Origin of the sequence: uncultured Paraglaciecola sp., assembly GCF_943787955.1 — a bacterium.
Lineage (GTDB): Bacteria > Pseudomonadota > Gammaproteobacteria > Enterobacterales > Alteromonadaceae > Paraglaciecola.
This window is the reverse complement of sequence record NZ_CALSOK010000004.1, coordinates 57,672-115,342: the sequence shown is the minus strand read 5'-3', so window position 1 is coordinate 115,342 and position 57,671 is coordinate 57,672. Positions and strand designations below refer to the sequence as shown.

Here is a 57,671-nt window from a genome sequence, read left to right as displayed (position 1 = left end):
CTTAACTAGTATTCTAATAATAACGACTAGGGACAAGGCTGTATATGACTGAACACGCCCATGAAATTCTTCCAATTAATATAGAAGAAGAACTTAAAAATTCTTATCTCGACTATGCGATGAGTGTTATTGTTGGCAGGGCGCTGCCTGATGTTCGAGATGGATTAAAGCCGGTTCATCGCCGGATTTTATTCGCCATGAACGAATTGAAAAACGATTTTAATAAACCTTATAAAAAATCTGCCCGTGTGGTCGGTGACGTAATAGGTAAATATCACCCTCATGGTGATTCAGCTGTTTATGAAGCTATTGTACGTATGGCTCAGCCTTTCTCCCTTAGGTATATGTTAGTTGATGGTCAAGGTAACTTTGGTTCGGTCGACGGTGATTCAGCGGCGGCTATGCGTTACACCGAAATTCGTATGTCAAAAATTGCCCACGAATTATTGGCTGATTTAGAAAAAGAAACTGTTGATTTTGTACCCAATTATGACGAGTCGGAATTTATTCCTAACGTTTTACCAACCAGAGTACCTAATTTGTTGATTAATGGTTCTTCTGGGATTGCAGTAGGTATGGCGACCAATATACCGCCACATAACCTCACTGAAGTGGTGAATGGTTGTATCGCGATGGTTGATAATCCTGACATCACTATCGAAGAATTAATTGAACGCATTCCAGGTCCTGATTTCCCCACTGCCGCATTTATTAGTGGTAGAAAGGGCATTGAAGAAGCCTATCGTACAGGTCGCGGCAAAATTTATATGCGTGCTCGTGCTGAAATTGAAACTGAAGACAACGGTAAAGAAACCATCATTGTTCACGAAATTCCTTATCAGGTGAACAAAGCGCGTTTGATTGAAAAAATCGCTGACCTGGTTAAAGATAAAAAAATTGAAGGCATTTCTGCCCTGCGTGACGAGTCTGATAAAGACGGTATGCGCATTGTTGTTGAAGTGAAACGCAATGAATCTGCAGAAGTACTACTAAACCACCTTTACTCTCAAACTCAAATGCAAACTGTGTTTGGTATCAATATGGTGGCACTAGATAAGACCCAGCCTAAAATTTTCAATCTTATGGATATCCTCAAGGCGTTTATATTACATCGCCGCGAGGTCGTCACGCGGCGTTCAGTCTTCGAACTGAAAAAGGCGCGGGAACGTGCTCATATCCTTGAAGGCTTAGCCATAGCACTGGTTAATATCGACCCTATCATTGCGATGATTAAAGCGTCTAAAAGCCCAGCTGAGGCCAAAGTATCTTTGACCGCACAAGGTTGGTCTTTGGGTGATGTAGCTGAAATGCTGGAACGTTCAGGTAACGATGCAGCACGGCCTGATTGGTTAGAACCAGAGTTTGGCATTCGTGATGGGTTATATTATTTAACTGAACAACAAGCTCAAGCCATCCTTGATTTACGTTTGAATAAGCTAACTGGTTTGGAACATGACAAAATATTGTCTGAATACAAAGAGTTACTTGATTTCATTGCCGAGTTGTTACACATATTAAACAGCCCCAAACGTTTGATGGAGATTATTCGTGAAGAGCTTGAAGCTATTCGTGATGAATATGGTGATGCTCGTCGTACTGTGATCACCGCAGCGTCTCACGATATCGATATTGAAGATTTGATTGAGCGAGAAGAAGTCGTAGTGACCTTATCTCATGAAGGCTATGTCAAATATCAAAAGTTAAATGATTATGAATCACAACGCCGTGGTGGCCGTGGTAAATCAGCTACTAAAATGAAAAATGAAGATTTCATAGAAAAGTTACTCGTAGCCAACACCCATGATCATATTTTATGCTTCTCAACTCGAGGCCGTTTGTACTGGTTGAAAGTATATCAATTACCGCTTGCCAGCAGAAATGCTCGTGGCCGACCAATCATCAATATTCTTCCACTTGAAGAAAATGAACGCATCACCGCTATATTACCTATTCAAGAATTTGAAGAAGGTAAATATGTATTAATGGCAACCGCTAACGGTACAGTGAAGAAAACTGCGTTAACTTCTTATTCTCGTCCAAGAGCTAACGGCATTATTGCGGTCAACTTGAATGAAGGCGATGAGTTAATTGGTGTTGATATTACTCATGGGAATGACGATATTATGTTGTTCTCAGACGCGGGTAAAGTCGTACGTTTTAATGAGAAACAACGTGAGGCTGACACCGGAAATGTCAAACTTGATCCAGAAACGGGTGAAGAGCTGCTGGCATTACGTCCTATGGGCCGAACCGCCACAGGTGTGCGGGGCATTCGCTTAAAAGATGGTCAAAAAGTGATTTCGCTGATTGTCCCTAAAGGTGATGGGGCTATTTTGACTGCCACTGAAAATGGCTTCGGTAAGCGTACCCCAGTTTCTGATTACCCTGCTAAGAGTCGAGCCACACAAGGCGTAGTATCTATCAAAGTATCTGAGCGAAACGGTAAGGTAGTCGGCGCAGTCCAGGTCAACGATAGCGATGAGATTATGCTTATCAGTGACCAAGGCACACTCGTTAGAACACGTGTTGAAGAAGTGTCGACTGTTGGCCGTAATACTCAAGGTGTGCGTTTAATACGTACCATTGAAGGTGAACACGTTGTTGGCTTGCAGCGAATCGACGAAATCGAAGAGCTGGAAATTGAGTTAGTCGAAGGCGAAGAAGTTGAAGTCATTGGGGCCGTTGCTGAGCAAAGCATGGATGACGTTATTGATAACAGCTCGGATGACACCATCCAAGATAACGAAGACGAATAAGAGAGTCCTATTTTTTATATTGAAAGATATGGAAACTGACTGATTTATAGGTATTAATATCGATAAATTAGAAACAATAACGAGTGGCTAATGCCGCTCGTTTTTTTTGGTAACAAAATGACAAAAATTTACAACTTTTCTGCTGGTCCAGCTATGTTACCTGCACCTGTGATGCAAAAAGCGCAATCAGAGTTTTTAGATTGGCAATCCATGGGCCGTTCTGTGATGGAAATTAGTCATCGCAGTCAGGAATATATTGCAGTAGCTGAAACGGCAGAACAGGACTTAAGAGAACTTCTCACAGTACCTGATAACTATAAAGTATTGTTCGCACAGGGAGGAGGAAGAGGGCAGTTCTCTGCCTTACCAATGAATTTGAAAATGAGAGCCGATTCCGCCGAATTTTTACTAACTGGCTCTTGGTCTGTAGGTGCGTTAAAAGAAGCCAGTAAATTTTTGAAAACAAACGTTGTGGGCGAAATAGTTATGCAAGATGGTTTGAGCACTGTCCCAAGTATTACTGCAGCTCAAGTTGATCAAAAAAGTGCTTATTTCCATTATTGTTCAAATGAAACAGTCGATGGAATAGAGATCAATAACATACCAGATTCTGGCGACGTGCCATTGGTAGTGGATATGTCGTCTAATATTTTATCAAGACCAATAGATGTCTCTCGGTTTGGAGTGATTTATGCTGGTGCACAGAAAAACATCGGGCCCTCGGGGTTATCGGTAGTGATTGTCAGGGATGATCTGTTAAATTTTGCGATGCCTGAAACGCCCACTTTTTTGCATTATAAAACCATGGCTGATTTCGGATCCATGTACAATACACCACCTACTTATTCATGGTATTTAGCTGGTTTGGTATTTAAGTGGCTCAAAGAACAAGGAGGTGTTGAAAGTATTGCCCAGACAAATGCTCAAAAAGCAGCACTGTTATATGATTGTATTGATGAAAATGGGTTTTATCTAAATAAAGTTCACCCTGATTTTCGTTCAAAAATGAATGTAACCTTTCATCTTACTAATACAAATCTTGATACCACTTTTATTAAAGAATCAGAACAAGCAGGATTAACCGCACTCAAAGGCCACCGTAATGTGGGTGGCATGCGTGCTAGTATTTATAATGCTATGCCTATTGAAGGTGTACACGCGCTAACTAAATTTATGCGAGATTTCGCTAGGAGACACAAATAATGGAGCAATTACATCTTTCGCCCATTGGTAAAGTGGACGGAACAGTAAATGTGCCGGGTTCAAAAAGTTTGTCTAACCGTGCGTTACTGCTTGCAGCACTTGCCAATGGTGAAACGCATTTAACTAACTTGTTAGACAGCGAAGACATTCATCATATGCTGAATGCATTAACTAAATTGAATATTAGTTATCGGTTATCTGAATGTAAAACCCAGTGTTGGGTAACGGGTAACGCCGGTGTGTTTAAAGTGTCAAAACCGGTAACGTTATTTTTGGGTAATGCAGGTACGGCTATGCGACCGTTATGTGCTGCACTGGCCTGCAGCCATGGAGAATTTGAGTTGACAGGTGAGCCTCGAATGGAAGAACGACCCATAGGTGCCCTAGTCGATTCTTTGCTCCAAGCAGGGGCTAAGATAGATTATTTAAAGAATGTTAATTACCCACCTTTATTAATTAAAGGCCATGCACTGAAAGGTGGAAGCGTTACGGTGGATGGTAGTGTATCTAGTCAATTTCTTACGGCTTTGCTAATGAGCGCTCCTTTATTTGAGCAAGATACCACTATTGTTATTATCGGTGATTTGGTCTCTAAGCCTTATATCGATATTACACTGCACACTATGGCGCAATTTGGTATTGATGTTGAAAATCAAAATTACCAACAATTTAAAGTCAAAGGGCAGCAGCAATACCAATCGCCTGGACATTTTATGGTGGAAGGTGATGCTTCATCTGCTTCTTATTTTCTTGCTGCTGGTGCGATTAAAGGAGGCACAGTAAGGGTGACGGGTATTGGTAAAAATAGTATTCAAGGTGATATTCATTTTGCCAGAGTACTTGAAAAAATGGGCGCGAAAGTGATTTGGCAAGATGAATTTATTGAAGTTTCAAGTGCACCATTAAAAGCCGTAGATTTGGATATGAATCATATCCCTGATGCGGCCATGACCATCGCTACTACTGCGCTTTTTGCTACTGGTACCACATCAATCAGAAACATCTACAACTGGCGAGTAAAAGAAACAGATCGCTTAGCAGCAATGAGCTGTGAGCTGAGAAAAGTGGGGGCGATAGTGGAAGAAGGCGAAGATTTTATATCCATTACACCACCTCAAAAGCTAATACATGCAGAAATTGATACTTACAACGATCACCGAGTGGCCATGTGTTTTTCGCTTGTTGCGTTAAGTGATACTGCAGTGACGATCAATGACCCTAAATGTACAGCAAAAACTTTTCCTGATTATTTCGACAGATTTGCGACTATTTGCAAGTAGACCTTTCGGGCAAGGGACTATTGCCTTTAATACTACTGTTTTAGGGTGAATAAATTTAATGTTAAAAATTGTGACCTCAGTGTCATTGCTTATCTAGTATCTATCCGTATAATTGCGCCCGATTTTCTTATGCTCAGGAGAGCACATGTACACAGAATCTGTCATAACTATAGACGGTCCAAGCGGAGCAGGTAAAGGAACAGCCAGTAATTTGTTAGCAAAAAAATTGGGTTGGCACTTTTTAGACAGTGGAGCCATTTATCGCGTTTTGGCTGTTGCTTCACTGCATCATCAAATTCCAGCGGAAGACGAGTCAGGTCTGTTACCTTTAGCGTCAGGTTTAGATGTAAGCTTTGAAACGACAGAACATGGTGTAAGAGTCATATTGGAAGGTGAAGATGTTAGCGATACTATCCGCACAGAAGAGGTAGGCGCCACTGCATCAAAAATAGCAGCATTACCTTCAATTCGCGAAGCTTTACTGAGACGCCAAAGAGGTTTTAAACAGGCACCAGGTTTAGTGGCTGACGGGCGGGATATGGGCACAGTAGTTTTCCCTGAAGCTGAGGTGAAAATATTCCTAACTGCCAGCGCCGAGGAACGCGCCGATAGGCGCTTTAAGCAGTTGAAAGATAAGGGGCATGATGTTAGTATGCTGCGCCTTTTAGCTGACATAAAGGCACGTGACGACAGAGACGCAAATCGAACTGTTGCCCCTTTATTACCAGCGAGAGACGCATTGGTTCTTGATTCAACTTTGTTGAGTATAGAGCAAGTGATTGAAAAAATTGAAATGTTTATTGAAGAGAAATTAACTAAAGCATCTACTTCAGTAAATAGTTAAGTAGTAAAAGCCTGCCAAATTAGGAAGATTTGGTTATGAATAACAACCCCGCGCTCACTGGATTGTAACGTGGATGTCAAAAAGAAATTTATTAAACACTATGATTGAAAATTTTGCTGATCTATTTGAAGAAAGTTTAAAAGTAATTGAAACCCGTCCAGGCTCTATCGTTAAAGGTACTATCGTATCAATTGATAAAGATATCGTGCTTGTTGATGCTGGTCTTAAATCTGAAAGCGCCATCCCTGTAGAACAATTTAGAAACGCCGAAGGCGAGCTTGATGTTGTTGTAGGTGATGTAATTGATGTTGCTTTGGATGCCATAGAAGATGGTTTCGGTGAAACAATTTTATCTCGCGAAAAAGCGAAACGCCATGAAGCTTGGGTAGAATTAGAAAAAGCTTACACTGAAAAAGAAACCATCATAGGTGTTATTAACGGTAAAGTTAAAGGTGGCTTCACGGTTGAAGTGAACACAGTTCGTGCTTTCTTACCAGGTTCTTTGGTTGATGTACGTCCCGTTCGTGATACCACTCATCTTGAAGGCAAAGAATTAGAATTTAAAGTTATCAAACTTGACGCAAAACGTAATAACGTTGTTGTTTCTCGTCGTGCTGTCATCGAGGCAGAAAGCAGTGCAGAGCGTGATACGCTTCTTGCTAACCTTGAAGAAGGTCATGAAGTTAAAGGTATCGTTAAGAACCTCACTGATTACGGTGCGTTTGTTGACTTAGGTGGTGTAGATGGTCTTCTACACATCACAGATATGGCTTGGAAACGTGTTAAGCACCCAAGTGAAATCGTTAATGTTGGTGATGAAATCAACGTTAAAGTATTGAAATTCGACAAAGAAAAATCTCGTGTTTCTCTTGGTATGAAGCAGATGGGCAACGATCCTTGGCAAGAAATTGCTAACCGTTACCCTGAAGGCGCTAAATTAAGCGGCGCAGTGACTAACTTAACTGATTACGGTTGTTTCGTAGAAATCGAAGACGGCGTTGAAGGTTTGGTTCATGTTTCAGAAATGGATTGGACTAATAAAAACATCCACCCATCTAAAGTGGTTAACCTTGGCGATGTTTGTGAAGTTATGGTGCTTGAAATTGACGAAGAACGTCGTCGTATTTCTCTTGGCCTTAAACAATGTATACCCAACCCTTGGGAAGAATTTGCTAAAGCACAAAGTAAAGGCGATAAAGTTAGCGGTAAGATAAAATCTATCACTGATTTTGGTATCTTCATCGGTCTTGATGGCGGCATAGACGGCCTAGTTCACTTATCTGATATTTCTTGGAATAAGACGGGTGAAGAAGCGGTTAGTGATTATAAGAAAGGCGACGAAATATCTGCTGTTGTTCTTCAGGTTGATCCAGAGCGTGAGCGTATCTCTCTTGGTGTTAAACAAATCGAAGAAGACCCTTTCAATCAGTACATCACTGACACTAAGAAAGGTACTATCGTAACTGGAATGGTGACTGCAGTTGACGCTAAAGGCGTAACCGTTAAGCTTGGTGACGAAGTTGAAGGTTACATCCGCATAGCTGACTTAGCACGTGACCGTGTTGAAGATGCATCTACAGTAGTCAGTGTTGATACTGAAATCGAAGCCAAGTTTATGGGCGTTGATCGTAAGAATCGCATCGTTAACTTATCCGTCAAAGCGAAAGACCATGCAGATGAGAAAGACGCGCTAGATAAAGTGAATCAACAAGAAGATGTTGGTTTCACTAATGCTTTTGCTGATGCATTTAAAGCCGCTAAAAGCGACTAATTGACGTCATATGCAGGCGTGTTAATTATTTTTTCAAATTAATAATTTTGACAATTAAATTAACGCGCTTATTATCGGTATATACAATTTTTTGAATGACAGAGAGTTTAATTTATGACTAAGTCAGAACTGATAGAAAGATTGGCCGATAAAATGCGTCAGGTTCCTTCCAAGGACGTGGAGTTATCGATAAAAGAAATGCTAGAACAGATGGCGCAAACTTTACAAAAAGGTGAGCGCATCGAGATTAGAGGTTTTGGTAGTTTTTCTCTACATTATCGAGCACCACGAGTTGGTCGTAATCCTAAAACGGGTGAAACTGTGAAATTAGACGGTAAGTACGTTCCACATTTCAAACCGGGCAAAGAATTACGAGAAAGAGTCAACGAGATTCTTGTTAGTTAATCTTTTAGAAATATTTTTAAAAACGGCACTCCAATTAGGGTGCCGTTTTTGTTAGAGTTAATATAACATTCTACTACTTCATCATGTAGACATACATTGAACAATGAAAGCAGCAGTCAAAACTATGCTAACAAGCAATATCATTTTACATTAGCTAACCCAAAGGGGACGAAATGAGAGTTAAAGGATTATTGTTACTACTGTTTGTATTGTTAATGCTCGTTGTTGCTGGATTTATCGGTTCACAGAACAGTCAGCTAGTACCAATTAACTATATACTTGCTGAGACAGAAATGCGTATGTCAGTATTATTAGCTGTAACATTTTCTATAGGGGTTTCATTCTCTGTGTTGCTGTTTATTGGTTATATTTTACGATTAAAGTGGCGTATTAGTAGCTTAGAACGTAAAAACAAAAAACTCTCACTGCCTACTAACGTTATATAATGTTAGAACTCCTGTTTTTATTATTACCAGTTGCTGCCGGATATGGTTGGGTGATGGGGCGTAACAGTGTCCGTCAAGCGCATCAAAGACATTCAAGTATACTGGCCAAACACTATTACAGAGGCTTAAACTTTCTACTTTCTGATGAGCCTGATAAAGCTGTTGATACACTGATTAAAATGATTGATTTGGACAGTGACACAGTTGAAACCCATATTGCTATGGGTAAATTTTTCAGACATAGAGGTGAGCTTGACCGAGCCATCAGGGTGCATCAGAACTTAGTCAGTAAAGAACAAATTTTAGCACTTCAACGTGAGGCTGCTTTATATGAATTGGGCCGAGACTATATCTTGGCTGGCTTTTTAGAGCGTGCTGAAAATGCTTTCTTACAGTTATTGAATAGCCAAAAACATTTTCTCAATGCACAAATCCAATTATTCAATATTTATCAAACTACCAAAGAATGGCCAAGAGCCATTGAGTTGGCAGAAAAAATGCTTGGTGCGGGTGGAGACAGTGATGAGTTATGCACTCGGGTAGCGCATTTTTATTGCGAACAGGCCAGTATTGAGATAAAAAACGATCACCTAATCGAAGCAGAAATGAGCCTCAAAAAGGCAATTACTACAGATATAAAAGCTGTCCGTCCTTGGTTGCTGTTAGGTGAAATTGCCATGCAGCAACAAAAATATGATGATGCTATTGATTGTTTGAGCCAAATTCCTAGTCGTGATGTGAGTTGGTTAAGTGAGGCAGTACCCTTAATCGAGGAGTGTGCAGAGCAACTGAATGACCACATAAAACTGGATAAAGTATTAGATGAATACTGGCAGCAATGTGCTACAGCCTACCTGGCTAAAGTAAAACTTATGGCAAAAGACGGCGAAGCAGAAAAGGCAGCGCAAGTGTTGTTAGAGCAATTGAAAAAACATCCCACTATGAAAGGTTTTAAAACATTAATGGGCTTGTACATAGACCTACAAGATCATGAGCAATCCACTAATAGTTTGTTATTACTCAAAGAGTTAGTAGAAGAACAAATAAACCAACGACCTAAATATAAATGTCATAGTTGTGGGTTTGCTGGGAGTAAAATTCACTGGTTATGCCCATCATGTAAAAAATGGGGAATGGTTAAACCAATTAAAGGCTTAGACGGAGAGTAGTTTGATAAATAAGACTTTGATAAATAAGAGCGTGGTAAATATTCAAACAGATCCAAAAGTTGTTGTGGCACTTGATTTTGATCAAAAAATCAAAGCTGAGGCTTTTGTTGATAAACTTGATCCAAAATTGTGCAGGCTAAAAGTGGGCAAAGAGATGTTCACTCACTTCGGCCCTAGTTTTGTATCAAGCCTTGTTGCAAAAAACTACGATGTTTTTCTAGACTTAAAATTTCACGATATTCCTAATACTGTTGCTAAGGCTTGCCAAGCTGCTGCTGACTTAGGAGTGTGGATGGTCAACGTGCATGCCACTGGTGGCCCTAAAATGATGGAATATGCCAGAAAAAGTCTAGATAAGTATGCCGCTAATAGGCCTCTTTTGATTGCGGTTACCGTGTTGACGAGTATGGATCAACAGCAATTAACCGCTATTGGTATTGATTCCACACCTGAGCAACAGGTATTGAAATTGGCTCATCTAACTCACAACTGCGGTTTAGATGGGGTAGTGTGTTCGGCGAAAGAGTCGAGTGTACTTAAATCCAGTATAGCCAACGATTTTAAATTAGTGACACCGGGTATTCGTCCTGAAGGCTCAGCGAAAGGTGATCAAATACGAGTGATGACACCTAAACAAGCTATTCATGCGGGTTCAGACTATTTAGTGATAGGTCGACCGATTACCCAATCAGTCGACCCACTTAATACGTTAATAGATATAAACCGTTCTATTTTGTTATAGCGTACTCAGTCTATTATAACGTTTCTAAAGCAGTTTTAGCATCCATATACTCAAGGCCAAGTTCTTGGCCTAAGGCGTCAACGACCGCTTTATACGTCACTTTACCTTGATGCACATTTAGACCATTCATCAAGTGTGGATCATCTAACATAGCCTGTTTAGGGCCTTTATTGGCTAGGGCTAGACCAAAAGGTAGCGTGGCGTTATTAAGCGCCATAGTTGATGTACGTGCTACACCGCCTGGCATATTGGCAACACAATAATGAACCACTTCATCTATGATATAAACTGGATCCTGATGAGTGGTGGCTTGTGATGTTTCAAAACATCCACCTTGATCAATAGCCACATCAACAACTACTGAGCCTGGTTTCATGTTTTTGATATGTTCTCGATTGAGCAGCTTAGGTGCTGCAGCACCGGGAACTAATACCGCGCCGATCACTAAGTCTGCTCTAGAAGAATAGTATTCAATGGCTTCTGCGGTTGAAAATACGGTTGCTAGTCTGCCTTCAAAAATATCATCTAATTCACGTAAACGATTAAGCGATCTGTCTAATATAGTCACATCAGCACCTATGCCCATTGCCATTTTAGCCGCGTTTAACCCTACGACACCACCACCAATAACGACTACTTTACCTGGAGCAACACCAGGTACCCCACCTAATAAAGTACCACTTCCTCCTTGTGCCTTTTCCAAGTAATGTGCACCAGCTTGAACTGACATTCTTCCGGCTACTTCACTCATAGGTGCCAAAAGCGGTAAGGTATGTCTATTATCCGTTACGGTTTCATAAGCAATACAAGTTGCGCCAGATTTAACTAATAACTGAGTTTGAACTGGATCTGGCGCTAAATGCAAATAGGTATACAAGGTTTGACCCGGACGTAACATTTTACATTCATTTGGTTGGGGCTCTTTTACCTTTACGATCATATCAGCTTTGGCGAAAATCATTTCTGCTTTCTCAATGATCTTAGCGCCTGCCACGATATATTGTTCGTCAGTGAAACCAATTGAATGTCCCGCCAGAGTTTCTACCCATACTGCGTGTGAATGATTGACAAACTCTTTTACCGCAGCTGGGGTTAAGCCCACTCTATATTCATGGTTTTTTATTTCTTTTGGTACACCGATTAACATGACTCACTCCAATTATAAGGATATTTTTCAATTCAAAATTATAAGTTAATATTTGAAGTAAGTTTTTTTGTATTAAGTCATTCAAAAGTATAATATTTCGCTAAATTGCAATTAAACGGAATATTCTATGTTAATAAAAACTCCTAAACATATTGATAGGATTGATAGAAATATTCTCATTGAGTTGCAAAAAAATGGAAAAATCACTAATTCTGAGCTTGCCAATAAAATTGGATTAAGCGCTAGCCCATGTTTAGAGAGAGTTAAGAGGCTGGAGTCTCAAGGATACATTACCGGTTATCATGCCAGAGTTGATCCATCATTGTTGGGTGCGGCCATGTTGGTTTTTGTGGAAATCACCTTAACTAAAACATCTGTTGATATATTCGAAGAATTTTCTACTGCGGTCCGTAAGCATGAGGATATTCAAGAGTGCCATCTGGTTTCAGGTAATTTTGATTTTTTATTAAAGGCACGTGTAGCCGATATGTCTAGTTATCGAAAGTTACTAGGTGACACTTTACTTCGTTTACCGGGAGTGAGTGAATCGCGGACTTATGTGGTTATGGAGGAGATAAAAGAGTCAACACAAGTTAAAATAAGCCTGAGATAAAATTTCTATCCCAGTATTGATTGATTTACGAGCATTAGGTACCAGCAAACTAGGATTTTTAGGACTGCACTGGTATCTTGTATACATGAATTTTAATAGGACCTAGCATCCTAGTTACTTATAACGATAATAAACACTATGGCGAGACTCACAGGCATTCAAAGAATTATGGAAGTAGGCATGATTATAAGTTGTGTCTTTGCGTTTTTTCTATTACTTGCCATGGCCTCTTTTCATCCTGCTGACCCTGGTTGGAGTCAAGCAGGATTACAAAGTGATGTTCATAATTGGGTGGGGCCAATAGGTGCTTGGTTTGCAGATATCTTATTTTTTATTCTGGGTTCTTTTGCTTATAGTTTGCCATTTTGTTGCGCATTTTTAGGTTGGTTTTTATTTCAACAAACCAAAACTTTATTAGAGATTGATTATTTGACCATTGGACTCAGACTGATAGGTATTATTTTACTGGTGTTAGGCACCACAGGTTTGTTAAGTCTTAATGTAGAAGATATCCATAATTACACTTCTGGCGGCATGGTAGGTGACGTGTTGAGTTCGTCATTGATACCCTACTTTAGTCTAGTAGGTACGACGCTGTTGTTATTATGCTTTTTTTGTACAGGTTTTACCCTTTTAAGTGGGGTTTCGTGGGTTGTAATTGTTGACAAAATTGGCGAGTGGGCGATACGTATCAGCAGTTTTATTTATCACACACCTGCTAAATTTAAAGAGTCTTCTAATCTGCTTTTAAGTTTCAAAAAGTCAGATCCTGAGCCAGCCGATCAAGAAAACGCTGGTAATGATTTTTGGGGTAGAGAGTCAAAAAATAATAGTTCTGAGTCACTAAACGACGAGCCATATCCAGCAGATATAGTTATTTCTCAAAGCATTATAGATGAAGCGCAGCCTATAAAGAAAAACCCACTGTCTATCAGCGAGTTAAAAAAGAAAATTAGTCTTTCTAGAAGTCCTTCTAAAGTAGAGCCCGTCATGACAGACGCCGAGCCAGAGTCAGAACCAGAACTAGAACCAGAAATGTTATCAGGGAATAGTGTTAACAACGAGCAAGGACCAATGCCGTCTTTTGATCTTCTTGAACGCGCGGATAAAATTAAAAACCCTATCACACCAGAAGAGTTAGAAATTGTTTCTCGTTTACTTGAAGCGAAGCTTGCTGATTTTAATATCGAGGCAAAAGTGGTTGGAGTGTATCCTGGTCCGGTCATAACACGCTTTGAAATGGATTTAGCTCCAGGGGTTAAAGTGAGTAAAATCACAACGTTATCAAAAGATTTGGCCCGCTCTATGTCTGCGATTTCGGTGCGCGTGGTAGAAGTTATCCCAGGTAAATCTGTTATTGGCTTGGAGTTGCCAAATAAAAAACGCGATATGGTGCGTTTAAGCGAAGTGATCAGCAATGATGTATTTCAGTCTTCCGAATCACCATTAACCATGGTATTAGGCGCGGATATTTCGGGGAAACCTGTGGTGGTCGATTTGGCAAAAATGCCCCACCTTTTAGTGGCGGGTACCACCGGATCGGGTAAATCTGTAGGTGTCAACGTGATGATCCTAAGCCTGTTATATAAATCCACGCCAGAAGATGTGCGCATGATCATGATCGACCCAAAGATGTTAGAATTATCGGTTTATGAAGGCATTCCTCATTTACTATCAGAAGTTGTCACTGATATGAAAGAAGCTGCCAACGCATTGCGTTGGTGTGTTGGAGAAATGGAACGCCGCTACAAATTGATGTCTTCCCTTGGTGTAAGAAATTTAAAAGGGTATAACACCAAAGTGCTGAATGCGATTGAAGCGGGCGAACCTATTCGTGACCCGTTGTGGAAGTTTGAAGAAAGTATGGAAACTGTTGCGCCTTTTTTAGAGAAACTGCCAGCCATAGTGGTTGTGGTTGATGAATTTGCCGACATGATGATGATTGTAGGCAAAAAAGTTGAAGAGTTAATTGCGCGTATTGCGCAAAAAGCGCGTGCTGCAGGTATTCACTTAGTGCTTGCAACTCAAAGACCTTCTGTTGACGTTATTACTGGTTTGATTAAAGCTAACATTCCTACTCGGATTGCCTTTCAGGTGTCCTCTAAAATTGATTCACGCACTATCCTCGATCAGGGAGGTGCAGAGGCCCTTTTAGGCGCTGGGGATATGTTGTATTTGCCACCCGGAACAGGTGTGCCGACACGAATTCATGGTGCATTTGTGGATGATCACGAAGTGCATGCTGTAGTAGCAGATTGGAAAAAACGTGGTGCACCGCAATACATAGACGAGATTTTAAACGGCGATGCTAACACAGACATTCTTTTACCGGGCGAACAGCCAGAAGACGCAGATCAAGAATACGATGTGTTTTACGATGAGGCCGTGGCTTTTGTGACTGAAAGCAGACGTGCTTCTGTATCAGGTGTGCAGCGAAAATTCAGAATTGGTTACAACCGCGCAGCGAGACTGGTGGAACAAATGGAACAAAGTGGCGTCGTAACTTCACCCGGGCATAATGGCAACCGTGAAGTACTAGCGGCGGCGGCCCCTAGAGATTAACCTTACAAGAATTTATAATAAATGAACAAGTTATACCGACTCAAACAGATGATTTTATTCATCACAGTCTCAATCAATAGTGTATTTGTCCTTGCAAGTGATTTGGATGCCAAACAGCAGCTAAAGAATAAACTGCTTAAGCTGGAAACCTATCAAGCTAATTTCACGCAAACAGTGGTTGATATTGAAAATACATTACTGCAACAATCCACGGGTAGGATCGTATTACAACAACCGAACAAGTTTTTCTGGGAGTTATTTGAACCAAACGAAAGTGTATTATTGGCTGATGGTGATAATATCTGGAATATTGACCCATTTTTAGAGCAAGTTGTCGTCAACAGTGCTGATATCGCCCTTGAAAACAATCCGTTAATTTTGTTAACCAATCCGGCGAGTAGCCAATGGCACGAGTTTGAAGTGAGGCATTCGAATAGCCAGTTTATCATTTCACCACGAAAGCTAAATGGCAGTATCGGGTCGTTACGTTTGGTGTTTAACAATGACACCTTAATTGAGCTTGAGACCCAAGATGGCCAGCAACAAAAGAGTTTGCTGTTGTTCTCCGATATAAAACAAAATCATTCATTACCTGCTGATACTTTTTTATTTGTCATGCCTGAAGGTTACGAGTTGGACGACCAGCGATAACCATGACCACAGAATTTGATTTCGCAGCCAGTAATAACGATTCAACTAGCGACAAAATTAGCGACACAATTAGTGACACTGTAGCTCAGTTCGCTCCTTTAGCCGCCCGTATGCGCCCTCAGGTGATTGAACAGTATTATGGTCAGCAACACATCATTGGTCCTGACAAACCATTAAGAGCCGCACTATTGCGTGGTCAATGCCATTCGATGATCTTGTGGGGGCCTCCCGGAACAGGGAAAACAACGTTAGCTGAGTTGGTAGCCAATCATTGCCAAGCCCATATTGAACGATTGTCAGCGGTAAGTAGTGGTGTTAAAGATATTCGTCAGGCGATAGACAATGCTAAACATTATGCGAGCCAGCATCGTCAGCGCACCATTTTGTTTGTAGACGAAGTTCACCGTTTTAATAAAAGCCAGCAAGATGCGTTTTTACCTTACATCGAAGACGGCACAGTGACGTTTATTGGTGCGACGACTGAAAATCCCTCTTTTGAACTCAATAATGCTTTGTTATCCAGAGCTAGAGTGTATGTTCTCAATAGCTTAAGTAAGAATGATCTTAGTGATGTCATTGCACAAGCGCTAACGGATAAAAAACGTGGTTTAGGGCTGACTGATATCATCTTAGACGACCATGCTAAGTCGATGTTGATTGATATGGCTGCGGGCGATGCAAGACGTCTGTTAAATTATTTAGAGCTAAGCGCTGATTTTTTGCCTGCAGATTCAGTCGACAAAAGACTCACTGTTGACATGGTAAAACTCGCCGTAGGAGAAAAAGTTGCGCAATATGATAAAAATGGCGATCAGTTTTATGATTTAATTTCAGCTTTTCACAAGTCTGTCCGAGGCTCTGCACCCGATGCTGCACTGTATTGGTACGCTCGTATGTTAGTCGCCGGATGCGACCCTTTATATGTCGCTAGACGTTTATTAGCGATTGCCACAGAAGATATCGGTAACGCTGATCCTAGAGCAATGCAAATATGCCTTAACGCATGGGATATATTTCAGCGGGTTGGTCCTGCTGAAGGAGAGCGGGCGATTGCACAAGCCACCCTCTATTGCGCAAGTGCGGCAAAAAGTAATGCTGTTTATTTAGCATTTAACACAGCCGTACAACACGCAAAAGACACTTCAGATAGCTCTGTACCAGGACATTTAAGAAATGCCCCCACTAGCTTGATGAAAGACTTGGGCTGCGGCAAAGAGTACCGTTATGCTCATAATGAGAACCATGCCTATGCGGCAGGAGAAAATTATTTTCCTGAAGGTTTACGTGATACTCAATATTATCAACCTAGCGATCGTGGCTTAGAAAAAAAACTACAAGAAAAATTAAAATTTTTAAAGGAGCTGGATTTGCAAAGTACACAGCAAAGGTATTCATAGAATGCACACAATGACTATCTATATTTTTATTGCGCTTGGAGGGGCGTTAGGCGCTTGTTTGCGTTATTTTCTGTCGCAACTGATGCTTCAATGGTTTGGTAAAGGCTTTCCTTTTGGTACACTTCTTGTCAACATTGTTGGTTCATTTTTTCTCGGGTTTTTATACTCATTACTGGAGCATGGTCAATTAGAGGCTGCCTTGTGGCGAACCACAATTGGAATTGGTTTTCTTGGTGCGCTTACTACATTTTCCACATTCTCAGTAGACACGTTAATGCTGTTTCAACAAGGCTTGTGGTTCAAAGCTGCACTTAACGTCACTTTAAATATATTATGTTGCCTTTTTGCAGCATGGTTAGGTACTCAATTAGTTAAAGGTTAGATAAAACAATATGTTAGATCCAAAATATTTACGTGGTGATATTCAACACACTGCAGAAAAACTAAAAAGAAGAGGGTTTGAATTAGACGTAAATACCTTTATTGAATTAGAAGAAAAGCGCAAGTCATTACAGATTAAAACCCAAGAATTACAAAACGCACGCAATGTGCGTTCTAAATCTATTGGTAAAGCTAAAGCTTTGGGCGAAGATATTCAGCCTCTATTGGCAGAAGTCGGAAAGCTGGGTGATGAATTAGATTCAGCAAAAGCTGAGTTGTCGGTGTTATTAGAAAAAATTGCTGCGCAGTCACACACTATCCCCAATTTACCTGACGACTCAGTGCCTTTAGGTGAAGATGAAAATGACAACCTTGAAATCAGTCGTTGGGGTACACCTCGTCAATTTGACTTTGCTATAAGAGACCATGTAGATATTGGTGCAGACCTCAGTAAAGGTGTGGATTTTGATGCGGGTTCAAAATTAGCGGGGGCACGTTTTGTGGTTATGCGTGGTCAAATTGCTCGTCTTAATCGTGCTATCGCCCAGTTTATGTTGGACTTACATACACAAGAACATGGCTACGAGGAAACCAACGTGCCGTTATTGGTCAACCATGAAAGCATGACAGGCACCGGCCAGTTCCCTAAGTTTGAAGGTGACTCTTTTCATACTAAACCTGCCACTGAAGAAGGGCAGGGTTTATCACTCATACCCACATCAGAAGTACCCTTAGCTAATATTGCTCGGGATGAAATATATAGAATGAAAGATTTACCTTTGAAAATGACGGCTTTTAGTCCTTGTTTTCGAAGTGAAGCGGGGTCTCATGGTCGTGATACCCGTGGACTGATCCGCTTACATCAGTTTGAGAAAGTGGAACTAGTGCAACTGGTAACACCAGATACTTCTTTTGACGCATTGGAAGAACTAACACAACATGCTGAAAAGGTGCTTCAATTACTTGAATTACCTTATCGTAAAATGTTGCTATGTACTGGCGACATGGGGTTCGGAGCGTGTAAAACATATGACTTAGAAGTGTGGTTACCTGCTCAAGATACCTATCGTGAAATTTCATCATGTTCAAATATGTTGGACTTCCAAGCCCGCAGGATGCAAGCCCGCTATCGTGAAGAGCAGGGTAACAAACCTGAACTATTGCATACCCTTAATGGTTCAGGTTTAGCCGTTGGAAGAACCCTCGTCGCTATTTTAGAGAACAATCAGCAAGTGGATGGCTCTGTAAGTATTCCTAAAGTATTACAGCCTTATATGAGTGGGTTGCAGAAAATTGGTTAGAGGGTTAGATTTTATTTGAGTTAGGAAAGGTGAGCTTCGGCTCACCTTTTTTGTTTTATATTCAATACTGTCGGGTTAATCGAACCTGCTCCTGCTTCCGCAAGTTCATGTGGATTTCAAGCTTTTAAAGCATATGCTTCGCATACTGTCATCCATGACATTTTTCAAACAAATCCCTTCGTCCAACCTACTTTTTTGCTACAGCCAAAAAAAGTAGGCAAAAAAGGCCGCTCGAGGGCAATGCTCTTCAACCAATTATTAGGCAAATTTAGCAGGTCGTTCGCACTTGCTCCCGGCAATAGCGAGCTCAATTTGCATCCCTGCAAATTGCCCTACTAAATTCAACTAATAATCGGCGAGCTTTAAGTCGAGGGTAAATCAAGAGCATCGGCGATGCCGACTAGGAGTTTTTGAGAAGCGGTCGTCAATAATTAGGAAGGGTGCCTTGTTAAATGTCACGTTTTAAATATGCGCCTTGCACCTGAACCCCGTGAGGTGATCACTGATTGATATGGAAGTTGCGCAAATGTGACCTCAAAAATCTGTATACGCTTCGCTCTGTAGTTTGTTTCGATGAATTCTCACGTTACAAACACTTAGCCGGTTTCGGTAAGCCCGCTATTTTTGTGGCTTGTTTGGCGGGGCCTTTTGGGAAAAGTTTAAACAAATAACGACTATTACCTTTTTCCGGGCCAAATTCATTGGCCATAGCTTTAACTAATGCTCGCATCGCAGGGCTGGTATTAAATTCAAGGTAAAAATAGCGCACAAAATTCACCACTTCCCAGTGGTTATCGGTTAGTTCAATATTTTCTGTCGCAGCCAAAATTGGAGCTAATTCAGCTTGCCAATCTTCAACATTAAGTAGATAACCTGCTTTATCTACTGCCAATTGTTGGCCATTAAATTCAAAACTATATTCCATGGCTTACCAACTTATGACTTGTTTACATTCAAGGGTGAGAGCTACAAATTCAGGATAGGATATACCATGATATAGATTGTTCTCTATTTTTAACCCTCTGGCCTGGACGTCTTCATTTAATACATAAATCGGCCCTTGTTCGAATAAACTATCGACTAAGTCCCCTTTAACCATGGCATATACGGCATCTTGTATTAGCAATAATTTATCTGTTGGCTGTATTCGTTTTAGGCATTGTAGCAATGTTTGGTCTGCAAATGGACTGGTCGATATTTTATGTAAAATCATTAAAACACCATCACTTGTGCACTTTCACTCATTAAAGCGGTAAGTTGATCTGGTTCAATTAGGGTGACGGGTATCAATAGGTCTGTTACCTCTATGTTTCGCTCTAATATGCTCTGTTGGCAAACGTAGATATTATTTATATCGTAAAAGCCCAAAGCAGCAAAGGTCTTGTGATAGGCCTTGTGTTGTATCGAATCTGGTGTTTGCCCTTTAACTAACTGTAATACACCATCTTCGATGAAAAACAGATTCACGTCCTGACCAAAGTTACTCATAGCTAACACCATATCCAGACTCTCCTGACCATTAACGTTTCCGTAAGGGGCTGATTTATTCAGTATGCCGATAGTAGAGGCCGTCAAAATTGCACCAATCTATCACTATCAGCCAATAATATGGCTAAATCGCCTAAGCCTACAGATTGAAATTCAGGCGACAAACTATGATGTATTTGGTCAGCGGCTTCAGCGTCTTGGACACTGGTAATGCCACGCTTGTTAGCAGCACTGACACACACCATAAGTGGAATGTTGTGATCTGCTGACAGTTGTTTCCATGCTTGATGCAAATTGAATTCATTTGATGGTATTAGCTGTAGTTCACTGCCATTTAAGGTACCACCTTGATAAAAAAAGATACCTTTTATTAAATGAGTTGACTCTACTGCTGCCACAGCAAAGCGATAAGCACTATAAGCGCTTTGGTCGGAGTAGGATGCTGAGGTAACCAATAAGGTAAATGACGACATAATTAAACTTTAAATGATTTTGGTAAATGTAACATAAAAAAATGCCCCAGCATGCTGAGGCGTTTTTAAAGTGATTATTTTTTGATGTTAATCATCACTTCCAAATATGCCTAAAAGGTGGAGTATGGAAGTGAACAAGTTATATATGTTTAAGTACATAGATACGGTTGCACGAATATAGTTAGTTTCGCCGCCATTAATTATGCGGCTAGTGTCATATAAAATTAACCCAGACATAATAAACACAATGGCTGCACTAACGGCAAGCTAAGCGCTGGGATACCCAAGAAAATATTCGCAATTGAAGCGACTACGGCAACAATTAGACCGACAAGCAAAAAACCGCCCATAAAAGAGAAGTCTTTTTTGGTGGTTAATACATATCCAGATAAACCGAAGAATACCAAGGCAGTTGTCCCAAGCGCTTGTAAAATTGTTTGAGAACCACCTGGAAAACCTGCGTAATGATTTAACATTGGCCCTAAGGACGCGCCCAACAAACCTGTAAAAACAAATACAAATAAAATGCCCATTGAGCTTTGCGCAGCTTTATTGAGGAAGAAAATCATCACCAGCGCACCAAGACTCATCATCATAGCTGTGCCTCTGCCTAGGCCCATAGACATTGCAATTCCAGCACAAACTGCGCTGAATGTTAATGTCATAGCCAGCAACATATAAGTATTTCTAAGTACTTTGTTGGTTTGCAATACCGATGCTTCACCTGCACTGGTATAGGAAGATCTTTGTTCCATTGTATTCTCCAAGACGTAAATTAAAATAATTCTTAATTTATAGTCTCTTTGTATGGTGTTTGGTTCACTTTTTCAAGTAATAACGTATTTAATTCTTCATTAATTCTGCACTCCAATCGTAACTTGATGTAAATGCACCCAATCCGTTCAAACTATAATCAATCAGTATCTTTTGTTCAATTAGGACTTTACAAGCTCTATAAACGTCACTATTATTCGCATCCTCAATTCGGGGCAGCAGATAATATTTATCATTGTCACAATGAGTTGAGAAAGATTTCGGATAGCTGGCAGAGCTCGGTTTAATGCACCTGACTTGAAATCAGACGTAGGGTCAAACCTACCGGGGGTTCGAATCCCTCGCTATCCGCCACATTTAAGAAACCCGCACATGCTGCGGGTTTTTTATTGCCCAAAATTTATCATCAATATCAATTAGAGGGATGAGAACCCCCGCAGTTCGACAAAATGTCTGGAACATTTTGTACCGCTTCTGCGCCCAAAGGGGCAAATACATGGATGTATTTGAGTACATCCCTCGCTATCCGCCATATTTAAAGAACCCGCACTTGTTGCGGGTTTTTTATTGTTTAAAATTTATCGGTGCAATCAATTGGAAAGATGGTCCCTCCGCGATTCGACAAAACGCCAGGAACGTTTTTATTCGCTATTTCCCTATAGCTCACCTGTGGTGCAAGCTAGCTAAAGCTATTCTAGTTTGTTCCAACAAGCTTTGGTGAACAAACTCTGATTAGCCGGATCACAACTGAGGGCATGGCGATTTTTCACTTATTCAGCAAACACTTTTTACTTAGAAAATTTAGTAAGGTAAAACGAGTTATGAATGAAAAATATCCAGATGAATTTAAACCAGAAGTCGATCGCCAAGTGGTTAAAAAGGTTTTTCTATACAGAATTTTTGAGCGTTTAAGTATCTCAGATAGGTCTCTCTATTATTGGATAACAAAGGCAAAAGTACCTGATTTAAGCTAATTCAGCACATAATAGCTTTTTTTAAATCTAGCAAAAATCAATTGAGTCAGTGTCTTAAAGTATTCTTTCTAGTTTTTTGAAAGGAATATGCCATTACTTTCGAACGTCGCCTCAGTTAAAAGTTAATAGAGGCGGTGAGCACCAATCATGATTTGAACGTATATTTAAAGCATGTTAACAGTCAAGCTGAAAATTATAGTTATTGCGACTTTCATTATGGTTTTGTTATGTAATCCTTTATGCTCTTAGACATATGCAATGTTTCACATTAGTAAGTATGAACACTTTTAATAAAAAAAAGGGCCGACCTGAACTTAAAAAAGGGGCTGCCGATATACTGCTAGATTGCCGTTGTGGTGGTAAGCCGAGTAAACCACAATCTATTGCACATTGTGAAAATAGATGGGTTATTCGATGTCAGGTTGAGCAATGTTATGCGTATAATATTGGACAAGGACTGACAGATACCATCCAAGGTTGGAACAGACTCAGTACTCATTTTTACCGATAACAATAAAGAGAGCTTTATTTTGATTAAATTGCTTTTAGTCGATGACCATGAATTAGTCAGAACGGGTATCCGTCGTATTTTAGAAGATGTATCTGATTTTGAGGTGGTGGGGGAAGCCACCAATGGTGAAGATGCGGTTAAATTTTGTCGAAACCATGCACCAGACTTAGTGTTAATGGACATGAGTATGCCGGGAATTGGTGGTTTAGAAGCCACTAAGCAAATTCTACGTTTTTCTGAAAATACTCGGGTGATAGTGTTATCAGTTCACAAAGAAAATCCAATCCCCGCTAAAGTTATGCAAATGGGGGCGTTTGGTTATTTAACCAAAGACTCTGATCCTGAAGAGATGATCAAAGCAATTTACAAAGTAGCTGCGGGGCAAAAGTATGTGTCACCCGATATAGCCCAACAGATTGCACTTGGGCAACTTAATTTAAACGATAGTAATCCTTTTGAACAATTGTCAGAACGAGAGCTCGAAATTACGTTAATGTTAACCAAAGGTGCCAGAGTTCCCGATATAGCAGTGTATCTAAATATCAGTGCCAAAACGGTCAATACCTATCGTTATAGGATGTTTGAAAAACTCAACGTCAGTACTGATGTTGAGCTGACTCACCTTGCTTTGCGAAATAAATTAATATCTTCTGATCATTTGTAGACCGACTGACATCAATGAGCATTAGCACTGACGAACCTTTCGATCATCAAGCCTTCCTCAAAAATCTGACCAATCAACCGGGCGTTTACCGGATGTACAATCAAAAAGAGGAAGTGATTTATGTGGGAAAAGCAAAAAATCTAAAAAAACGGGTGGCTAGCTATTTTCGAAGCACGGTTGATAGCATTAAGACTCGGTCGCTGGTTAAACAGATTTGTGAAATGGACGTCACAGTTGTGCACAGTGAGGCTGAAGCCTTTATTCTCGAAAATAACTATATAAAGAAATATAAACCTCGGTATAACGTGCTGTTAAGAGACGATAAGTCTTATCCTTTTATATTTCTATCTGATCATACCCACCCAAGATTAAGTAATCACCGCGGCCCTAAAAAACTCAAAGGCGAATACTTTGGCCCTTATCCCAGCGCTTGGGCGGTACGCGAGAGTTTGCGCACCATGCAGCGTTTGTTCCCCATCCGCCAATGTGAAGACAGTTATTACCGCGCTAGAACACGCCCCTGTTTACAATACCAATTACAACGCTGTGCTGGCCCTTGTGTCGAAGGTTTGGTGAGTGAGGAAGAGTATTCACAACAAGTGCAATACGCACGGTTATTTCTAAAAGGTAAAAACAAGCAAGTTATTGACTCTTTGGTTGGCAAGATGGAACAAGCCAGTATTGATCTTCGATTTGAAGCCGCCGCTCGATATCGCGACCAGATTGGGGCGTTAAATAAGGTGCAAGAACAACAGTGGGTCAGCGGTAATCAACAAGAAATGGATGTGTTTGGTTTTGCCTATCGTAACGGTATTGCAGTCATTCAATGCATGTTTATTCGTGATAACAAATTACTTGGCAGTAAAAGTTTTTATCCAAAAGTACCCGCCCAGTCGAGTGATGCAGAAGTGTTTCAATCTTTTGTTTTACAGTTTTACCTTGCGGGCAACAAAATTACCCCTCAGCAAATCGTGATCCCTTGCGAATTAGAAGAGCAGACCGCCATTGAGGAAATGTTAAGCAAGCAAGCTGAACGTAAAGTTCAGTTCTACAAGGGCGTAAGAGACGAAAAACGTCGTTACCTTGACCTAGCTAATACTAATGCTGAAATAGCTTTAGAGTCGCGGCAAAGTCATCAAAAATCGGTGTTTGCTCGTTATATCGAATTAGAAAAAATATTAGAATTTGAACAACCTATTCAACGTATGGAATGTTTTGATATCAGCCATACGTCTGGTCAACAAACCGTAGCATCTTGTGTGGTGTTTAACAGGGAAGGGCCCTACAAAACCGATTATCGCCGCTTATAACATTGAGGACATAACCCCTGGAGATGATTATGCAGCGATGGCACAAGCGCTGGCACGGCGTTATCGAGATGTGAAAGACGAAAGCAAAATACCCGATATTTTATTTATTGATGGCGGTAAAGGGCAACTTGCCCAAGCAGAGGCCTACTTCGACGATTGGAAACAAGACAAAAAACCATTATTAATTGGTGTTGCAAAAGGCAGCAGCCGAAAAGCGGGTTTAGAAACCCTAATAATGGCAGGAAGTCACGCTACTATTCCCATGGCTGGTGACTGCGCTGCATTACATTTAATCCAACACATTCGTGATGAAGCCCACCGTTTCGCCATAACAGGGCACAGGCAAAGACGTCAAAAAGAAAAAACCACCTCAAAGTTACAGTCCATTCCGGGAGTAGGTTCAAAAAGAAGGCAAAATTTACTAAAATATATGGGGGGCTTACACGGAATATTGCAGGCTAGTAAAGGCGAGATTGCTAATGTGCCGGGTATCAGTGAAGAACTTGCCGAAATTATTTATGAGCATATTCACAATTGAGCTTTGAAATTATTCACTGCATGTGGGTTAATGACCTTGTTTTAAAACCTAATACACTCATTTTACAATTACACAGAATATAGAGAAATTAGATGTGGACTGTTCCTAATATCATTACCGTGGTCAGAGTGCTACTTATACCTGTGTTTGTATTCGTCTATTTTTTAGATTGGAAATGGGCACATCAAGCGGGCGCCTTTATATTTTGGTTTGCGGCCATCACCGATTGGTTTGACGGTTACCTAGCGCGAAAGTTAAACCAGACCAGCGCTTTTGGTGCGTTTTTAGATCCCGTGGCCGACAAGCTCATTGTGGCTGCCGCCTTGTTATTAATTACCCATAGCTACGAGACACCTTGGATAACAGTGCCGGCAATATTATTAATGTCTCGGGAAATCTATATCTCAGCGTTAAGAGAATGGATGGGACAACAGGGCAAACAAGACTTAGTCAAAGTATCTTTTATAGGTAAATCTAAAACCATGGCGCAAATGTTAGCGTTAATTGGTTTGTTGTCAGAAATGGAATATTTTATGGGTATACAAATATATTGGGTGTCATTGGGATACATACTATTGTATTTCGCCGCAATATTGTCATTCTGGTCAATGCTGGTTTATACAAAAGCCGCATGGGATGATCAGAAAAATGTGGAAAGCTTTCATCAATAAATTCCTTTTGTGCAATTTTAGCGCGTTTCAGTCAAAATTCAGCCAGTCAGTTCAAAAACCTGCTTTTTGTGGTTGACACATAATACTTTGAATGTAGAATGCAGCCTCAGATTTAGGGAGCTAAGCGAGTTACTCGCAAAGCGCGCAACTAAACTGGAACAAAATGAAATGTAAATTATGCGGGAATAGCTCAGTGGTAGAGCACAACCTTGCCAAGGTTGGGGTCGCGAGTTCGAATCTCGTTTCCCGCTCCAATTTCTTTTTTTTGAAGCTTATCGTAGAATAGGTTTTATTTTACAATCGTATATAGCGGAATGGCGGAATGGCAGAATGGCTATGCAGCGGATTGCAAATCCGTGTATCTCGGTTCGACTCCGGGTTCCGCCTCCATATATGCTTAGCAATACCAGCTTGTAGTAATACAAGTACCCCCGTTGCCCGGGTGGTGAAATTGGTAGACACAAGGGATTTAAAATCCCTCGTTCGTAAGGACGTGCCGGTTCAAGTCCGGCCCCGGGCACCATTTATCTTGTAAATTCCATATCTTATCTTTTATATCATTTTTTTGGGCAACGCTTAAGTGGCTGTAAATCAATTTTGATAGAGCAGAGGCCATAATAAGCAATTCTGTATCTAACGCCCATAAAGTTTTTCTAATATTCAATTGATGTATGCCCCATTTGTTTGGCTATCCATCTTTCAGCAACACCAGTCGTGATCACATGACTTGCGTATGTATGACGAGCCTGGTTAACACCTCGATGCCTAATATTATTCTGCTGTAGGAAGTGCTTCAAACACTTATCACAGTATTTCTTTTATCTAAACGTTCTTAGGATGAGTGATGAGTTCGATGCTCCTAAATACGGTATGTAAATAATAAAATAAACCATCAGTATCAACGCTTAATCTGGCTTGTTTGATACGTTGTAAACGCTTACGAATGAGCCCTTAGTTTTTAATGAATCTCAGCGATACTGTTCAGCTAGATTGAGTTTTGCTCAAAAAGCACCATATATATTTTTAAAGACGAACAGCTACCTGCGATCTACACAACTGGCACTGAAGAATCTACATTGAAGACAGCAATGATCTCTATTGATGCTATCGAACCTTAAATTCACCATGCGGCTCCAAAATATGATAATAGTTCAAAACACATTTCACTTGTTAAGCAAATCGAAGTCAGAAGTTATTGATTTGATGAAGAACATGGTTCTGCTGTGCAGAAAAGAACAAGGCTGCATCAGTTACGAGTATTTCGAAGGTATCACCGATTCCAATCAGATCATTTTGTTACAGGAATGGGAGAACGCCGCTAGTCTACAAGGCCACTATCAGACTGAGCACATGGATTATTTTATGAGCAAACTGATTCACCATCTCGAGAAGCCAATCATTACCCGCAGTTATTTGACCCAAGAAGAGAATGCTGATGTCGCCGCCAAAAAGAGCAGCGAAAAGTCCAAACCTCAACAAACCATTCACTAAGCAGTGACTCTTTTTTACGGCGCCGGGAAAGTTCTGCGGTGACACAGCTGCTTGTTAATAAATAATATAGTGACGAGTGACCCTATTTAGTTTCAAAATTTATTAGCACAACCCTAAATTAAACTGCTTCTACATTACAACATTATGTTGATGAGCGATTCCCCCATTTGAACATGGAGAAGTTGATCGATAACTGGAAAAATATAAAACATATACAGAAAATCAATCCCAATATAGCGTGTAGGGAAGGTCGCAAGTTTTTTGATTATTGCCGCTTACTCATTTATACCCAAAAGTTTACTCATCTACTTAAACACCTCCCCAAGAATACATGCAGTCATAGTCCGTATATGTTGATGACATGGAAAAATCAGTTTAAATGAGATGTAAATTCACACTGTGCCTACTCACAAGTATATGAAATTTCGCAGCTTCTTTGTATAATCTGTGTGATTTCAAATGCCAAACATGGACATTAGCGCTAGAAGTTTAAGTTAATGCGTTCATCATCAAATAGGTTGGCATCTGGATCGAGTATCTGAATGTAACGGTCAAAGTATAAAAACTGTTTTAATAATAAGGTGAAAGAACGGGGGAAACAAATACCGTGGTTTCTTGCTACTTCGGCTAATGTGTTGATAACGTCATTCACTGCGGGGCTAACATTTAAGCCATCGTTAGCCATTAAGTCTTCATTATCTAAGGTGTTCATTGATAGAAATACGTATTCTATATCACGTGATAATTGTTGCTTATCTATGTTTTTACGGGTCATTCCCACTGCTAACATAGCATCCGCAACGAGTGCATAGTCTTGCTCATTTAAGCCTTTGAACAAACTGAACACGGCTTGCCAGGTTTCAGGACTTACCCGGCCTACCATACCAAAGTCAATAAACCCAACTCGCCCATCTTCAAACAGCATCATGTTGCCACTGTGAAGATCAGCATGAAACACTTCACAGTTTATCAAGCTAGCAAACCAGACATTTAAAGCTTCAAATAAGGCTTTGGTTGGATCACCTTGAGATTTTTCGCTCGCGCTTTTATCAGTTAATGCACATCCGTAAAAACGTTCCATGGTTAATACATGCAGACCTGATGCTCTGTCATAGACCTTGGGTGCCACCACTGTGTTGATGCTCAAAGATTCGAGAAAGTTTCTAAAGACTTTAATATGCTCAGCTTCTTTAATAAAATCACACTCGTCTATCATTGCTTGATACATCTCGGACACAATACCCGCTAATGCATCTCTGTCCGTGTTAGGCAACATAAATTCTAATACTCGCACCAATACATACACTGTATTTAAATCAGCAGTAATAATCGCCTGCACACCCGGTTTTTGAACTTTTACCACCACGCTCTCTCCTGTCACCAATATCGCTGCATGGACTTGTGCGATAGATGCTGAGGCTAAAGGTTGTTGGTCTATATGGCTAAAAACACGGTTTATGGGTTGCTTTAAATCTTCAGAAATAATCTTTTTGATGGTACGAAAGGCTATAGGCGTTGTCTGATCAAGCAGTTGTTCAAATTCCTCTACATATTCCTTTGGGAAGATGGAGGGTGAGCTGGCGATGAATTGACCAAACTTAATATACGTTGCTCCGAGCGCCTCAAAGAGCTCTCTTACTTCATGCGCAGGGGGAAGTTTACGTTTTATTCCCCAACGGATTGCATAAGGCGTCATCTTGGCCATCGTTAGGGTAAGTCGCAGACTGCTTCTTACCCCCATTTCTGTGAGGCTAATGTTGCGTTTAACAATAGAATGAATATCAGGAAGGAATGCCATTTTTATGTCACCTAGTAGAAAAATTACCTGTTTATCATCCTATGAAGAGCATTTCAGGAAATTGAATGGCTATTTAAACAAGGCGATATTATTTAATACGCTTATAAAAACATAACAAATTAGAGTGCTCAACCTAAAAAAATCACTAAAAAGCCCTACGCGTCGAGATAAATAAGTAGACGTTTGAAGTATAAGTCGCCCCAGATGAAAGTCCTCTTGTTCGTAACGCAAACACACAGCCAACATCCCGAGTTATGGGCTATGGGGCCTAATGTGCTGCATTAAGCTTTGGAAAGTGAACCATAGACTGAGTTATGAACAGTTAGATGCCTTTGTGATGAAGGAAAAGTCAGTACGCCCATTAATGACAGAAAACGTAGCACCTCCTTTTACTTCAGTAAAATTAACTGAGTCTAAAATTAATACATATTTGTGATTATAATTGCGATTCGTCAGTTACAAAAAATGTATCAGCAAGATATTTTTGGCTATAACAGCGTACATCCATATGTAGCCATGTTGGGGCTATACTGGCCGGCTCTAAGGCTTTTCTATTGTTTCCATGCCACCCGATTTGAAACCCTGCTTTATCCACCAGTAAATCCCTGGCCCTGTCACATCGTTCAGCATCATCGCGTTTGAATTCACCTGGCTGCGCTGGGAAATCAATATCAATCGCCTTACCCATATGGTTTGTTGAGCGTCGGCCTTTCATTTCATTATGTATCCAGCAACGATAGCCACTTGTTAGCATTGGCAGGGGGAAATCATGGTTTTTCAGGTGGAAACACACAGCTCTAAATGCGTAGAGTATGGCTTTGTGTACCCCCGGATATTCACGGCGATGATAGGCTTCAATTTTGGGTTTGTCGGCTCTATATTTATTTTTAAATCGGCCCTGTCCAAACCCATCGCATTGTCCGCAGGGACATCGAATAGAGGCGAAATCTATAGGATTGTTTATTTCAAATTCATGCAATGCATCGAAGCTGTTTGCATCAAAAATACCTGAAGGTGAGGTTATTTTCATGACCTCTCGTTGAAATGCCATTACTTGAAGTTCACTGCCAGGTCCAAAATCACCATCCCAGACTGTGCCGCGAAATCCATTTAACTTAAGTTGGAGTTCTACAACGTCTGTCCCCTTATCTCCTCGTTGAATATTTTTATCACGTCGTTGAAGACTCTTATCACCAAATACCATGATGGTTCCTTATCTTTGATTTTTTTAAACATGAATTGACACTAAATTAAATCATCATTCCTTATGCTGATGGTAAATATAGCAGATGACTTCGAAAGTACTCAGTTGTGAGGCATGCTTTGAATAGGATAAAATAACTTCAACATGAGGTTTGCCTTGTTAAGCCAACCTCACTGCTTGTATTTTTGAGAATGAAGCTTATCCATGACCTACTCAACAGTCACTGATTGTTGGGTTTGGGGGAATTTAACTGGCTGCTGAACAAGGCTGCTGTTCATCAATGGACTGTTTATCCAGTTAAAAAATGGTTGTGTTTAGTCTAGTTTGATAATCATCACCTTGTTTTTTTTGGCGACTTGTGACCCAGTGCTTTGTTTCTGGCTTGTTGCTTATGTTTACCTTTACTGCTTCTTTTGGCTGGATGGTTTTGTTTTGTTAAATCAGGCTCATAACCTGGTAGCCATTGTTGTAACAATACGCTGTCGAGCACTTTCTCAATGGCCTCTAATAACCATTCTTCATTTGGACTCATCAGTGAAATGGCTAACCCGCTATTTCCGGCTCGACCTGTTCTGCCAATGCGGTGAATATAATCTTCGGCAACATAGGGTAATTCGTAATTGATCACGTATTTCAAATCTATGATGTCAATCCCTCTTGCTGCTAAATCTGTTGCCACTAACGCTCTGGTTTTACCTTGTTTAAATTCTGCCAGTACTCTTTCTCTGGCGCCTTGTGATTTATCACCATGGAGAGATTGGGTTTGGATACCGTCTTTACACATTTCTTTGGCTAGATCATCAGCCATTTTTTTGGTGCGCGTAAAAATTAAGACTTGTTGCCAGTTTTTTGAACCTATCAGAAAAGACGTCAGTTCCCGTTTGCGATCACTATCAACCGTGTATACCCGTTGTTCCACCTGAACCGCGGCTGCATTGCGTTCATTGACTTCTATCAGTGTAGGGGCATTAAGTAAGGTTCTACTCAATTTAAAAATAGCATCATCAAATGTTGCAGAAAACAGCAAGGTCTGTCGCTTGTTTGGTACTCGATTTAAAATTTGATCAATTTCATCTTTAAATCCCATGTCTAACATACGATCGGCTTCATCAAAAACAAAGGTCTGAAGCTGACTTAAATCGACGTTTTTTTTAGCTATATGATCTAACAATCGCCCAGGAGTGGCGATCAGAATATCTACACCTTTGTGAATTGCGGATATTTGTGTGTTAATGCTAACACCGCCATAGGCAACAGCAACGTTCAGTTGTGTATTTTTGGCGTAACCTAGAATGCTTTTATACACCTGCTGCGCCAACTCTCGTGTGGGCGTTAATATTAATGCACGTATAGGCCTCAGAGCACCAGTCTGTTTTATTAGCTGCTGCAGAATGGGCAAGGCAAACGCTGCTGTTTTTCCCGTACCTGTTTGGGCGCCTGCCATAATATCTTTACCCGCAAGAATGGCGGGGATCGCTTGTTGTTGTATCGGTGTTGGACTCTCGTATCCCAATGCTCTAACGGCATCTGTTAGGGATTTATCTAACGCTAACGCAGAAAAACTCATATATGACTATCGCTTTTGATTACTTGTTATCTTTATATCATTGTTGCGCTGACACATCAGAATAAAATGCCGCCTGTTGCTTGAACAATTGGCTCAGATAAGGTCGAAAGATGTGTTTTAAACACATTAATGGGAATCAAATCAACTATAGGTCTGGTCACAAAAAAATAGGGTAAACATGTACTCTGGCCTGGCACAAAGAATAATCTTTTGTAGCACATAGCACATAGCACATAGCACGATGTCATCACAACTGATGGTATGTTCTGTATCGAATTATAATTGAGATGTAACAGGCAAAATCACAAAACACTGGGACCCGCTGATGTGATCCGTGTTATCTGTTTGTGCAATTAAAAGGGCTGTCGATTAATAGCACAAACAATTTATTGCTGCTGCGGACTATCTATATTTGTAACAAAATTACAAAAGCGGTATTATTTGCATTAAAATTAAATCAGGGAAGTTGTTCTTAACAGTTATATTGCCTTAGGTAAACCCATCATTAGATATACCCTTTAACGCATGACTCGCGATTGACTACTTTTTAAACAAAATCATACATCTTTTTCTGTCTGGAACAGAATTCTTAAATTAGGTTATTCACATGCTCGAACACATGAAAAGAGACTGGCTCTCTAATATTCGTGGTGATGTGCTTGCTGGTATTGTTGTGGCATTAGCCCTGATACCTGAAGCCATTGCCTTTTCCATTATTGCAGGTGTTGACCCAAAAGTGGGTTTGTACTCTTCATTTTGTATAGCGGTGATCATTGCCTTTGTGGGCGGTAGGCCGGGAATGATTTCTGCCGCAACCGGTGCCATGGCTCTATTAATGGTTACGCTGGTCAAAGATCACGGTTTAGAGTATTTGCTAGCGGCCACTTTACTGACGGGGGTGCTGCAAATTTGCGCGGGGTATCTTAAACTGGGTGGTTTGATGCGGTTTGTTTCGCGCTCTGTGGTAACGGGGTTCGTTAATGCTCTGGCCATTTTGATTTTTATGGCACAATTACCTGAACTAACCGATGTTACCTGGCATGTTTATGTGATGACGGCTGCAGGACTTGGCATTATTTATCTTTTTCCTTATATTCCCGCTATTGGAAAAATGATCCCCTCACCACTGCTGTGTATTGTAGCGTTGACCATTGTTGCGATTTCTCTAGACCTAAACATCAGGACGGTAGGTGATATGGGAGAGCTGCCCGATACCCTACCGATATTTTTATGGCCTGATGTGCCACTGAATATGGAAACGTTGTTGATTATTTTACCTTATTCGGCAGGACTGGCTGTGGTCGGCTTACTTGAATCTATGATGACAGCAACCATAGTTGATGAATTGACAGATACTACTAGTGACGGTAATAAAGAGTGTAAAGGCCAGGGAATTGCTAATATTGGTGCTGGGCTATTTGGTGGTATGGCAGGTTGTGCCATGATTGGGCAATCAATTATTAACGTGAAGTCTGGTGGAAGAGGGCGACTGTCTACTTTTATTGCTGGTCTTGTGCTGATCATTATGGTTGTATTTCTTGATGATTGGGTACGTCAAATACCGATGGCAGCATTAGTTGCTGTCATGATAATGGTTTCAATCGGTACATTCTCTTGGTCTTCTCTTACTGACTTACGCACTCACCCTTTGTCATCAAGTATTGTCATGGTAAGCACTGTTGCGGTTGTTGTAGCCACGCATAATTTAGCCTTTGGTGTGCTAATTGGTGTGCTATTAGCTACCTTGTTCTTCTCAAATAAAATTGGCCGACTTATGATGGTGAAGTCTGACTTTAATGAGCTTGAAAATAAGCGCACCTACGAAGTTATCGGTCAGGTGTTTTTTGCTTCAGCGGAGCAATTTACCAACGCATTTGATTTTAAAGAAGCGGTAGAAATTGTTGTGATTGATCTCACCCATGCCCACTTTTGGGATATTACCGCCGTATCTTCACTAGACAAGGTTGTGATTAAATTCCGACGTGAAGGTGCGACTGTTACAATCGTTGGTATGAACGAGGCAACAGAAACAGTGGTAGATAAATTTGGGGCGCACAATGACCCTAAAGAAGTTGAAAAACTGTTTGACGGACATTAAGGAGATAATAATGACAAAAATAATTACCTGTGTAGACGGCTCTGCAATTACTTCAGCTGTAACAGAGGCAGCGGTTTGGGCATCAAAAAAGTTAAATAAACCGCTTCTTTTTTTACATACACTAGAAAAAGAACAGCAGCATGGCGCAGATGATTACACTGGGGCTATTGGCCTTGGTGCGCGAACAGTGCTGTTAGATGAAATGACAAAACTGGATGAGCAACGCAGTAAAGTTGCATTGCAGTTAGGCAAAGAATTACTCGGTTATGTTTCACGACAAGCATCAACAGCAGGGGTTGGTGAGGTTGAGTCATTACAAAGGCATGGCGACTTGGTTGACTCAATAAACGATATTGAAGGTCTAACCCGCCTCATCGTTATTGGCCGCAGTGGCAAGGGGCATGATGGCAACTTTAATGCGCTTGGCTCTCATATAGAGACGTTGTTGCGAAAGGCGTCACACCCCGTCATGGTAATCCCAGACACGTTCAAAACACCCGTCTCATTTATGATCGCCTATGATGGAAGAGAAACGGCTGAAATAGCCCTGCAACGGGTTATCGACGGTGGATTATTACATGGTCTTCACTGCCACCTAGTTTCTGTAAAAAATAATGAGTCAAATCAGAATGATAAGTTTGTACTAGCCCAACAAAAGCTGGAAGGAAAGGGCTTTAATGTCACAGCATCTTTCATAGAAGGCAACATACATGAGTCGCTTATGGAATATAAAGAAGCCCATGATATAGGGCTCATTGTCATGGGGGCTTTTGGACACTCCAAACTGAGACAATTCTTTTTAGGCAGTAACACGTTAAAAATGCTTGAACGCTGCAAAGTACCCATGGTTGTTTTGCGGTAAGGGTTTTTGAAAATAGCTACGCTGTCTGTAGATTAGTTAGAATCAGAACAACCCTAAGTCTACCAAGGTTGTTCTGCTTATGATTAGTTCGCTACTATTGAAGTGCGATAACGGCCATTTTCATGGTACTTTCAAATGATCCCGCACCGGCAATAAATAAGCCATTATGACAAAACATTGCGTCATCAATTCCTGTCTCATCTTGCAGCGCTATATCAGATAAGCCCGCCCATTTTTTAGGCAGGGGTTTTCTGTCTTCGAATGAACCCGGTTCAACAGGTACCGTTTGAATTCTCCATTGTCCAGTCCCAGAGGGGTAAATCATAAACAAAGCTTCCTCAGACAAAGCGTGAACCGTTTTTTTCCACGGCGTATATTTTTCCAATACAATTACTCTTGGATCTTGTGCCTTGTCAATTGCATTCGCCACAATTGTTTTTGCACTCATGCCTCCATTAGCAGTTGCGATAAATCGTGTTAAAACCCGAGATGCAAAATCAACCGCTTCATCAAAACAACTATCAAAGTGGCTATCTTCTTGCCAAGTTGGGTTAAACATTGAAATAGTTTGGCTAAGGCTAATACCTTCAGGCACACCTTTGACATGACCACAATCGATGGCATCGATTGTGGATACTAGGTCCGCATCAACTGCATTGGCAACGTCTTGGTTACCCTGACATATATATAAGCCGTATTTTTGCCACATTAAACCAAATGAGGAGTAGGGAATACCATTCGCTCGTTCTCCTGCACCACCGCGTTGATGATGGTCAAAGCGGTCTGTTTCTGGGTCGTATTCTCCACCCACGTCAATCACAATGTCGGCTTTGGCGATAATATCTAAATCACGTGTACGAATGAGTGTAAAAGAAGAAAAAATACTCTTCAGTGCAGCTACACTGAAAACATCATCAGCATGAAAATTACCGTTGTGCGTTACTATAGTTTTATGATTCATTATTTTGTGTCATTTTAGAAAGGGATGGGAAGGCGTCGTCAGATAACGGTTAAAAATAAAAAATACTTAACAAGTAAAAATTTCGTCAAGGATTCTATACGAAAACAGCCAATAAAATAGGATTAAGTTTGTTTACCCATGTATATGGGTTGTAATGATAATTTCCTGTACAAGATGGCTACGGTAACTTTACCCAGTGTAAGCGTGTACAAAACAATGTAACGTTCATCAACTACCTGGGGGTATGGTATGTTTACGCCTCTTCAAACATTTGTGTATTAAAGGAGAAATAATGATTTTTTTAAAGCGTTGTCTCGTCATGATTGCATTTTTTAGTTTAGTTTCATGTTCAAGTTTGGGCGTTAATCTACCAAGTTACGACGAATTATTAAGCGCACAAACGGAACAAGACGGCAGAGCTTGTGTACGTCAGCATAATATTCGAGGCTTTGGCATGCTCGAGGATGATGTCATTAGCATTAATGCCCGCGGGAAGAACCGTTATTACCTAATCACGACTTGGTTTAAGTGCCACTCCTTACAAACCAGTTTTGCGGCTGGCTTTAAGGGCGACTTCTCAGAATTATGTGGCAATGGCCGTGACAAGATTTTGACCTCTGAAGAGTCTTGTCCTATAAAAAGTATTTTTGAATTTGAATCAAAACAAGAGGCTTTTGCTACGTTTGAAAAGGTGCAAGTTATCCGTCAAGAATTAAGAAAAGAGGCGAAAGAAAAAGTTAAAGGGCAAGAGGTTTCAAAACATTTAGACACCTCTAAATAGAGGGCTTTTTGTTCAGAAATCTACCAAACACCTGTTGTAATTTGTGCTAAAAGTTTAAATAGTTGATTGAACTACAATGGGTGTTCTGGTTAGCTTTTTTACCTAGTTATGACTTTGTTTGCGTAGCAATTTTAAAGCAAGCTATTTTGCAGGTTTTAAGGATGGTTTGATTTTTCGCTGTGCTTGCTTTAAAAACGTTAGTCTTTTATGGCCCACAAAAACATGTGCTGTCACTGATAAATGACTGGGAAGATGTCGACTCGCCACTATCCCCGAACAAACCCGAGTGTTACATGTTACCCGAGGCGAGGTATTTAGGTTTACCTTTGAAAATCTTATTGTATAAAAGTTCTGTTGTGTTGGTTAGGACTGTATTTATGTTTCGTTTCTAACATCGAATCAATATATTTTAATTAAATTGATTATCGCCAAAAGCTTTGGTGAAGTGTTGGAGTCTATTCATCCAGAGGGTAAAATAAGAGCTTCTGCGTTGCTGATAATCGGTGTTTGTCCTGCTTGTATATTGGAGTTTGAGGCTCTGTTTTGCACATTGTCGCTATGGATATCTCGATTAGCTACCGAAAAACTAAGTTAAGTCGAAAAAAACTAGCGAATTCCCCGACCGAACTGCAAACTTTATCCGAAATGATATTTAGCGGCTGTGCCCTGCACTGGTAGGTGTGACTTCTGGCTTGAGTTTAAAGTCGGCTCCAAAATCGCTCAAAGGATGAAATTTCATTGGTGTGGTGGTATCAATATTAGTTAATCTGCGAGCGTAATCATCAAGGTAGTTATCGCAGGCATCCTGCCCACCAAATACCGGGGAATAGGCAACGAATGGCGGCAATACCTCGAAACCGGTGTAAAATAATGTACCATTATGCAGGTGCCAAAGAGCAACGTTAATATCTCCCATCATGCCATCTGGCTCAAACATTTCTGAATAAGCACCACAACTTGTTACCACCATAGCCTTGCGACCTTTTAGGCCACCGGTTTCGTAACGTTTTCCTGCGCCATACACTACAGAGTTGACGAATACACGATCAAACCAGCCTTTAAGAATTGCTGGCGTCGAAAACCAGTAAAGTGGAAACTGTACAATAAATAGATCACACCAAAATATTTTTTCCAGCTCAGCTTTCACATCATTGGGAAGTTCATTATTTTCCACCGCGAATTTCTGCTCACGGTCATACTGTAATCGGTCAGGAAAGCGGCGCGTAGTAAAGTCCTCAGCACTGGCCACAGGGTTGAAGCCCATTTTGTAGAGATCTGAAACAATGACTTCGTGTCCCTCGGACTCTAGAGTTTCCACTCCTTTTTTCAGTAAGGCCCCCTGAAACGAGGCATTAGGTTCTGGGTGTGCATATAAAATAAAGACTTTCATATTTTCTCTAGGTTAGGATCTGCTTCAATGTCAAAGCTGGATTTAAAGAAAGGGCACATTAACTTATGCCAATAGTTAAACAATAGACCACATTCCTTGTCTATTTAACAGGCATTATTTTTGTTGGGTCTAGGGCATTGAACTGACCCTTGGAATAAGGTGTTAAATTGTTGTGGCGCTAAAACATAAGTGTCAAGAAATCTTGGTGCCAAAGAGCCAGGTGTTGCTACCGTTGATGCGTTTAAACGTTGCGTTGATTTCTAATGTAATGGGCACAACGAAAAAATGTTCACAGCTTACGGGTGCCTAGCTTGAACATGCTGCCGATTTGTCTCTTTAAAAAATTTGAAAACCTATTTCCGTTTGTTTTTAGGCACGTAGTTTAGAATAGATTCTGGCACGGTTTTTTTGACTTCAAATCCTTCAAACATTTTTCTGGTAATGACATGACCAAGACGGCTTTCGATGGCGCATAGATTTCTAAAGTTATCTTTAGCCACAAATGAAATGGCTTCTCCTAACGCACCAGCTCGGCCTGTTCTTCCAATTCGATGAATATAATCTTCAACTTGATCAGGTATGTCATAGTTAACAACGCGTGACAAATTTTGAATATCAAGCCCGCGTGCAGCAACTCCTGTTGCGACCAAAAACTTAATTTGACCAGACTTAAAATCGGCTAGAATTCTTTCGCGAACGGCTTGGGTTCGGTCACCGTGAATACTGTCTACAGGAATACCACGTTTGTCTAATTGACTGACTAACTTAGCTGCACCTTGTTTTGTTTCAATAAAAATAAGCGCTTGCTCCCATTCTTGTTCTTTAATGAGATGGCTTAATAATGCTGATTTATTGCCTTTATCAACTGTCACTAACCATTGGTCAATCTTGGGCGTAGACGCTGTGTTTTGCTTGATAGATATTTCAACGGGTTTGTAGATAGAGCGTTTTGCTAAGGCACGGACTTCATTTGAAATAGTCGCAGAAAATAACAAGTTTTGACGTTGCTCTGGTAAACGTTCAATAATTTTATTAATGTCGCCAATAAAACCCATATCCAGCATTCTGTCGGCTTCATCTAATACTAAAATTTCAAGTTCATCAAAATGCAATGCACGTTGATGTGCGAGGTCTAAAAGACGACCCGGCGTCGCAACCAGTATATCAACGCCCCAAATTAAACGTTGTGTTTGTTCAGAGGCATCAACGCCGCCATACATGGCCATTGATATCAGTTCTAAATGTTGACCGTATGCTGAAATACTTTTTTCAACTTGCACTGCCAATTCCCTGGTGGGCACAAGGATAAGGGCACGTACACGTTTACCTCGCAGCTTATGGTCCGTATTAAGTCGTTGCAAAATAGGCAACACAAAACTGGCTGTTTTACCTGTGCCAGTTTGGGCAGCCGCTATCAGGTTTTTACCCGATAAAATAACTGGGATAGCTTTTTCTTGAATGGGCGTCGGTTGGGCATACCCTAAATCAGTGATAGCTTTGAGAATGGGGGGGGATAACTGCAAAGATGAAAATGACATGGGTTGCCTTGTAGATTTGGAGCTAAAGTTTCTTGGCTAGGAAAATGGTATGTTGACTGCCTTTCCTCGGACGAGCTTGTACATTACGTGTATCTACTCTAAAGCCTATCTTTTTTAAGCGAACGGTAAATAGATAATCAGGGCCTGCAGACCATATGGCCAACATGCCATTGGGTTGCAGTGTGTCATATATGTCTTTTAGTCCGTCTTCAGAATAAATCCAATTATTATCTGAGTGTGTCAACCCCTTGGGGCCGTTATCAACATCCAGTAAAATTGCATCGAATGATGGTTGTCTTGTGATCAACAATTGTTTGACATCGCCAATGTGTACTTTAGTGCGCGAGTCTTGCAAAGGGTTCCCAGCACAGTTGCCTAGTGGTCCTTCGTTCCATTTTACTACTTCAGGTATTAATTCGGCAACCGTGACCTGAGAGTCAGCATTCACTGCTTTTAGTGCTGCTGCTAAAGTATACCCCATGCCTAAACCGCCTACTAAAATGTGCGCATCTAAGTGTGGCTTAATATGAGCACACCCTAATTGGGATAGCGCTTTTTCTGAATTATAGACACGGCTATTCATTAATTCGCCGCGTTTACCTGACAATTTTATAGAGAATTCATCACCACGCTGGGACAGTTTTAATTCACCGCCATCGTTGGGGATTTTTGCAGTGTCGAGGTGGGTCCATGGGATCATAAGGTGAGCTTAATTAATCTGAGTGTTGGGGAATTGAATGGGTATCTACTTTACCACATTACTTGTCTCAAACAGTACGTGATGCGCTATTTATTATGGCCAAACAACGTTAAAGGGTAACATTATTTTATTTTTGAAATTCTAATACAATTTCCTGTGTATATTTATATTCATCTCTTTTAAACCAAATATATATAAAGGCTAGACGCATCCGTTTGTCTTAGTCCCATGTTCAATTTCGAAGGTGATTAATTTTAGGATGAGGAGCTGCTGATAGATAGTATGATAGCAGCTAGATAGCCTGAAATAGTCTTTGGTAATAGCCGAGAAACTTGTGTGGTTGCAGGGTAGGCTATATATTTCAACACTCAACGAACATTTTCTCTACAAAGCCAGCCTCAAGCAAAGGTTAACATCCTGAGTGAGTCAGCCATCAAGAACTCATTTTCCTAATGAGATAAATATTACTGTTAAATATCTATTATTGGCTACTCATTAGAAGTGACATTTGAAGAAATTAATGACTCAGTGGTACTCAAGGTGAGCCTGTTTAAACGACAAAATGATGTCGCATATGCGCTGGATTAAAATCAAAGCTATCAGAGCAGTTACAAGTACTGTGTTCTGTCCCATATATGATTTAATCAAAGAGCAACCTTCGCAACCAGCAGGAACATATATGGACAGTTATTATGGTCTGTGCGAGTTGACTGCTATGCTAAATTCATGAAAGATCCAACAATCTAGTTTTCATAAGGATACACATGGAATTTTCAGCAGTACTGCGTTCGCGCAGAAGTATTCGAGCATTTTCCGATCGACCGGTTCAAAAGGACACGATTAACGATATTTTATTGGATGCCATTGAATCACCCTCAAGCTCTAATACTCAACCCTACAAAGTGGCTGTTGCTGATGGCGACACATGCAAACAACTTGGACAGGAATTGCTGTCTAGATATTATAAAATAAACAAAATACAACGTCTGCCATTGCCACTTAAGTTGTTTAGTGCAGCCACAAGTCAGGCCATGCCTGATGGAGATTACAAACCTATTTTGGGTAAATATCCTGGTATATTTCAAAACCGTAGAATGGCAACGGGCAAAGGTTTATACGACACTCTTGGTATCGCTCGTGGTGACAAACAGGCTAGGGATGAGGCTATGGCCCGAAATTTTACGTTTTTTGATGCACCCGTTGCTATTTTTGTCTTTATTCATCCAAGTATGAAATTTACCGCATTGGTTGATTCAGGGATCATGATGCAATCACTTATGTTATCAGCTACAGACAGAGGTTTAGGGACATGCCCACAGGGCGCTCTTGGTATGTGGCGTTCACCTTTAGAAAAATATTTTGATATTCCAAAAGGGTACAAATTAGTCTGTGGTTTGGCTCTTGGTTACCCAAAAGAAGATGATAAAGTCAATCTATACCGGCCTGAGAAGCTAAGTCTTGATGAATTGATTATTGTTAAAAAGTAGTGCCCAGCTAGGTGACCAATACCCTCTAGCTGATATATTTATTGTTACATTTTTCGGAAGTGCACAATTATTGTGTTCATTATATCAAGCTGACTTTGGGCCTATTCATTTCAAGCAAAATATAAAGTTAAGGCGTCATGTGACCTGCTAATGCTTGCAATGAGCCCAAACGATACCAGAGGATTTATGATGCATACGTAGCTAAGAGGATATCGTTGTTTTTAGTAGACTATTTTTGCAAATAAATTAAAAAGAAGCACTATAGATTTTTTATTAATAAAGACTCAAAAAAGTGATTGAATCATCACTTTTCCTGTATCACTTTAGGCTTTTGGGTAACGTTTCTGGATACGTTTTTCCCATGCTTTAGTAACTGATAACCTCCACAGATAATTTAAACTAAAGAACCCCACGGCACTAAAAAATATTGAACATATCAGGCAACCTACCAAAAACGCTGGGCCAATGGTTTCAATGCTTTGTAGTACCCAGTCCCAGCTCAATTCAAAATTAAAATCTTTTTGTGGGGAGCCCATTACTGAAGTACCTACAATATAAGCACTGTAAAAAATGGGCGTCATAGTGAAAGGATTAGTTATCCAGACTGTAGCCACAGACAACGGTAAGTTAACCCGCAAGGGGATGGCCAATGCTGCTGCCAACCACATTTGAAAAGGCACAGGCCAAAATGCGAAGAATAATCCCACAGCAAAGGCCCCTGACGCTGAGCGTCTATTTAAATGCCAAAGATTAGGATCGTGAAGCAAAGTACCAAAAATTGACAATATTTTATGTTCTTTGACTTTCTTTGGACTGGGTAGAAAGCGCTTAATAAACTTTTTCAGAATAGTTCTCTATACTTTAATTTCATGCAGCTACGGAAAGCATTTACCACTTAATATGGACAGTAAACTTTGCAGTTTCATTGCCGCCTCGTTTTCCAGTTTATTCTGGATAAGCTTGCCTAGCATGCTGATTACTCTTTTATTATTAATTTGTGCTGGCCTAGCAATTAGAAAACATCAACACCTTGGTTTTTTTTTGCTAGGCATAGTATGGATGGCGAGTGTAGGGCATTGGCAATACTATTTGCAACTATCTTCAGAACAAATTAGTCAACCAATACAAATAATAGGCAAGGTCAGCAGTGTGGTCATTGCAGAGCAAAATATACGTTTTAATATTAAGGTTACACAGATCGAAGACCAAGATTTGTTTTTTGCTAGACGTTTCCGCCTTAATTGGCGTGAGCCTGTTTGGCAGGTGCAGCAGGGTCAAAAAGTGACACTTTTGGTTAAGATTAAACCCCCTCATGGATTGGCCAATGAAGCTGGCTTTAATTATCAACAGTGGCTGTTTAGTGAGGGTATAAATGCAACTGGTTATGTTAAATCACATTTAGACAATACGTTGCTTGACGATGTTAAAACCATTAGGCAAACATTACTGAATCGAATGTTAGACTTTTTTTTACCCCATCAGTCTTGGCTAGCTGCACTGACGTTTGGTTATCGAGGATTGTTGCAACCGCAAGACTGGCATTTAGTTCAAAAAACTGGGGTGGCACATCTTATTGCCATTTCAGGTCTACATTTGGCCTTGGTTGCAAGTCTCAGTTATGTGTTGATAGCTTGGGTCGGTGGTGTGTTGATCAGCAGATTTTATTCTTTACATCATATTAACTTGCATAACATGGCCATGTTTTTGACACTTTTTCCCACCTTGGCTTATTCAGCTTTAGCTGGTTTTGGTTTGCCTACACTGAGAGCATGGCTGATGTTGCTTCTGTTTAGTGTGTTTTTTCTATGCAATAAACATCTTGGAGCAAAAAAATTAATTTTGTTGTCGCTTACCTGCTTTATATTATTATTCCCTCTAAGCATATTTGGTTTGAGTTTTTGGTTAAGCTTTTGTGCAGTGAGCATTATTTGTTTTGTGTTTTGGCGATGGCCGGTTAAAAAAAGTGATTTTTCTTTGTTAGCGGTACTGTCCGCCATGGTCAAAGTGCAATTATGTTTGACTGTATTGATGTTGCCATTAGTGGCTTGGCAATTTTCTTATATCTCAACCGTTTCCCCCTTCGTTAATTTAATCGCCGTACCTGCAGTGACGATGATCTTGGTACCTCTTTGCTTGCTAGCAGTAATCTGTTTAGCATTCAATTCTGATTGGGCTTTTGCGTTATTTTCTTTAGCAGACCATATGCTGAGTTATAGCCTGACTTTTCTTGATTTTACGTTACAGCTCAATGCTTCATTTTTTACTATTCAGTCGTTCCCAGGTGCAGTGTGGTTTTTTGTATTCCTGTTTGTGTTGGGTTGTTGCTTACCTTCTTTTGGGATAAATAAAAAGTATCTTTGTGTGTTGCTGCTGCCGCTGATCAGCCATTTATTACCTCAAACAACCCATACTTGGCAGGTTGACGTTTTAGATGTGGGGCAGGGGTTGGCTGTGATGATTAGTAAAAACCAGCATGCCATCGTTTATGATGTAGGGGCAAGTTACCCTTCTGGCTTTAATATGGCCGACAGTGTGTTGTTACCTATATTGCAGGCTAGAGGACTATCAAAAGTAGACTTAGTGTTTATCAGTCACCAAGATAATGATCATGCTGGAAGTTTGCCGCAATTACTCAAAGGTATTCAGGTATCACAGGTTTTAACTAATCAAGATAGGTGTCAGCAACAGTTTGCTATCAATTGGCAAGGTTTGAAGATTGAAGCCCTATGGCCAGACAATGCATTTAATTACAGCAACAACAATGGTTCATGTGTCATCAAAGTATCTGATAAATTTCACAGTATTTTGTTACCCGGTGATATTGATAAAAGCATCGAACAGCAGCTGGTGGAATTATATCCAAAACAATTAAAAGCTGATATTTTGATGGCGGCTCATCATGGCAGTAATACGTCTTCTTCAAGTGAATTTATTGAAAGAGTAGGGGCTGAATACGTCATTTTTAGTCAAGGGTTTTTAAATCGTTGGCGTTTCCCTAGGCGAGAAGTGTTAGACAGATTCGAGCAGGTAAACGATAACAAGGGCACACAAAGCAAATACTTCGCAACGTCTGACTCAGGCCAAGTGTCTTTTATTATTGAGTATGATTCACCTAAAGCCATTCTAGTCAAAACCTTTAGACAGGATATGTATCCTTATTGGTATGCAAATTCACCACACCTATAATAAATATCCTCTTGATAGTTGGGGAATTTCGTCCTAACGGTTACAATAAAGACGTTCTTGCCTTACACCAGAAAAAAGTTATTTAATGAGCACACACACAAATTTGGATCCTCAAGAACCATCTTCAATATTTAGACGATTTAGCGTCTACCTTAAAGATTACAAACTGGCGTTTGCTTTAGCTGTTATTGGTATGGTTGGCTATTCAGTGATTGATGTATTGGTTCTAGCCCAGCTTGAAACGCTAGTTGACGATAGCCTAGGTCAAGGCGATTATGAATATTTGCGTTTGGCAGCTTATTTTATTGTGCCTATATTTATTTTCAGAGGTATTTTGAATTTTCTTGGAACCTATTCGGTTTCGTGGATAGGTAACCATGTGGTGATGCGTATGCGTCAACAATTGTTTAGCCGTTACATCCACTTTCCTGTGGAGTTTCATGACAACAACAGTACAGGCCAACTAATTTCTAAAGTTATTTATGACACAGAGCAGGTTGCTAATGCGTCAAGTAGGGCACTGATCATTCTTGTTCGTGAAGGTGCGTTAGTTATAGGCTTACTAATTGCGATGTTTTATAAATCGTGGCAATTGTCACTTATTTTTATCCTAATTGGCCCTTTAGTTGCTGTTATTGTTTCAGTGGTTAGCAAGCGTTTTAGATTAGTCAGTCGACGTATTCAAGATGCTATGGGTGGGTTAACTTCTTCAGTTGAACAAGTATTAAAAGGCCATAAAGTGGTGTTAATGTTTGGCGGTCAAGATATAGAGAATGACTCTTTCGCTGACAAAAATAACCACAACCGTCAACAAAACATGAAATTAGTTGTGGCTAGAATTCTGAGTGTTTCCTCGATTCAGGTGATTGCTTCTATCGCACTGGCTGTGGTGCTTTACGTAGCCAGTACCCCTGGGTTAGTAGCAACGTTAACCCCAGGCGTATTTGTTAGCATAGTGGTATTTATGACCATGCTGTTAAAACCTCTTAAACAACTGACTACCGTCAACAGCGAATTCCAAAAAGGTATGGCGGCCTGCGTGAGTATTTTCAATGTGTTAGATCAACAAATCGAAGAAGACAAAGGTACTCAACGTATTACTAAGGCTCAGGGGAAAATAGACTTCAACGATGTGACTTTTAGTTACCCGAGTAAAGAACATGCCGCGATAAAACATCTGTCTTTTTCAGTCAAACCCGGGCAGACCTTTGCTTTGGTGGGCCGATCTGGTAGTGGTAAATCCACTATTTCAAGTTTGCTGACACGTTTCTACGATAATCAAACAGGTGAAATATTATTAGACGATGTGTTACTAAGAAATATTCCACTGAAAGACCTACGACGACAATTTGCATTGGTATCACAGCATGTGGTGTTATTTAATGACACCATTGCCAACAATATCGCTTATGGTTCAGAAGGTAAAGTGAGTCGCGAGCAGATACTCGCAGCGGCTGAAACAGCGCATGTGATGGAGTTTTTAGAACAATTACCAGAAGGCTTGGATACCATAGTAGGTGAAAATGGTTTCATGTTGTCTGGTGGTCAACGTCAACGATTAGCTATTGCCCGTGCATTGTTATTAGACGCGCCTATCTTGATTTTAGATGAAGCCACATCAGCATTAGACACAGAATCTGAGAGATTGATCCAAGATGCACTAGAAAAACTGCAACAAAATCGCACTAGCATAGTGGTAGCACACAGGTTGTCGACTATCGAAAATGCCGATACGATCTTAGTGGTCGAAGCAGGTGAAATTATAGAGCAAGGTAATCACCAAAGTTTGCTGGCGCAAAATGGTGCATATTCACAATTATATCATATGCAATTTGGTGAGGAGCTAGTCGTCAAGTGAATTGGATTGACAACATGTGGTATTCACCGAGTTGGTTCCATTGGCCAGTCATTATTGTGTTATTACCTTTAACCGCACTGTTTTGGATATTGTCTGGAGTTCGTAGGTCATTATTTCGATTGCAGATTAAGCCTTCGCAGACTATTCCCGCTCTAGTCATTGTGGTGGGTAATATCAGTGTAGGTGGCAATGGGAAAACGCCACTAGTGGTGTATTTGGCAAAGCGCTTAAAACAAGAAGGTTATCATCCTGGCGTATTAAGTCGAGGTTATGGCGGGAAAAATGCTAGTTATCCCTTGTCGGTAGATGCTGTCAGTAAAGTTGATTGGGTAGGTGATGAAGCCATATTGATGCGCCAGCACATTAACTGCCCTTTGGTCGTTGATCCTAATCGAGCAAGAGGAGCGATGGAACTAGTCGAGAAACATAAATGTAATGTGATTATTTGTGATGATGGCTTGCAGCATTATGCTTTAAATAGAGATATTGAGATTGTGGTAATGGACGGAAAAAGGCGCTGTGGTAATCATCTGTTATTACCCGCAGGCCCGTTGCGTGAAGCTTCGTGGCGTTTAGATACGGCTGATTTTTTAGTGTTAAATGGCGGCTTAGTTACAAATGGTGAGTATTTAATGTCGCTGGAAGCAGGGAAATTGATAAACGTCAAATACCCAAATAAAAGCTTATCCATAAATGATTTGCGTTCTCCAGTCATCGCTCTAGCTGGAATAGGCAACCCCCAACGTTTCTTTGCTTTGTTACAAAAAAAGCACGTTAAGCTAAAGAACCAAATAAGTTTTGTCGATCACCATGCTTTTATTAAAGAAGATATCCCTAGCGGTACGGTGATCATGACAGAAAAAGATGCAGTAAAATGTACCCAGATAGCACATGATGATTGCTGGTATTTACCTGTCAGTGCTCAATTAACCACTCAATTTGAATCGCAGCTCTTACAAAAACTCAAACAAGTGACTGCAAATAAAAACAAACTAAGAGAATATAATGGCCTTTGATAAAAAATTGTTAGATATTTTAGCTTGCCCAGTTTGTAAGGGAAAATTATTATATCAAGATAAACAGGCACAACTTATCTGTAAATTCGATCGTATGGTTTATCCTATTCGGGAAAATATACCGGTGTTGTTGGAGTCAGAAGCCAAACATGCGTCTAGTGAAGAAATAGAACAACTGTTAAAAAGCCGTTAGTGTTATATATTGGCCACGTTTATTAAAAAGATTGAAGAGATCTAAGAATGCAATTTAGTGTCATTATTCCTGCACGATACGCGTCCAGCCGTTTCCCTGGTAAACCCTTAGTAGAAATACAAGGTAAACCAATGGTGCAACATGTATACGAACGAGCTCAAGAGTCAGGGGCGAGCAATATTCTAGTGGCTACTGATGATGTTAGGATCGCCAAAGCCGTAGATGATTTTGGTGGCAGATATTGTATGACAGGTACACATCACGAATCTGGGACAGAACGTTTAGCTGAAGTTGTCGATTTACAAAACATGCTATCCCATGAATTAGTGGTGAACGTGCAGGGTGATGAACCTTTTATCCCTGCTGAAAATATTTTACAAGTAGCAGAAAATCTTCATAACCACCAGCAAGCTGAAATGGCGACATTGGCGGTTAAGATTACCGATGTAGAAGAAGCGTTTAATCCCAATACCGTAAAGGTTGTGATGGATAAACAAGGTTATGCTATGTATTTCTCACGTTCGACTATCCCTTATGACAGAGCCCGTTTTCTAGATTCAGACAGTATTGATGAGATAGGTGATTTTTATTTTCGGCATATTGGTATTTATGCGTATCGAGCAGGTTTTATTAAACAATATGTGAATATGTCGCCTTCAGGCTTAGAGCAAATTGAATCATTAGAGCAACTTCGGGTGTTGTGGCATGGTGAAAAAATCCATGTGCAGGAAGCCAGAATCACGCCACCTGTTGGCATCGATACCCCAGAAGATTTAGCTAGATTATTAGCTAGTCAATCCTTTTAATATAAGTAATTAAGGCGTTTTTATGGCAACTGTTGTTATTACCGGAGCCAATCGTGGCATGGGTTTAGAGTTTGTAAAACAATACTTAGCTAAGGGTGAAAAAGTGATCGCACTTTGCCGAAACACTAGCGACGAACTGAGTCAAACAAGCGCCAAAGTGATCGATAAAGTTGATGTGGGAAGTCCTGAATGTTTAGAAAAAATTCTGCCAGTGTTGAGCGATTTGAAAATTGATTTACTGATCAATAACGCTGGTGTGTTAGCTAATGAAACCTTAGAACATATGTCAGTTACGACACTCGAATACCAATTTAGAGTCAATGCAATAGGGCCTTTAATGGTCACTCAAATGCTGAGAAAGCAACTGGTTAAAGGTGCAAAAGTAGCCTTAATAACCAGTCGCATGGGCTCAGTAACAGACAACACTTCTGGTGGTCGTTATGGTTATCGTATGTCCAAAGCCGCTTTAAATATTGCTGGTGTGTCGTTGGCTCATGATCTAAAAGAGCAAGAAGTGGCTGTCGCCTTATTACATCCGGGATATGTGCAAACTGAGATGGTCAATAATAGTGGCGATATTTCTGCTGCTGTTGCAGTTGAACGTTTAATAAGGCGTATTGAAGAATTGAATTTAGAAAATACTGGCACCTTCTGGCATTCAAATGGTGAAGTCTTGCCTTGGTAATACACAGGTGAAAAAGTGTCCGGTCTAAATTTTAAGAGTAAAAACATTTCTTACCTGTCTCAATATGATTTATACACACAAACTATTATTGATTTGACTGCGTCAGGCGTTAAATATTAAGCAAGTCTGGGTAATTACCGATGAGTTTGTGTTTCATAAATATCGGGACTTGCGAGGGGAGGCACATTTCTTTATTAGATGAATTTCCAGAAATATCTGGAAATAATTATCCAACGAAGACGAACTAATATTCTTGTCTGGCCAACAAATAATTAGATATGACGGCAAAAATATGGCATGTTTTTTAATAAAACTGCAGCATGATGATTAACTGTTGATGGTGAACAGTTAGCGAGGGGGCATTATTAAATTTAAGTGTTAAAAGAGTGCAAAGTTACTGGCACTCTGATGCTTTAAAGTAAAATTGTATAGGCGTTTTTAAACAAAACGCTTTTCGAGGTAACGAATGATCTCTGAAGATTCATACAGCCACTCAACAGCATCATCTTTTTCAATACGTAAACAAGGAGTTTGAACCCTCCCGCCACCTTGTAATAACTCATCACGATAAGGCGAACCTTGCGAGGCATTACGTTTGACGATAGGCAGATTGAGTTTGTACATAGCTCTGCGTGTTTTGATGCAAAATGGGCATGCAAAAAATTGATACAAAGAAATCTTTTCTAGTTCTGTTTCTACCTGTTGTTGGGCTTGTGATGTGCGTTTTAATTTTGTACCACGGGTGATAAAATCAATGGCAGCAATAATGCCACCTAACAGGTTACGGATAAGGTTAATCAATAGTTTCATCAATACAGCTCGTTTAGTCAATTTGGGAAGTAAAAGTCGACGCTATTATAACCATAATGCGTATGTTTACTAAACTTTACTTGTTGTATTGTTATACGGATCAGTGTTTTTGGTGCATATTGATATTAATTATTTAGAATAAAATGGCTTTGATTAAACAATCACTTGGTGTTTAGATGTTTTGCATTTGCATTAGCGTTGTGTTTGTTATCGTCTGCATGTCTTTTGAGTTTATACAGATGGAGTATGTGAATTAAATGAAAATAAGGTTAAATAAATAAGTGGAAACGTTACCGATGAAAGATATTGAAATTTATGCCGAGCCAATCGCTCTTTATCAGATATTAAAATTAGAAGCCATGGTCTCCAGCGGGGGGGAGGCTAAAGTGGCTATTGATGAGGGGCGGGTGTTAGTCAATGGTGAGGTTGAAACCAGACGACGTAAAAAGATTATGGCCGGTGATATTATTGAATTTGAAAAACAGCCATTTAAAATAGTATTGAAGCAAGAACTGAAACCCTTTATTAGTTAAGTTAAGTTAAGTCAGTCTTTAAATATAGATATATAGCGATGATAATCTGCTTCCTTACATTAGCATGTGGTGCCTACACGCCATTAAAACGCAGTAAAATATAGCTAAACATAGGAGCTAAATTTTGACGGTGTAGAAATAACAAATAAAACTTATAGATTTCATTGTATAGTCTGACCACATGGATTTTTTAGGTTATCTCAGTGTCAAATCAATTAACTGCTCTGGACCTCGCTTTTTTGTCTTTAGAAAAGCAGACTACACCCGTCAACGTTGCTAGCTTGGCGATTTTTGAGATACCTAAAGGGTACAAGGGTAATTTCCCTCGAGATTTGATGGACAAATTAGAAGTCCAACCTGCAGGCCCTCCTTTCAATCAAAAGTTAAGCCATGTTAGCAGCGCCAAGCTGCCAAGTTGGGTAACCGATGAACATTTTGATATTCATTACCATGTTCGTCATTCAGCCTTGCCTAAACCTGGCAAAATGGCTGACTTGTTAGAATTAGCCTCACGTCTGCATAGCCGTCTATTGGATAGGGAACGCCCTTTGTGGGAGTTTCATTTGATTGAAGGGTTGGAAGGTAACAAGTTTGCTCTGTACATGAAGATGCATCATGCAGCTATTGACGGTATGGGTGGCATCGAGTTGATGGAAGATTGTTTTAGTTTATCTGGCCAAGACGAGGTCCGTGCTCCTTGGGCGGGCCTGAAAAAACACCTTCATCCTCGTCCTCAAAGTTCAATAAGTTTGGGTGAAAAAACAGCTAATTTAGCTTCACAAGTTAAAGACAGTGCAAGTATGGTTCAGGACCTGTCAAAAATGTTTTGGGGACAAGGCCTTAAAGCCACCGGGATCAGTAAAAACACCTCTCCTGTGCCTTTTACAGCGCCAAAATCTATTTTTAATGTGCCTATTACAGGGGCTCGCCGTTTTGCGGTCAAATCACTTTCGCTTACAGAGCTCAAGAGCATCGGTAAACAAGCCAATGCTACAGTGAATGATATGGTACTTGCACTATGCTCTGGTGCATTGCGAAAATACATGCAAGAAAGAGGTGCGTTACCTACAAAGTCTTTAATTGCCTCGGTTCCTGTTTCTGTGAGACAGATGAATCGCACAGGTAACCAAATTACTTATGTCACTGCTAATTTGGCCACTGACGAACCTGATACTATGACGCGATTAGCCAAAATTGGCGCATCAACCAAGGATGCGAAAGAAGAACTGGGCGCAGTTTCTGCGGATGCTGCTACTAGTTTTGCTGTGATTGCTCAGGGGTTGGTTGCAGTGATGAATCAACTCAATATGACCAACTTATTACCACCTGTTGCAAACGTGACCATATCCAACGTCCCAGGTCCTAGGCAACCTTTGTATTTTGGTCAGGCAAAGCTACAAGCCACTTATCCTTTATCTGTGTTAATTGACGGCCAGTCATTAAATATTACTGTGGTCAGTTATTGTGATGATATTGATTTTGGCTTAATGGCCTGTCGAGATACTATCCCTGATATTGACAAGATTGCTGAATATATTGATGCGGCAATGGATGGTATCAAGGGAGGGATTTATCTTCAGGATTTAATGCAAAGTAAAGATAAAGCCTCATTATAAATTTCTGAACCCTTAAGGATCAATTGGGTTGATTTGTGGCTTTTGTGTTCAGCTTAATTTTGCCACTTTTACATGTTGTTTCTAATGACTGAACTATTTGGGATATATTTAAGTTTTCATGGGTTTATTTAGGTGTAAGCGATGAGAAAACAATACTGTCATTAACCACAGATTCATAGCTCAAGCTCATCCGATCAAGTATATAATTTTGGTTAAGTTTCCAGGGCTTATCCCGGCCCTGTTTGGGGATCTTATCTAATGCCCGAGTAATATAGCCAGAGGTAAAATTCATGAAAGCTTCGGTTTCAATACCATTAACGGGTAAGACAGGCTGACAGAAATGATGTTGATGCTTATCCATATGGTTAATCAAACGGCACACATACTGCCCGACCAAATCTGACTTTAGGGTCCAGGACGCATTGGTATAACCCATTGAAAACGCGAAGTTAGGTAAACCACTCAACATCATGCCTTTGTAACAATAACTGTCTGCGGCATTAAATAGTTTATTATCAACGCTTAGCTCAAAAGAGCCGAGTATATCTAAGTTAAGCCCGGTCGCCGTGATAATAATATCGGCAGTCAGCTCTTCACCAGACTGCAACTTAATGCCTGTGGCTGTGAATGTGTCTATATGTGCGGTGACAACACTGGCAGAGCCATTTTTTATGGCATTAAATAAATCACCGTCAGGCACTAAGCAAGCTCGTTGGTCCCAAGGCTGGTAGCTAGGTTTAAAGTGTTTATCAACCGGGTAGTCTTCTCCCAGTGCGTCAATTACGCCGTCTCGGATGACTTTTTTTACAGACTCGGGGCGTCGCCTCGCCATGCTAAACATAAACATGCCTTGCAGTATTTTGTTCCAGCGACTGAGACTGTAAGCCAGTTTTGCTGGAAGATAGCGGCGCATCACATTAGCAAATGCATCCTGCTGAGGTCTTGAGGCAATGTAGGTAGGTGAGCGTTGCAGCATAGTCACATGCCCAGCCGTGGTTGCCATGGCTGGCACAATGGTAACAGCAGTCGCTCCACTGCCAATCACAATCACGTTTTTACCTGCGTAATCGAGGGTTTTTGGCCAATGTTGCGGGTGAATGACTTCACCTGAAAAATTATTAACCCCTTTAAAATCTGGGGTGTAACCATTCTCATAATTGTAATAACCGGCACCAGAAAAAAAGAAACGGCTGATATATTGGCAACTCTCACCCGTTTTTAGGTTGCGGATCTCAGTATGCCATTTGGCACTTGGGCTATCCCAGTTGGCTGCGACCACTTTGTGCTCGAATAATATGTGTTTATTGATGCCATTTTCAGATGCCGCTTCAGAGATATAATGTTTGATATCCTGCCCAGGGGAAATGGCTTTGGGTGAGCGCCAAGGTTTAAAGTTAAAGCCAAAAGTAAACATGTCTGAATCAGAACGAATACCTGGATAGCGAAATAGATCCCAAGTACCGCCAACGTCGCTTCGAGCTTCAATAATAGCGTATGATTTGCTTGGGCAATGCTTCTGAAGATGATAGGCCGTCCCGATACCAGAAATGCCAGCGCCAATAATTAATACGTCTACTTCGCTTGTTTTTATACTCACGCCATTCAATCTCTTTTATGTCTATCGGTCACAGTTCGCGAGCGAAAGTAAAAACGACATTATTACTATTAGAATCAATAGTCAATTCGCTGCTGAATGTGTTTTATTTCTCAAGCCTAAGGGTGTGTTCTGGTCAAGTCCAACCGGACACTTTTCTAAAGGAGTTTTCAAATTCAATTGGCGATTGATCCAAATTAGCTGAATGTAGTCGCTCAACATTATAATATTTCATGTACCTAGCAACATCTTCTCGCATATGTGTTCGAGTGGGCTGCGGTACTTTAAACAACCAATCATGCTTTAAACTTCCAAAGAAGCGCTCCACAACAGCATTATCCCAGCAAGCTCCAACATCTCCCATACTAGCTCGACACTCTAATCGCGACAGTAGATTTCTAAAGCCTTTACTCGTGTACTGAGAGCCTCTGTCACTGTGAAACACCAAACCTTTTGGTGGTTTGCGTAAATTATGAGCCTTTGTCAGTGCTTGCTCGACCAAATCACGCGTCATGCGTTTTGATATATGCCAACCTACAATCCGGCGTGAATACAAATCCATGACAATGGCTAAGTACAACCAGCCCTCACCAGTCTTTAAATAGGACACATCACCCGCCCAAATTTGATTGGGTCCAACAGGATTGAAATTCATATTTAGCAAGTTGTCAGCCACAGCATCACTGTGTTTGCGCTTGGTTGTCACTTTATAAGCTATTCGCTGAGTCACAACTAATTTAAGCCGTTCCATTAACTTAATGGCGCGATACCGCGTTATTTCAAAGCCTTCTTTGCGTAGTGCTTTAGCAAGCTCTCTGCTGCCTAAACTGTTTCGACTTGCCTTGAATAATGCTTTGGCTCGTCGATACAGTCTCAGCGTTTGAGCGCTAATGAGTTCACCAGGTTTTTTTAGCCATGCGTAGTATGCTGACGAACTCACTTCCATCACTTTACAAGCAACTGACACCGGATACTTCGCATCAAGCTCACTTATAAAAGAATATCTTACTTCATTTCTTTCGCGAAGAAGGCACTTGCCTTTTTTAGGATTTCACGCTCCATTTGTAGACGTTTATTATCCTTCCTGAGTTGAATTAACTCTGCTCGTTCATCGCCAGACAACACGTCACCTAGTGCCTGTTTCTTATGCTTAGCTACCCAGTTGTAAAGTAGTTTGTCTGTCACACCCAAAGATGCAGCAGCTTGTACGATTGGATAGTCTTGCTCTATTACCAGAGCGACCGCTTCTTGTTTAAATTCTGCGGGATAATGTTTATTTGTTCGTTTAGTCATATTCACCTCAATTAACAGGATTATAATCCTTTATTGAAGTGTCCGGTTAATTCAACCACAACACAATGGTTATGTTAATGGTGGTTGGGGCTTTTTCGGTGGCGCTACTTGTTTGGGGGATAGCATATATTCATGCACCCATGAGCGCGTGGTTAGACAGAAAATTTGATAAAGGGATCCTTAGATTCATTCCCTATATTGCTGGGGTGCAAAGTGTTCAGTCATTTTAGTGGACTACTTTCTTTATCCTTGTAGTTTATTTTTTCATGTTTATCGGTGTTCATGCGAAAAATAAGGCGCAATCGATTATTGAACAAAAACAAGATCTTATTCTGGTCGATTCTAAAGCAACGTCTGGAACTGATGCTGACTACTCGTTATTAGGGACATCTATTAATTATGTGTTTTTGTATAATCATCAGACTAAAAACACCCTAATCTTGCCCCTTGATAGTATCAACTCCCTTACACCAAAGAGAACATTGAGATTGACTACATTGCCTGTTTTAACTAAGGCTGAATAATCCCTTGTTTAGACTAAATGCCATTTCAAGGAGCTGTCGAATACGAGTCATTAGTATGCTAAATATTAAAAAAAACCCAGCTAGCTAGCTGGGTTTTTCTGACGTTTAGTAAAACCTGCCTTGTGGCACGTTTTAAATTGGTGTGATTTTATTCTTCATCTTCTACCAGTGTCATGAGAGAAGTATTACCGCCGGATGCAGTGGTGTCTATGCTCACCGTTTTCTCTGTTAATAAACGCTGTATCAAGTTGTCATAATACTCAGCGGTAATAACAGGTAGTATTGCACCAGTCCGTTTAGCTAACATTTGTACCATGTAGCTGGAACGTTCACATTCACTGTCTATGACTACACCGGCTAGCGCTTCCTCAGCCAACAACGCTTCTAAGTGATGAAGCTTAGCCACTTGAAATACGCCTTCAGGTGCGCCAGTTGCAATAAACTGTTCACGAAACTCTATCGCTTCAGCGTAAAACAGCTCAGATACCACCGAAATGACCACATTCCCTGTTGCTAAGGCGGTCACGATGGATAATACCCAATATTCAAAGGTGACATCTTTATCTGCGAAACATACCAGGACGCCTCTGGGTTCCAAATACAACACATTGGATTCACCTGTTGGCCCAGGTAAAAACTTGGGTTTTTTAAGACGTTTTTCGATACTGATCAATTGCGAGCGTGCTGCCGCTAAAGTGGAATTTAAATCATCAGCCAGTTCTTCTACTATATCCACTTTGGCAATAGTGGCGAGTAATTGTCGTAATGATGATAGACGCGTATTTAAATCTGTAAAACGCCATTCATGCTCTGTCGCGTGAGCGTTTGTCATGAAGGTAGCTGCTTCTAGCTTGCCTTCTTCGTTACTTTGTAGCGCTTTATCGGTGTTAGGCAATAATTCAGTTATGGCTCGTGGCGTCGACTTTTCAAACATTAAGCGTGTTAAGTAATTGGGTCCACCTGCTTTAGGACCAGTTCCAGAGAGTCCACGGCCACCAAAGGGTTGAACACCCACTATGGCACCAATCATATTTCGGTTTACATAAACGTTTCCGGCGCGAGATAGTTTAACTAATTCCATGGCTCTGGCATCAATTCGAGTATGAATGCCCATAGTTAAACCAAAACCTGTGTCATTAATTTTTTCAACTGTTTTTTCAAGATCATCACCCTTGAATCGCACTATGTGCACACAAGGTCCAAATACTTCACGTTTGAGAACTGAGATATCTGCAATTTCATAAAGTTTAGGAGCGAAAAATGTACCCTTGTTAGCGGGTACTTTACACTCATATAACAAGGTTCCATTGTGTTGCATATCTTCAGCATGAGCTTGTAAATTAGCCAAGGCTTTTTTGTCAATTACCGGGCCAATATCGGTAGCTAGGAAAGCGGGATCACCTACACTTAATTCTTGCAATGCGCCTATTAACATTTCGGTTACTGAGTCAGCTATTTCTTCTTGCAAAAACAGGACTCTCAGTGCTGAACAACGTTGTCCTGCGCTTTGAAAACCAGAGGCGATGACGTCATCAACCACTTGTTCTGGCAAGGCTGTTGAGTCAACAATCATACAGTTTTGGCCACCTGTTTCAGCTATTAAGGGGAC

The 57,671-nt window shown here is 40.5% G+C and carries 49 protein-coding genes, 4 tRNA genes and 2 pseudogenes (1 of these 55 only partly in view); 37 read left to right on the top strand and 18 right to left on the bottom strand.

Annotated elements, in window-relative coordinates; genetic code table 11:
- Positions 1 to 44 precede the first annotated feature (44 nt).
- From gyrA to pyrF, 9 genes are all read left to right on the top strand, one after another.
- Positions 45 to 2,756 (top strand): DNA topoisomerase (ATP-hydrolyzing) subunit A, encoded by a 2,712-nt coding sequence (gyrA, locus tag Q0Y52_RS04360; protein ID WP_297818479.1) that lies wholly within the window; start codon positions 45 to 47, stop codon positions 2,754 to 2,756.
- Positions 2,757 to 2,873: 117 nt separating this feature from the next.
- Positions 2,874 to 3,959 carry a 3-phosphoserine/phosphohydroxythreonine transaminase gene (gene serC, locus Q0Y52_RS04355; protein ID WP_297818476.1) on the top strand — a complete coding sequence of 362 codons (1,086 nt, stop codon included), beginning with the start codon at positions 2,874 to 2,876 and terminating at the stop codon, positions 3,957 to 3,959.
- The gene (gene aroA / locus Q0Y52_RS04350) at positions 3,959 to 5,239 is read left to right on the top strand and encodes a 3-phosphoshikimate 1-carboxyvinyltransferase (RefSeq protein ID WP_297818473.1); all 1,281 of its coding nucleotides are present in this window, start codon (positions 3,959 to 3,961) and stop codon (positions 5,237 to 5,239) included. The genes serC and aroA overlap by 1 nt, the downstream gene beginning before the upstream one ends.
- Positions 5,240 to 5,384: 145 nt before the next feature.
- Positions 5,385 to 6,083, top strand: coding sequence for a (d)CMP kinase (cmk, locus tag Q0Y52_RS04345; protein WP_297818470.1), 699 nt, complete (start codon positions 5,385 to 5,387; stop codon positions 6,081 to 6,083).
- A gap of 100 nt (positions 6,084 to 6,183) precedes the next feature.
- A complete protein-coding gene (rpsA, locus tag Q0Y52_RS04340) occupies positions 6,184 to 7,854 on the top strand; it encodes a 30S ribosomal protein S1 (protein WP_297818589.1) in 1,671 nt (556 codons plus the stop codon).
- 114 nt (positions 7,855 to 7,968) lie between these two features.
- Entirely contained in the window at positions 7,969 to 8,259 is a 291-nt protein-coding gene (gene ihfB, locus Q0Y52_RS04335; RefSeq protein ID WP_297818467.1) for an integration host factor subunit beta, read from the top strand.
- A gap of 173 nt (positions 8,260 to 8,432) precedes the next feature.
- Positions 8,433 to 8,705, top strand: coding sequence for a LapA family protein (locus tag Q0Y52_RS04330; protein ID WP_297818463.1), 273 nt, complete (start codon positions 8,433 to 8,435; stop codon positions 8,703 to 8,705).
- A complete protein-coding gene (gene lapB / locus Q0Y52_RS04325) occupies positions 8,705 to 9,874 on the top strand; it encodes a lipopolysaccharide assembly protein LapB (protein ID WP_297818460.1) in 1,170 nt (389 codons plus the stop codon). The genes Q0Y52_RS04330 and lapB overlap by 1 nt, the downstream gene beginning before the upstream one ends.
- A 4-nt stretch (positions 9,875 to 9,878) precedes the next feature.
- Positions 9,879 to 10,616 carry an orotidine-5'-phosphate decarboxylase gene (gene pyrF / locus Q0Y52_RS04320; protein ID WP_297818586.1) on the top strand — a complete coding sequence of 246 codons (738 nt, stop codon included), beginning with the start codon at positions 9,879 to 9,881 and terminating at the stop codon, positions 10,614 to 10,616.
- A gap of 13 nt (positions 10,617 to 10,629) precedes the next feature.
- On the opposite strand, the gene ald is transcribed toward pyrF, so the two are convergent.
- Complete coding sequence (ald, locus tag Q0Y52_RS04315) at positions 10,630 to 11,763, bottom strand: alanine dehydrogenase (RefSeq protein WP_297818457.1); 1,134 nt, start codon at positions 11,761 to 11,763, stop codon at positions 10,630 to 10,632.
- A gap of 127 nt (positions 11,764 to 11,890) precedes the next feature.
- On the opposite strand from ald, the gene lrp reads away from it, so the two are divergent.
- From lrp to serS, 6 genes are all read left to right on the top strand, one after another.
- Positions 11,891 to 12,376 (top strand): leucine-responsive transcriptional regulator Lrp, encoded by a 486-nt coding sequence (gene lrp / locus Q0Y52_RS04310; protein ID WP_297818454.1) that lies wholly within the window; start codon positions 11,891 to 11,893, stop codon positions 12,374 to 12,376.
- A gap of 138 nt (positions 12,377 to 12,514) precedes the next feature.
- Positions 12,515 to 14,938, top strand: coding sequence for a DNA translocase FtsK 4TM domain-containing protein (locus Q0Y52_RS19390; RefSeq protein ID WP_366939238.1), 2,424 nt, complete (start codon positions 12,515 to 12,517; stop codon positions 14,936 to 14,938).
- A 21-nt stretch (positions 14,939 to 14,959) separates the two neighbouring features.
- Entirely contained in the window at positions 14,960 to 15,589 is a 630-nt protein-coding gene (gene lolA / locus Q0Y52_RS04295) for an outer membrane lipoprotein chaperone LolA (RefSeq protein ID WP_297818451.1), read from the top strand.
- A 2-nt stretch (positions 15,590 to 15,591) separates the two neighbouring features.
- Entirely contained in the window at positions 15,592 to 16,986 is a 1,395-nt protein-coding gene (locus tag Q0Y52_RS04290) for a replication-associated recombination protein A (RefSeq protein ID WP_297818449.1), read from the top strand.
- A gap of 1 nt (position 16,987) precedes the next feature.
- A complete protein-coding gene (gene crcB / locus Q0Y52_RS04285; RefSeq protein ID WP_297818446.1) occupies positions 16,988 to 17,368 on the top strand; it encodes a fluoride efflux transporter CrcB in 381 nt (126 codons plus the stop codon).
- Between the two features lie 10 nt (positions 17,369 to 17,378).
- Positions 17,379 to 18,668: a serine--tRNA ligase gene (serS, locus tag Q0Y52_RS04280; protein ID WP_297818444.1), complete on the top strand. Its 1,290-nt coding sequence runs from the start codon at positions 17,379 to 17,381 to the stop codon at positions 18,666 to 18,668.
- A gap of 586 nt (positions 18,669 to 19,254) precedes the next feature.
- Here serS and Q0Y52_RS04275 read toward each other — a convergent pair.
- From Q0Y52_RS04275 to Q0Y52_RS04255, 5 genes and pseudogenes are all read right to left on the bottom strand, one after another.
- Complete coding sequence (locus tag Q0Y52_RS04275) at positions 19,255 to 19,593, bottom strand: TusE/DsrC/DsvC family sulfur relay protein (protein WP_297818441.1); 339 nt, start codon at positions 19,591 to 19,593, stop codon at positions 19,255 to 19,257.
- Positions 19,594 to 19,596: 3 nt separating this feature from the next.
- The gene (gene tusB / locus Q0Y52_RS04270; protein ID WP_297818439.1) at positions 19,597 to 19,881 is read right to left on the bottom strand and encodes a sulfurtransferase complex subunit TusB; all 285 of its coding nucleotides are present in this window, start codon (positions 19,879 to 19,881) and stop codon (positions 19,597 to 19,599) included.
- Complete coding sequence (gene tusC / locus Q0Y52_RS04265; RefSeq protein WP_297818437.1) at positions 19,881 to 20,243, bottom strand: sulfurtransferase complex subunit TusC; 363 nt, start codon at positions 20,241 to 20,243, stop codon at positions 19,881 to 19,883. The genes tusB and tusC overlap by 1 nt, the downstream gene beginning before the upstream one ends.
- Complete coding sequence (gene tusD, locus Q0Y52_RS04260; RefSeq protein WP_297818434.1) at positions 20,240 to 20,629, bottom strand: sulfurtransferase complex subunit TusD; 390 nt, start codon at positions 20,627 to 20,629, stop codon at positions 20,240 to 20,242. The genes tusC and tusD overlap by 4 nt, the downstream gene beginning before the upstream one ends.
- 87 nt (positions 20,630 to 20,716) lie before the next feature.
- Positions 20,717 to 21,384, bottom strand: a pseudogene (locus tag Q0Y52_RS04255) (Bax inhibitor-1/YccA family protein).
- Positions 21,385 to 21,665: 281 nt separating this feature from the next.
- Here Q0Y52_RS04255 and Q0Y52_RS04250 point away from each other — a divergent pair.
- The 10 genes and pseudogenes from Q0Y52_RS04250 to Q0Y52_RS04205 all read left to right on the top strand — a co-directional run bounded on the left by Q0Y52_RS04250 (position 21,666) and on the right by Q0Y52_RS04205 (position 27,562).
- Positions 21,666 to 21,757: transfer RNA gene (locus Q0Y52_RS04250), tRNA-Ser, on the top strand.
- A 467-nt stretch (positions 21,758 to 22,224) separates the two neighbouring features.
- Complete coding sequence (locus Q0Y52_RS04245; RefSeq protein ID WP_297818432.1) at positions 22,225 to 22,377, top strand: hypothetical protein; 153 nt, start codon at positions 22,225 to 22,227, stop codon at positions 22,375 to 22,377.
- Between the two features lie 277 nt (positions 22,378 to 22,654).
- Positions 22,655 to 22,888, top strand: a complete 234-nt coding sequence (locus Q0Y52_RS04240) for a hypothetical protein (RefSeq protein ID WP_297818430.1) — start codon at positions 22,655 to 22,657, stop codon at positions 22,886 to 22,888.
- 19 nt (positions 22,889 to 22,907) lie between these two features.
- Positions 22,908 to 23,552: a UvrY/SirA/GacA family response regulator transcription factor gene (gene uvrY, locus Q0Y52_RS04235; RefSeq protein WP_297818428.1), complete on the top strand. Its 645-nt coding sequence runs from the start codon at positions 22,908 to 22,910 to the stop codon at positions 23,550 to 23,552.
- A gap of 14 nt (positions 23,553 to 23,566) precedes the next feature.
- A pseudogene (gene uvrC, locus Q0Y52_RS04230) lies at positions 23,567 to 25,400 on the top strand (excinuclease ABC subunit UvrC).
- 92 nt (positions 25,401 to 25,492) lie between these two features.
- Positions 25,493 to 26,071: a CDP-diacylglycerol--glycerol-3-phosphate 3-phosphatidyltransferase gene (gene pgsA / locus Q0Y52_RS04225; RefSeq protein ID WP_297818426.1), complete on the top strand. Its 579-nt coding sequence runs from the start codon at positions 25,493 to 25,495 to the stop codon at positions 26,069 to 26,071.
- A gap of 179 nt (positions 26,072 to 26,250) precedes the next feature.
- Positions 26,251 to 26,325 (top strand) — tRNA-Gly (locus Q0Y52_RS04220).
- Between the two features lie 62 nt (positions 26,326 to 26,387).
- Positions 26,388 to 26,461: transfer RNA gene (locus Q0Y52_RS04215), tRNA-Cys, on the top strand.
- Between the two features lie 46 nt (positions 26,462 to 26,507).
- Positions 26,508 to 26,594, top strand: a tRNA-Leu gene (locus tag Q0Y52_RS04210).
- A gap of 617 nt (positions 26,595 to 27,211) precedes the next feature.
- On the top strand, positions 27,212 to 27,562 hold the full coding sequence (locus tag Q0Y52_RS04205) for a putative quinol monooxygenase (RefSeq protein WP_297818423.1): 351 nt from the start codon (positions 27,212 to 27,214) through the stop codon (positions 27,560 to 27,562).
- Positions 27,563 to 28,043: 481 nt separating this feature from the next.
- Here Q0Y52_RS04205 and Q0Y52_RS04200 read toward each other — a convergent pair whose 3' ends face one another.
- From Q0Y52_RS04200 to Q0Y52_RS04190, 3 genes are all read right to left on the bottom strand, one after another.
- Complete coding sequence (locus Q0Y52_RS04200; protein ID WP_297818421.1) at positions 28,044 to 29,360, bottom strand: AarF/UbiB family protein; 1,317 nt, start codon at positions 29,358 to 29,360, stop codon at positions 28,044 to 28,046.
- 436 nt (positions 29,361 to 29,796) lie between these two features.
- Positions 29,797 to 30,564 carry a hypothetical protein gene (locus Q0Y52_RS04195; RefSeq protein WP_297818418.1) on the bottom strand — a complete coding sequence of 256 codons (768 nt, stop codon included), beginning with the start codon at positions 30,562 to 30,564 and terminating at the stop codon, positions 29,797 to 29,799.
- A 334-nt stretch (positions 30,565 to 30,898) separates the two neighbouring features.
- Positions 30,899 to 32,131 (bottom strand): DEAD/DEAH box helicase, encoded by a 1,233-nt coding sequence (locus tag Q0Y52_RS04190; protein WP_297818415.1) that lies wholly within the window; start codon positions 32,129 to 32,131, stop codon positions 30,899 to 30,901.
- A 607-nt stretch (positions 32,132 to 32,738) separates the two neighbouring features.
- Here Q0Y52_RS04190 and Q0Y52_RS04185 point away from each other — a divergent pair.
- Positions 32,739 to 34,229, top strand: a complete 1,491-nt coding sequence (locus Q0Y52_RS04185) for a SulP family inorganic anion transporter (RefSeq protein WP_297818412.1) — start codon at positions 32,739 to 32,741, stop codon at positions 34,227 to 34,229.
- Between the two features lie 10 nt (positions 34,230 to 34,239).
- Complete coding sequence (locus Q0Y52_RS04180; protein WP_297818409.1) at positions 34,240 to 35,091, top strand: universal stress protein; 852 nt, start codon at positions 34,240 to 34,242, stop codon at positions 35,089 to 35,091.
- A gap of 94 nt (positions 35,092 to 35,185) precedes the next feature.
- On the opposite strand, the gene Q0Y52_RS04175 is transcribed toward Q0Y52_RS04180, so the two are convergent.
- Positions 35,186 to 36,052: an MYG1 family protein gene (locus Q0Y52_RS04175; RefSeq protein WP_297818406.1), complete on the bottom strand. Its 867-nt coding sequence runs from the start codon at positions 36,050 to 36,052 to the stop codon at positions 35,186 to 35,188.
- Positions 36,053 to 36,344: 292 nt separating this feature from the next.
- On the opposite strand from Q0Y52_RS04175, the gene Q0Y52_RS04170 reads away from it, so the two are divergent.
- Positions 36,345 to 36,833 carry a DUF6491 family protein gene (locus tag Q0Y52_RS04170; RefSeq protein WP_297818403.1) on the top strand — a complete coding sequence of 163 codons (489 nt, stop codon included), beginning with the start codon at positions 36,345 to 36,347 and terminating at the stop codon, positions 36,831 to 36,833.
- Between the two features lie 652 nt (positions 36,834 to 37,485).
- Here the strand turns inward: Q0Y52_RS04170 and Q0Y52_RS04165 are convergent.
- The 3 genes from Q0Y52_RS04165 to Q0Y52_RS04155 all read right to left on the bottom strand — a co-directional run bounded on the left by Q0Y52_RS04165 (position 37,486) and on the right by Q0Y52_RS04155 (position 40,461).
- Entirely contained in the window at positions 37,486 to 38,223 is a 738-nt protein-coding gene (locus Q0Y52_RS04165) for an NAD(P)H-dependent oxidoreductase (protein ID WP_297818400.1), read from the bottom strand.
- Between the two features lie 353 nt (positions 38,224 to 38,576).
- Positions 38,577 to 39,761, bottom strand: a complete 1,185-nt coding sequence (locus Q0Y52_RS04160) for a DEAD/DEAH box helicase (protein ID WP_297818397.1) — start codon at positions 39,759 to 39,761, stop codon at positions 38,577 to 38,579.
- 22 nt (positions 39,762 to 39,783) lie between these two features.
- Positions 39,784 to 40,461: an MnmC family methyltransferase gene (locus Q0Y52_RS04155; protein WP_297818395.1), complete on the bottom strand. Its 678-nt coding sequence runs from the start codon at positions 40,459 to 40,461 to the stop codon at positions 39,784 to 39,786.
- Between the two features lie 764 nt (positions 40,462 to 41,225).
- Here Q0Y52_RS04155 and Q0Y52_RS04150 point away from each other — a divergent pair.
- Positions 41,226 to 41,948, top strand: coding sequence for a nitroreductase (locus tag Q0Y52_RS04150; RefSeq protein WP_297818393.1), 723 nt, complete (start codon positions 41,226 to 41,228; stop codon positions 41,946 to 41,948).
- 323 nt (positions 41,949 to 42,271) lie between these two features.
- Here the strand turns inward: Q0Y52_RS04150 and Q0Y52_RS04145 are convergent, their stop codons facing one another.
- Complete coding sequence (locus Q0Y52_RS04145; protein ID WP_297818581.1) at positions 42,272 to 42,796, bottom strand: DUF2062 domain-containing protein; 525 nt, start codon at positions 42,794 to 42,796, stop codon at positions 42,272 to 42,274.
- 52 nt (positions 42,797 to 42,848) lie between these two features.
- Between Q0Y52_RS04145 and Q0Y52_RS04140 the strand changes: the two genes are divergently transcribed.
- The 6 genes from Q0Y52_RS04140 (at position 42,849) to Q0Y52_RS04115 (ending at position 49,692) form a co-directional block, all read left to right on the top strand.
- Entirely contained in the window at positions 42,849 to 45,134 is a 2,286-nt protein-coding gene (locus tag Q0Y52_RS04140; RefSeq protein ID WP_297818390.1) for a DNA internalization-related competence protein ComEC/Rec2, read from the top strand.
- Positions 45,135 to 45,219: 85 nt separating this feature from the next.
- A complete protein-coding gene (msbA, locus tag Q0Y52_RS04135; protein WP_297818388.1) occupies positions 45,220 to 46,992 on the top strand; it encodes a lipid A export permease/ATP-binding protein MsbA in 1,773 nt (590 codons plus the stop codon).
- Entirely contained in the window at positions 46,989 to 48,008 is a 1,020-nt protein-coding gene (gene lpxK, locus Q0Y52_RS04130) for a tetraacyldisaccharide 4'-kinase (RefSeq protein WP_297818386.1), read from the top strand. Before msbA ends, lpxK begins: the two co-directional genes overlap by 4 nt.
- Entirely contained in the window at positions 47,998 to 48,201 is a 204-nt protein-coding gene (locus Q0Y52_RS04125; RefSeq protein WP_297818383.1) for a Trm112 family protein, read from the top strand. The genes lpxK and Q0Y52_RS04125 overlap by 11 nt, the downstream gene beginning before the upstream one ends.
- 47 nt (positions 48,202 to 48,248) lie before the next feature.
- Positions 48,249 to 49,007 carry a 3-deoxy-manno-octulosonate cytidylyltransferase gene (kdsB, locus tag Q0Y52_RS04120; RefSeq protein ID WP_297818381.1) on the top strand — a complete coding sequence of 253 codons (759 nt, stop codon included), beginning with the start codon at positions 48,249 to 48,251 and terminating at the stop codon, positions 49,005 to 49,007.
- 22 nt (positions 49,008 to 49,029) lie between these two features.
- Positions 49,030 to 49,692: an SDR family oxidoreductase gene (locus Q0Y52_RS04115; protein WP_297818380.1), complete on the top strand. Its 663-nt coding sequence runs from the start codon at positions 49,030 to 49,032 to the stop codon at positions 49,690 to 49,692.
- Between the two features lie 438 nt (positions 49,693 to 50,130).
- On the opposite strand, the gene Q0Y52_RS04110 is transcribed toward Q0Y52_RS04115, so the two are convergent.
- Positions 50,131 to 50,502 carry a glutathione S-transferase N-terminal domain-containing protein gene (locus Q0Y52_RS04110; RefSeq protein WP_297818378.1) on the bottom strand — a complete coding sequence of 124 codons (372 nt, stop codon included), beginning with the start codon at positions 50,500 to 50,502 and terminating at the stop codon, positions 50,131 to 50,133.
- 296 nt (positions 50,503 to 50,798) lie between these two features.
- Here Q0Y52_RS04110 and Q0Y52_RS04105 point away from each other — a divergent pair, with 296 nt between their 5' ends.
- Both Q0Y52_RS04105 and Q0Y52_RS04100 read left to right on the top strand, forming a co-directional pair.
- Positions 50,799 to 51,035, top strand: a complete 237-nt coding sequence (locus Q0Y52_RS04105) for an RNA-binding S4 domain-containing protein (protein WP_297818376.1) — start codon at positions 50,799 to 50,801, stop codon at positions 51,033 to 51,035.
- A gap of 203 nt (positions 51,036 to 51,238) precedes the next feature.
- Complete coding sequence (locus Q0Y52_RS04100; protein ID WP_297818373.1) at positions 51,239 to 52,651, top strand: wax ester/triacylglycerol synthase family O-acyltransferase; 1,413 nt, start codon at positions 51,239 to 51,241, stop codon at positions 52,649 to 52,651.
- 124 nt (positions 52,652 to 52,775) lie between these two features.
- Here Q0Y52_RS04100 and Q0Y52_RS04095 read toward each other — a convergent pair whose 3' ends face one another.
- The 3 genes from Q0Y52_RS04095 to putA form a co-directional block, all read right to left on the bottom strand.
- Complete coding sequence (locus Q0Y52_RS04095; RefSeq protein WP_297818371.1) at positions 52,776 to 54,248, bottom strand: NAD(P)/FAD-dependent oxidoreductase; 1,473 nt, start codon at positions 54,246 to 54,248, stop codon at positions 52,776 to 52,778.
- 133 nt (positions 54,249 to 54,381) lie between these two features.
- Positions 54,382 to 55,538, bottom strand: a protein-coding gene (locus Q0Y52_RS04090) for an IS3 family transposase (protein ID WP_297818370.1) whose coding sequence is annotated in 2 segments (ribosomal slippage) — positions 54,382 to 55,292 and positions 55,292 to 55,538 — 1,158 coding nt in all. Because the reading frame shifts where the segments join, the coding sequence is not laid out codon by codon here.
- A gap of 672 nt (positions 55,539 to 56,210) precedes the next feature.
- Positions 56,211 to 57,671, bottom strand: partial view of a bifunctional proline dehydrogenase/L-glutamate gamma-semialdehyde dehydrogenase PutA gene (putA, locus tag Q0Y52_RS04085; protein ID WP_297818367.1) — the 3' end only. It continues 2,325 nt past the right edge of the window; the window shows 1,461 of its 3,786 coding nt (coding positions 2,326-3,786); its start codon lies off the right edge, out of view; it ends in the stop codon at positions 56,211 to 56,213.

Bases quoted from the DNA above. Each gene is read 5' to 3' on its own strand.
- gyrA (WP_297818479.1), top strand. From the start codon at position 45: ATGACTGAACACGCCCATGAAATTCTTCCAATTAATATAGAAGAAGAA.
- serC (WP_297818476.1), top strand. From the start codon at position 2,874: ATGACAAAAATTTACAACTTTTCTGCTGGTCCAGCTATGTTACCTGCA.
- aroA (WP_297818473.1), top strand. From the start codon at position 3,959: ATGGAGCAATTACATCTTTCGCCCATTGGTAAAGTGGACGGAACAGTA.
- cmk (WP_297818470.1), top strand. From the start codon at position 5,385: ATGTACACAGAATCTGTCATAACTATAGACGGTCCAAGCGGAGCAGGT.
- rpsA (WP_297818589.1), top strand. From the start codon at position 6,184: ATGATTGAAAATTTTGCTGATCTATTTGAAGAAAGTTTAAAAGTAATT.
- ihfB (WP_297818467.1), top strand. From the start codon at position 7,969: ATGACTAAGTCAGAACTGATAGAAAGATTGGCCGATAAAATGCGTCAG.
- Q0Y52_RS04330 (WP_297818463.1), top strand. From the start codon at position 8,433: ATGAGAGTTAAAGGATTATTGTTACTACTGTTTGTATTGTTAATGCTC.
- lapB (WP_297818460.1), top strand. From the start codon at position 8,705: ATGTTAGAACTCCTGTTTTTATTATTACCAGTTGCTGCCGGATATGGT.
- ald (WP_297818457.1), bottom strand. From the start codon at position 11,763: ATGTTAATCGGTGTACCAAAAGAAATAAAAAACCATGAATATAGAGTG.
- lrp (WP_297818454.1), top strand. From the start codon at position 11,891: ATGTTAATAAAAACTCCTAAACATATTGATAGGATTGATAGAAATATT.
- Q0Y52_RS19390 (WP_366939238.1), top strand. From the start codon at position 12,515: ATGGCGAGACTCACAGGCATTCAAAGAATTATGGAAGTAGGCATGATT.
- lolA (WP_297818451.1), top strand. From the start codon at position 14,960: ATGAACAAGTTATACCGACTCAAACAGATGATTTTATTCATCACAGTC.
- Q0Y52_RS04290 (WP_297818449.1), top strand. From the start codon at position 15,592: ATGACCACAGAATTTGATTTCGCAGCCAGTAATAACGATTCAACTAGC.
- crcB (WP_297818446.1), top strand. From the start codon at position 16,988: ATGCACACAATGACTATCTATATTTTTATTGCGCTTGGAGGGGCGTTA.
- serS (WP_297818444.1), top strand. From the start codon at position 17,379: ATGTTAGATCCAAAATATTTACGTGGTGATATTCAACACACTGCAGAA.
- Q0Y52_RS04275 (WP_297818441.1), bottom strand. From the start codon at position 19,593: ATGGAATATAGTTTTGAATTTAATGGCCAACAATTGGCAGTAGATAAA.
- tusB (WP_297818439.1), bottom strand. From the start codon at position 19,881: ATGATTTTACATAAAATATCGACCAGTCCATTTGCAGACCAAACATTG.
- tusD (WP_297818434.1), bottom strand. From the start codon at position 20,629: ATGTCGTCATTTACCTTATTGGTTACCTCAGCATCCTACTCCGACCAA.
- Q0Y52_RS04245 (WP_297818432.1), top strand. From the start codon at position 22,225: ATGAATGAAAAATATCCAGATGAATTTAAACCAGAAGTCGATCGCCAA.
- Q0Y52_RS04240 (WP_297818430.1), top strand. From the start codon at position 22,655: ATGAACACTTTTAATAAAAAAAAGGGCCGACCTGAACTTAAAAAAGGG.
- pgsA (WP_297818426.1), top strand. From the start codon at position 25,493: ATGTGGACTGTTCCTAATATCATTACCGTGGTCAGAGTGCTACTTATA.
- Q0Y52_RS04205 (WP_297818423.1), top strand. From the start codon at position 27,212: ATGATAATAGTTCAAAACACATTTCACTTGTTAAGCAAATCGAAGTCA.
- Q0Y52_RS04200 (WP_297818421.1), bottom strand. From the start codon at position 29,360: ATGGCATTCCTTCCTGATATTCATTCTATTGTTAAACGCAACATTAGC.
- Q0Y52_RS04195 (WP_297818418.1), bottom strand. From the start codon at position 30,564: ATGGTATTTGGTGATAAGAGTCTTCAACGACGTGATAAAAATATTCAA.
- Q0Y52_RS04190 (WP_297818415.1), bottom strand. From the start codon at position 32,131: ATGAGTTTTTCTGCGTTAGCGTTAGATAAATCCCTAACAGATGCCGTT.
- Q0Y52_RS04185 (WP_297818412.1), top strand. From the start codon at position 32,739: ATGCTCGAACACATGAAAAGAGACTGGCTCTCTAATATTCGTGGTGAT.
- Q0Y52_RS04180 (WP_297818409.1), top strand. From the start codon at position 34,240: ATGACAAAAATAATTACCTGTGTAGACGGCTCTGCAATTACTTCAGCT.
- Q0Y52_RS04175 (WP_297818406.1), bottom strand. From the start codon at position 36,052: ATGAATCATAAAACTATAGTAACGCACAACGGTAATTTTCATGCTGAT.
- Q0Y52_RS04170 (WP_297818403.1), top strand. From the start codon at position 36,345: ATGATTTTTTTAAAGCGTTGTCTCGTCATGATTGCATTTTTTAGTTTA.
- Q0Y52_RS04165 (WP_297818400.1), bottom strand. From the start codon at position 38,223: ATGAAAGTCTTTATTTTATATGCACACCCAGAACCTAATGCCTCGTTT.
- Q0Y52_RS04160 (WP_297818397.1), bottom strand. From the start codon at position 39,761: ATGTCATTTTCATCTTTGCAGTTATCCCCCCCCATTCTCAAAGCTATC.
- Q0Y52_RS04155 (WP_297818395.1), bottom strand. From the start codon at position 40,461: ATGATCCCATGGACCCACCTCGACACTGCAAAAATCCCCAACGATGGC.
- Q0Y52_RS04150 (WP_297818393.1), top strand. From the start codon at position 41,226: ATGGAATTTTCAGCAGTACTGCGTTCGCGCAGAAGTATTCGAGCATTT.
- Q0Y52_RS04140 (WP_297818390.1), top strand. From the start codon at position 42,849: ATGGACAGTAAACTTTGCAGTTTCATTGCCGCCTCGTTTTCCAGTTTA.
- msbA (WP_297818388.1), top strand. From the start codon at position 45,220: ATGAGCACACACACAAATTTGGATCCTCAAGAACCATCTTCAATATTT.
- Q0Y52_RS04125 (WP_297818383.1), top strand. From the start codon at position 47,998: ATGGCCTTTGATAAAAAATTGTTAGATATTTTAGCTTGCCCAGTTTGT.
- kdsB (WP_297818381.1), top strand. From the start codon at position 48,249: ATGCAATTTAGTGTCATTATTCCTGCACGATACGCGTCCAGCCGTTTC.
- Q0Y52_RS04115 (WP_297818380.1), top strand. From the start codon at position 49,030: ATGGCAACTGTTGTTATTACCGGAGCCAATCGTGGCATGGGTTTAGAG.
- Q0Y52_RS04110 (WP_297818378.1), bottom strand. From the start codon at position 50,502: ATGAAACTATTGATTAACCTTATCCGTAACCTGTTAGGTGGCATTATT.
- Q0Y52_RS04105 (WP_297818376.1), top strand. From the start codon at position 50,799: ATGAAAGATATTGAAATTTATGCCGAGCCAATCGCTCTTTATCAGATA.